Source organism: Parasphingomonas halimpatiens, from assembly GCF_036663795.1.
Lineage (GTDB): Bacteria > Pseudomonadota > Alphaproteobacteria > Sphingomonadales > Sphingomonadaceae > Sphingomonas.
On the sequence record NZ_JAXOJP010000027.1, the window covers coordinates 1 to 56,141 of the forward strand.

General features: G+C 65.7%; 55 protein-coding genes and 1 pseudogene (1 of these 56 running past the window's edge). 13 read left to right on the plus strand and 43 right to left on the minus strand.

Annotated features, from left to right (window positions below; all coding sequences use genetic code 11):
* Nucleotides 1-94: pseudogene (locus U1839_RS20340) on the plus strand (IS5/IS1182 family transposase); the annotation flags it as partial.
* A 297-nt stretch (nt 95-391) separates the two neighbouring features.
* On the opposite strand, the gene U1839_RS20345 reads toward U1839_RS20340, so the two are convergent.
* Entirely contained in the window at nt 392-1,339 is a 948-nt protein-coding gene (locus U1839_RS20345) for a c-type cytochrome (protein WP_332805404.1), read from the minus strand.
* Nucleotides 1,340-1,748: 409 nt separating this feature from the next.
* Here U1839_RS20345 and U1839_RS20350 point away from each other — a divergent pair, with 409 nt between their 5' ends.
* A complete protein-coding gene (locus U1839_RS20350) occupies nt 1,749-3,587 on the plus strand; it encodes an NACHT domain-containing protein (RefSeq protein ID WP_332805405.1) in 1,839 nt (612 codons plus the stop codon).
* Between the two features lie 120 nt (nt 3,588-3,707).
* On the opposite strand, the gene U1839_RS20355 is transcribed toward U1839_RS20350, so the two are convergent.
* The 6 genes from U1839_RS20355 to uvrA form a co-directional block, all read right to left on the minus strand.
* Entirely contained in the window at nt 3,708-4,652 is a 945-nt protein-coding gene (locus U1839_RS20355) for a diguanylate cyclase (RefSeq protein WP_332805406.1), read from the minus strand.
* 750 nt (nt 4,653-5,402) lie between these two features.
* The gene (relB, locus tag U1839_RS20360; RefSeq protein ID WP_332805407.1) at nt 5,403-5,624 is read right to left on the minus strand and encodes a type II toxin-antitoxin system RelB family antitoxin; all 222 of its coding nucleotides are present in this window, start codon (nt 5,622-5,624) and stop codon (nt 5,403-5,405) included.
* Between the two features lie 84 nt (nt 5,625-5,708).
* Nucleotides 5,709-6,008 carry a helix-turn-helix domain-containing protein gene (locus U1839_RS20365; RefSeq protein ID WP_332805408.1) on the minus strand — a complete coding sequence of 100 codons (300 nt, stop codon included), beginning with the start codon at nt 6,006-6,008 and terminating at the stop codon, nt 5,709-5,711.
* 43 nt (nt 6,009-6,051) lie between these two features.
* The gene (locus U1839_RS20370; protein WP_332805409.1) at nt 6,052-6,324 is read right to left on the minus strand and encodes a type II toxin-antitoxin system RelE/ParE family toxin; all 273 of its coding nucleotides are present in this window, start codon (nt 6,322-6,324) and stop codon (nt 6,052-6,054) included.
* Nucleotides 6,299-6,493 carry a type II toxin-antitoxin system RelB family antitoxin gene (gene relB / locus U1839_RS20375; RefSeq protein WP_332805410.1) on the minus strand — a complete coding sequence of 65 codons (195 nt, stop codon included), beginning with the start codon at nt 6,491-6,493 and terminating at the stop codon, nt 6,299-6,301. Before relB (U1839_RS20375) ends, U1839_RS20370 begins: the two co-directional genes overlap by 26 nt.
* A 117-nt stretch (nt 6,494-6,610) precedes the next feature.
* Nucleotides 6,611-9,700: an excinuclease ABC subunit UvrA gene (uvrA, locus tag U1839_RS20380; protein ID WP_332805411.1), complete on the minus strand. Its 3,090-nt coding sequence runs from the start codon at nt 9,698-9,700 to the stop codon at nt 6,611-6,613.
* Between the two features lie 244 nt (nt 9,701-9,944).
* On the opposite strand from uvrA, the gene U1839_RS20385 reads away from it, so the two are divergent.
* A complete protein-coding gene (locus tag U1839_RS20385) occupies nt 9,945-11,834 on the plus strand; it encodes a hypothetical protein (protein WP_332805412.1) in 1,890 nt (629 codons plus the stop codon).
* Between the two features lie 57 nt (nt 11,835-11,891).
* Here the strand turns inward: U1839_RS20385 and U1839_RS20390 are convergent, their stop codons facing one another.
* On the minus strand, nt 11,892-12,521 hold the full coding sequence (locus U1839_RS20390; RefSeq protein WP_281130272.1) for a trimeric intracellular cation channel family protein: 630 nt from the start codon (nt 12,519-12,521) through the stop codon (nt 11,892-11,894).
* Nucleotides 12,522-12,574: 53 nt separating this feature from the next.
* Here U1839_RS20390 and U1839_RS20395 point away from each other — a divergent pair, with 53 nt between their 5' ends.
* Nucleotides 12,575-13,033: a GFA family protein gene (locus U1839_RS20395; RefSeq protein ID WP_332805413.1), complete on the plus strand. Its 459-nt coding sequence runs from the start codon at nt 12,575-12,577 to the stop codon at nt 13,031-13,033.
* A 16-nt stretch (nt 13,034-13,049) separates the two neighbouring features.
* On the opposite strand, the gene U1839_RS20400 is transcribed toward U1839_RS20395, so the two are convergent.
* The 10 genes from U1839_RS20400 to U1839_RS20445 form a co-directional block, all read right to left on the minus strand.
* On the minus strand, nt 13,050-13,538 hold the full coding sequence (locus tag U1839_RS20400; protein ID WP_332805414.1) for a DUF2314 domain-containing protein: 489 nt from the start codon (nt 13,536-13,538) through the stop codon (nt 13,050-13,052).
* An 82-nt stretch (nt 13,539-13,620) separates the two neighbouring features.
* A complete protein-coding gene (gene lpdA, locus U1839_RS20405) occupies nt 13,621-15,012 on the minus strand; it encodes a dihydrolipoyl dehydrogenase (protein WP_332805415.1) in 1,392 nt (463 codons plus the stop codon).
* A gap of 19 nt (nt 15,013-15,031) precedes the next feature.
* The gene (locus tag U1839_RS20410) at nt 15,032-15,520 is read right to left on the minus strand and encodes a DUF1877 family protein (protein WP_332805416.1); all 489 of its coding nucleotides are present in this window, start codon (nt 15,518-15,520) and stop codon (nt 15,032-15,034) included.
* A 10-nt stretch (nt 15,521-15,530) separates the two neighbouring features.
* Nucleotides 15,531-16,769, minus strand: coding sequence for a 2-oxoglutarate dehydrogenase complex dihydrolipoyllysine-residue succinyltransferase (gene odhB / locus U1839_RS20415; RefSeq protein ID WP_332805417.1), 1,239 nt, complete (start codon nt 16,767-16,769; stop codon nt 15,531-15,533).
* A gap of 128 nt (nt 16,770-16,897) precedes the next feature.
* Entirely contained in the window at nt 16,898-19,831 is a 2,934-nt protein-coding gene (locus U1839_RS20420) for a 2-oxoglutarate dehydrogenase E1 component (protein WP_332805418.1), read from the minus strand.
* A 155-nt stretch (nt 19,832-19,986) separates the two neighbouring features.
* The gene (gene sucD / locus U1839_RS20425; protein WP_281129137.1) at nt 19,987-20,871 is read right to left on the minus strand and encodes a succinate--CoA ligase subunit alpha; all 885 of its coding nucleotides are present in this window, start codon (nt 20,869-20,871) and stop codon (nt 19,987-19,989) included.
* On the minus strand, nt 20,868-21,326 hold the full coding sequence (locus U1839_RS20430) for a hypothetical protein (RefSeq protein WP_332805419.1): 459 nt from the start codon (nt 21,324-21,326) through the stop codon (nt 20,868-20,870). Before U1839_RS20430 ends, sucD begins: the two co-directional genes overlap by 4 nt.
* Nucleotides 21,327-21,368: 42 nt before the next feature.
* Nucleotides 21,369-22,331, minus strand: a complete 963-nt coding sequence (gene mdh / locus U1839_RS20435) for a malate dehydrogenase (protein WP_332805420.1) — start codon at nt 22,329-22,331, stop codon at nt 21,369-21,371.
* A gap of 148 nt (nt 22,332-22,479) precedes the next feature.
* Nucleotides 22,480-22,779 (minus strand): hypothetical protein, encoded by a 300-nt coding sequence (locus U1839_RS20440; protein ID WP_332805421.1) that lies wholly within the window; start codon nt 22,777-22,779, stop codon nt 22,480-22,482.
* The gene (locus U1839_RS20445) at nt 22,776-23,102 is read right to left on the minus strand and encodes a YbjQ family protein (protein WP_281129141.1); all 327 of its coding nucleotides are present in this window, start codon (nt 23,100-23,102) and stop codon (nt 22,776-22,778) included. The genes U1839_RS20440 and U1839_RS20445 overlap by 4 nt, the downstream gene beginning before the upstream one ends.
* A gap of 93 nt (nt 23,103-23,195) precedes the next feature.
* Between U1839_RS20445 and U1839_RS20450 the strand changes: the two genes are divergently transcribed.
* Nucleotides 23,196-24,353: an acyltransferase family protein gene (locus U1839_RS20450; RefSeq protein WP_332805422.1), complete on the plus strand. Its 1,158-nt coding sequence runs from the start codon at nt 23,196-23,198 to the stop codon at nt 24,351-24,353.
* On the opposite strand, the gene zapE is transcribed toward U1839_RS20450, so the two are convergent.
* The 3 genes from zapE to U1839_RS20465 form a co-directional block, all read right to left on the minus strand.
* Entirely contained in the window at nt 24,292-25,404 is a 1,113-nt protein-coding gene (gene zapE, locus U1839_RS20455) for a cell division protein ZapE (RefSeq protein WP_332805423.1), read from the minus strand. The two genes, U1839_RS20450 and zapE, sit on opposite strands and share 62 nt — an antisense overlap.
* A gap of 121 nt (nt 25,405-25,525) precedes the next feature.
* Nucleotides 25,526-25,996 carry a PaaI family thioesterase gene (locus tag U1839_RS20460; RefSeq protein WP_332805424.1) on the minus strand — a complete coding sequence of 157 codons (471 nt, stop codon included), beginning with the start codon at nt 25,994-25,996 and terminating at the stop codon, nt 25,526-25,528.
* A 13-nt stretch (nt 25,997-26,009) separates the two neighbouring features.
* On the minus strand, nt 26,010-26,792 hold the full coding sequence (locus U1839_RS20465; protein WP_281129147.1) for a succinate dehydrogenase iron-sulfur subunit: 783 nt from the start codon (nt 26,790-26,792) through the stop codon (nt 26,010-26,012).
* Between the two features lie 102 nt (nt 26,793-26,894).
* On the opposite strand from U1839_RS20465, the gene U1839_RS20470 reads away from it, so the two are divergent.
* A complete protein-coding gene (locus U1839_RS20470; protein WP_332805425.1) occupies nt 26,895-28,043 on the plus strand; it encodes an alpha-hydroxy acid oxidase in 1,149 nt (382 codons plus the stop codon).
* 417 nt (nt 28,044-28,460) lie between these two features.
* On the opposite strand, the gene creD is transcribed toward U1839_RS20470, so the two are convergent.
* From creD to U1839_RS20485, 3 genes are all read right to left on the minus strand, one after another.
* A complete protein-coding gene (creD, locus tag U1839_RS20475; RefSeq protein ID WP_332805426.1) occupies nt 28,461-29,822 on the minus strand; it encodes a cell envelope integrity protein CreD in 1,362 nt (453 codons plus the stop codon).
* A gap of 87 nt (nt 29,823-29,909) precedes the next feature.
* Nucleotides 29,910-30,914: a C13 family peptidase gene (locus tag U1839_RS20480; protein ID WP_332805427.1), complete on the minus strand. Its 1,005-nt coding sequence runs from the start codon at nt 30,912-30,914 to the stop codon at nt 29,910-29,912.
* Nucleotides 30,915-30,952: 38 nt separating this feature from the next.
* A complete protein-coding gene (locus tag U1839_RS20485) occupies nt 30,953-32,113 on the minus strand; it encodes a saccharopine dehydrogenase NADP-binding domain-containing protein (RefSeq protein ID WP_332805428.1) in 1,161 nt (386 codons plus the stop codon).
* Between the two features lie 13 nt (nt 32,114-32,126).
* Between U1839_RS20485 and U1839_RS20490 the strand changes: the two genes are divergently transcribed.
* Together U1839_RS20490 and U1839_RS26830 are read left to right on the plus strand one after the other, a co-directional pair.
* Entirely contained in the window at nt 32,127-32,339 is a 213-nt protein-coding gene (locus U1839_RS20490; RefSeq protein WP_332805429.1) for a hypothetical protein, read from the plus strand.
* A 46-nt stretch (nt 32,340-32,385) separates the two neighbouring features.
* On the plus strand, nt 32,386-32,640 hold the full coding sequence (locus U1839_RS26830) for a type II toxin-antitoxin system RelE/ParE family toxin (protein WP_443030648.1): 255 nt from the start codon (nt 32,386-32,388) through the stop codon (nt 32,638-32,640).
* On the opposite strand, the gene sdhA is transcribed toward U1839_RS26830, so the two are convergent.
* The 3 genes from sdhA to sdhC are packed head-to-tail and all read right to left on the minus strand — an operon-like array spanning nt 32,615 to nt 35,272.
* The gene (gene sdhA, locus U1839_RS20495; RefSeq protein WP_332805430.1) at nt 32,615-34,417 is read right to left on the minus strand and encodes a succinate dehydrogenase flavoprotein subunit; all 1,803 of its coding nucleotides are present in this window, start codon (nt 34,415-34,417) and stop codon (nt 32,615-32,617) included. The genes U1839_RS26830 and sdhA overlap by 26 nt on opposite strands.
* Nucleotides 34,417-34,803 carry a succinate dehydrogenase, hydrophobic membrane anchor protein gene (gene sdhD / locus U1839_RS20500; protein WP_332805431.1) on the minus strand — a complete coding sequence of 129 codons (387 nt, stop codon included), beginning with the start codon at nt 34,801-34,803 and terminating at the stop codon, nt 34,417-34,419. Before sdhD ends, sdhA begins: the two co-directional genes overlap by 1 nt.
* Before the next feature lies 1 nt (nt 34,804).
* Entirely contained in the window at nt 34,805-35,272 is a 468-nt protein-coding gene (gene sdhC / locus U1839_RS20505) for a succinate dehydrogenase, cytochrome b556 subunit (protein WP_332805432.1), read from the minus strand.
* Between the two features lie 116 nt (nt 35,273-35,388).
* On the opposite strand from sdhC, the gene U1839_RS20510 reads away from it, so the two are divergent.
* The 4 genes from U1839_RS20510 to U1839_RS20525 are packed head-to-tail and all read left to right on the plus strand — an operon-like array spanning nt 35,389 to nt 39,811.
* Entirely contained in the window at nt 35,389-36,732 is a 1,344-nt protein-coding gene (locus tag U1839_RS20510; protein WP_332805465.1) for a methyl-accepting chemotaxis protein, read from the plus strand.
* Nucleotides 36,733-36,750: 18 nt separating this feature from the next.
* A complete protein-coding gene (locus tag U1839_RS20515; RefSeq protein WP_332805433.1) occupies nt 36,751-38,118 on the plus strand; it encodes a methyl-accepting chemotaxis protein in 1,368 nt (455 codons plus the stop codon).
* A 33-nt stretch (nt 38,119-38,151) separates the two neighbouring features.
* Nucleotides 38,152-38,850 (plus strand): SDR family NAD(P)-dependent oxidoreductase, encoded by a 699-nt coding sequence (locus U1839_RS20520; protein ID WP_332805434.1) that lies wholly within the window; start codon nt 38,152-38,154, stop codon nt 38,848-38,850.
* A complete protein-coding gene (locus tag U1839_RS20525; protein WP_332805435.1) occupies nt 38,840-39,811 on the plus strand; it encodes a 50S ribosomal protein L11 methyltransferase in 972 nt (323 codons plus the stop codon). The genes U1839_RS20520 and U1839_RS20525 overlap by 11 nt, the downstream gene beginning before the upstream one ends.
* Nucleotides 39,812-39,940: 129 nt before the next feature.
* On the opposite strand, the gene U1839_RS20530 is transcribed toward U1839_RS20525, so the two are convergent.
* A complete protein-coding gene (locus U1839_RS20530; RefSeq protein WP_332805436.1) occupies nt 39,941-40,492 on the minus strand; it encodes a hypothetical protein in 552 nt (183 codons plus the stop codon).
* A gap of 234 nt (nt 40,493-40,726) precedes the next feature.
* Nucleotides 40,727-41,605: a phenylalanine 4-monooxygenase gene (gene phhA / locus U1839_RS20535; RefSeq protein ID WP_332805437.1), complete on the minus strand. Its 879-nt coding sequence runs from the start codon at nt 41,603-41,605 to the stop codon at nt 40,727-40,729.
* A 14-nt stretch (nt 41,606-41,619) separates the two neighbouring features.
* Between phhA and U1839_RS20540 the strand changes: the two genes are divergently transcribed.
* Nucleotides 41,620-42,345: a PGAP1-like alpha/beta domain-containing protein gene (locus U1839_RS20540; RefSeq protein ID WP_332805438.1), complete on the plus strand. Its 726-nt coding sequence runs from the start codon at nt 41,620-41,622 to the stop codon at nt 42,343-42,345.
* Between the two features lie 7 nt (nt 42,346-42,352).
* On the opposite strand, the gene U1839_RS20545 is transcribed toward U1839_RS20540, so the two are convergent.
* The 14 genes from U1839_RS20545 to U1839_RS20610 all read right to left on the minus strand — a co-directional run.
* Nucleotides 42,353-42,619, minus strand: coding sequence for a hypothetical protein (locus tag U1839_RS20545; RefSeq protein WP_332805439.1), 267 nt, complete (start codon nt 42,617-42,619; stop codon nt 42,353-42,355).
* Nucleotides 42,620-42,643: 24 nt separating this feature from the next.
* Nucleotides 42,644-43,726 carry a glycerophosphodiester phosphodiesterase gene (locus U1839_RS20550; RefSeq protein ID WP_443030647.1) on the minus strand — a complete coding sequence of 361 codons (1,083 nt, stop codon included), beginning with the start codon at nt 43,724-43,726 and terminating at the stop codon, nt 42,644-42,646.
* 95 nt (nt 43,727-43,821) lie between these two features.
* Entirely contained in the window at nt 43,822-45,030 is a 1,209-nt protein-coding gene (locus U1839_RS20555) for an ABC transporter permease (protein WP_332805440.1), read from the minus strand.
* Nucleotides 45,030-45,770, minus strand: a complete 741-nt coding sequence (locus tag U1839_RS20560) for an ABC transporter ATP-binding protein (RefSeq protein ID WP_332805441.1) — start codon at nt 45,768-45,770, stop codon at nt 45,030-45,032. Before U1839_RS20560 ends, U1839_RS20555 begins: the two co-directional genes overlap by 1 nt.
* Entirely contained in the window at nt 45,760-47,157 is a 1,398-nt protein-coding gene (locus U1839_RS20565) for an efflux RND transporter periplasmic adaptor subunit (RefSeq protein ID WP_332805442.1), read from the minus strand. Before U1839_RS20565 ends, U1839_RS20560 begins: the two co-directional genes overlap by 11 nt.
* 2 nt (nt 47,158-47,159) lie before the next feature.
* A complete protein-coding gene (locus tag U1839_RS20570; RefSeq protein ID WP_332805443.1) occupies nt 47,160-48,629 on the minus strand; it encodes an efflux transporter outer membrane subunit in 1,470 nt (489 codons plus the stop codon).
* Between the two features lie 71 nt (nt 48,630-48,700).
* Nucleotides 48,701-50,686 (minus strand): ATP-binding protein, encoded by a 1,986-nt coding sequence (locus U1839_RS20575; RefSeq protein ID WP_332805467.1) that lies wholly within the window; start codon nt 50,684-50,686, stop codon nt 48,701-48,703.
* Entirely contained in the window at nt 50,683-50,913 is a 231-nt protein-coding gene (locus U1839_RS20580) for a hypothetical protein (RefSeq protein ID WP_332805444.1), read from the minus strand. The genes U1839_RS20575 and U1839_RS20580 overlap by 4 nt, the downstream gene beginning before the upstream one ends.
* On the minus strand, nt 50,910-51,956 hold the full coding sequence (bioB, locus tag U1839_RS20585) for a biotin synthase BioB (RefSeq protein WP_332805468.1): 1,047 nt from the start codon (nt 51,954-51,956) through the stop codon (nt 50,910-50,912). Before bioB ends, U1839_RS20580 begins: the two co-directional genes overlap by 4 nt.
* Before the next feature lie 128 nt (nt 51,957-52,084).
* Nucleotides 52,085-52,459, minus strand: coding sequence for an Imm10 family immunity protein (locus tag U1839_RS20590; protein ID WP_332805445.1), 375 nt, complete (start codon nt 52,457-52,459; stop codon nt 52,085-52,087).
* Nucleotides 52,456-54,594 carry a methylmalonyl-CoA mutase gene (scpA, locus tag U1839_RS20595; protein ID WP_332805446.1) on the minus strand — a complete coding sequence of 713 codons (2,139 nt, stop codon included), beginning with the start codon at nt 54,592-54,594 and terminating at the stop codon, nt 52,456-52,458. The genes U1839_RS20590 and scpA overlap by 4 nt, the downstream gene beginning before the upstream one ends.
* 141 nt (nt 54,595-54,735) lie before the next feature.
* Nucleotides 54,736-55,518, minus strand: coding sequence for an enoyl-CoA hydratase-related protein (locus tag U1839_RS20600; protein WP_332805447.1), 783 nt, complete (start codon nt 55,516-55,518; stop codon nt 54,736-54,738).
* Nucleotides 55,518-55,940: a methylmalonyl-CoA epimerase gene (gene mce, locus U1839_RS20605; protein ID WP_332805448.1), complete on the minus strand. Its 423-nt coding sequence runs from the start codon at nt 55,938-55,940 to the stop codon at nt 55,518-55,520. Before mce ends, U1839_RS20600 begins: the two co-directional genes overlap by 1 nt.
* Nucleotides 55,937-56,141: the 3' end of a hypothetical protein gene (locus tag U1839_RS20610; RefSeq protein WP_332805449.1), read on the minus strand. It continues 335 nt past the right edge of the window; only the last 205 of its 540 coding nucleotides appear in the window; its start codon lies beyond the right edge, outside the window; it ends in the stop codon at nt 55,937-55,939. Before U1839_RS20610 ends, mce begins: the two co-directional genes overlap by 4 nt.

Consider the following 56,141-nt stretch of genomic DNA (forward strand, 5'->3'; position numbering starts at 1 on the left):
CTGGGAACGATCCATCGAAAGCTCGACCGCATGGGCAACCATCGCCAGCATCCGCATGATCACCCGCAGAATCGCAAGAGTCTCAATCAGTTGAGAAACTTTTGAATCAGGCTCTTAGAGCAGGATGCGATTGGGTCGAATCGCATCCTGCTCTATAATCTTTTGTTGTCGCGGGATTTGTTGCGAAAAACCGGTTCCCACTTTTTCGCCTCCCGCTCTGGCGGCGCTCGCGCCAGCGACGCTTCTCGATGCGGCGGACATTGGTCTCGTCCTTCAGCGCGACGAGGTAATCGGCGAGACTCAGCATACGCATGAGGATAGCTATCTCAATTACGCCACGTCACCGTAATTTCAAGACGAGCAATTTAGCGCCCTGCCAGCGTCATGCCGGCTAAGGCCTGAGCGTGGCCGCGAAAGCCGCGACGTCGACGATCTCGCGCTGCTTCAGCTTTGCCGCCAGCGCGCGCATCGGCGCGGCGGCCGCGTCGTACCTGGCACCGGTAGCGAAGCCGGCGAGCTGGCGGACGAGCATGGTCGGCGAGCGACCCGCCAACGGCGGAGCGATGCCGCCCTGCAGGCGACTGCCGTGGCACAGGGTGCTGGACTGCCCGCCCGTGCCGCCGCTCAGGGCGATCGCCCGGCCGCGTGCGATGGCGCCGGGCGAGACATAGGCGGTATAACCGACATGGGCATCGCGTTGTTCGAACCGGACAGAATCGTCGGGCACCTCGATGACCCTGTCACCGATCGGCTGTTTCGCGCCGGCCCCCGGCAGGTAGACGAAGCGGCCCGGGCGAAAGGCGATGGCGGCCGCTTCCACGACGCGGACATGCGGCGTGTAACGCAGCTTGCTGAAATAGGCGGCGGCCTGATCGATTTCCGCCGGCGTCGCTGCTCTGGCGGTGGCCGCCATCAGCGTGCTGGGCGTGGCGTTCGGCAATACGGGCCGGCGCGTTCCCGTGGCGAAGGCCTGCACCTGGCGCTTGATATAGTCGGCGGGCAGGCCAGCGAGCGCGGCGTTTTCCGGGCGGCCATTGCCGTCCGGCAGATGGCAGAAGCCGCAGGCGTTGGCGGCGCCATGCCCCGCCGCGACGATCCCCGGCGTCGCCGGATGCTCGTTCGGGTACCAGTCCACGGCATGCTGCATGTCGTGGAGTTGGGCGGCGGGAAATGTGCGGGCGCTGCCCGGCAAGCGGACGGTCGCGCGATCCTCGGCGCCGGGCGCGGGCGCCGGGTCGGCGATGGGGAATAGCCAGCGCCAGTCCGGCGTGGTCGCGTCCCTCGCAATTCCGGCGGCGGCAAGGGCGAGCGCCCCGACAAAGATCCATCCCGCGCGCATCTGGCCTCCTTGGGTGGGGAAAACGGTGGACGCGGAACCCGGGCGCGGAGGCACCCTTCATGATCGATAGCCGGCGCGGGGCGGATTGTCACTTGGTGCGGCCGGGGATGGCGCAGTGCGGTTGCGGTTGTTGCGCACGGCCGGGTGGTTTCGCGCGCGGTTGGCGTAAAGCTCGGACTCTCGGCCGTTGCTGAGGCGATGAGGCGAGTTAAGGGGTTATCGCACGTGGTACCGTAATTCCGTAATTCGAGAGCTGACGCAACACCGGATATTTGCAGGGCGAGTTGCAATCTCATTACATACGTCGGCTGCGCATTATAGCAATATATGTTTCCGTCGATATAGCATCCCGTTGAATAGAGGGCTGGCGATGATTGAGCACATTTCGACTATCAGATTCGGCTACACCGTGTTCAAAGATGCCTATAAATTCGCGTCGAAATTCGTGAAGGCGCCTCGGCGAGACACGGATAATTCCTTGGCGAGACACATCGACTCCATCCATCGCTGGAGTCGTTCGATAAATATGTTTGGCATGGCCAGGTCTCTGGAAACAGACCAATCATCGATCGCGCTCTCGATCTCCGTTCAACCTCGAAGATTTTTTGAGAACCGCAATCTCAGCGCCGTCACCAGCGAGATGGACGTCATCTTATCCGAGAGATCGTGTGCGATACTGGGCGACCCCGGCTCGGGAAAAACAACGATCGTCAAGCGATTGCTGAGAAAGATCATTTCGGATGATCCGGAATTGGCCGCTCAAGATGTCGGGTTTCCCATTGTTGTATTTGGACGCGATATAAACAAAGATAACTCGCTCTTCGAAGATATCTTTAAGAAGATCGGCTTTGAACTTATTTCTCCTGATATTAGCATCAACGACAGCAAAGCCCAGCAAGATTGGCTTAAAGAGAGAAAATCCCAGATAGAATCTGCGGTTTCGGTGGCACTACACGAGGCCAATGTCATTCTTTTTATTGATGGCGTAGATGAAATTGATGAGCGAGCACGAGATATATTCAATAAAGAATCTGCACAGATCAACGATGCGATGTCTGTCGGCAAGATTATCATGACGTGCCGTTCCGGTGACTGGCGCAATTCTTATTCGAACTGCGACATCCTAGAGTTATGCTCACTTTCCGATAATGAAATAAGAGAGATAATAGATGTATGGGCAAATGAGCCCGATCGCTTCATGGATGCAATAAATGTAATACCCTATCGCGATATCCTAGATCGCCCATTATTTCTCACGATGCTCGTTGTAGTTTTTAATCAGACCGGCAATTTACCAGGAAAACCTGTCGACGTTTACGGTCGAATTACTAATCTACTTATCTCAAAATGGGATGAAGAGCGTGGTGTTCGCAGATTATCTGCGTACGATGATTTTTTTTCTGAACGCAAATTCAAATTTCTTTGCGCGATGTCGTACTTTATGACGAACGAACTCAAGTTAAGTAGGTTTTCGGGTAGTGATTTGAAACGCGCTTACGCAGCCATCTGCGAACAGTTCAGCCTACCAGCCGGCGAAGCCGATTTGGTCGTACGAGAGATAGAAAGTCACACGGGCCTGATCGTCGAGTCTGGCTTTGCACACTCCGAGTTTTGTCACCTGACCGTACAGGAATATCTCTCTGCTGCACATTTGACTAGCCTACCGAGCGACAGAGCCGGGGGTGATATGATGCTGATATCGCCGGCGACTGTAGCAGTGGCGACCTGCCTTTCGGGAAATCCAACACTTTTCTTTTTCAAGACTGTCGGCGGCTTGCTAAACAACCAGATCCACCACAAGGAAATAGGAGCCGGTGTCGAGATCCATATGCTGGTCTCCTATGTACGGCGCTTAAAACTCGAACAAGCAACGTTTGTGAGATCCAAGCTGCTTGGCGCGACGATAATGATGCTGCTATATGCATTTGACGTTGGCGCCAGGGACGATTTTGAGCCCAGTGAATTTTACGCCAGCATCGATTTCATCTTGGACAACGACAGCGCCGCACAAAGCTTGGGTGATACGGGACTAGCCTCGGTCTACTACAAGTCACCATCGTCAGACCGTCTCGCCGTCGAAATCATCCCGGCGAAATTTCCGGGCGGTGAATATGTGGGGCTCACTCTTTTGTCGTACTCGCGCGATACAATCTTGAGAGTTATGAAGTTCGAGAAGCTGTCTTCCGTAGCCCAGAGATGGCTTGCCTGTCTGGATGGTGGCCTGAACTACAGCTATCACTCGTTGTGACCTCCTGTGATGAGCGCAATGGCGCCCATCAGGCTGCTGACAGTCGCGGCCGGCCGGAGCGGGGCTGGCGCGGCTTGCGGCCGAAGGGTTCGCTTGGCGGTGCGCCAAGCAGAGAGAGTTTCATGCATTTAGTAAACTGGCACCGTAACCGAATTTTATTGGCGACGCATCCAGAGACGCGTCCCAGGTGATGACGCGATTTCGTCCCATCGCTTTCGCGGCGTACAGGGCCTTGTCGGCGCGGTCGATGGACTGCTCCACGGGAACCGCCGGGTCCAGAAGCGTCAGGCCGAACGAAGCGGTGACGTGGAATTGCCTGTCGCCGCTGGCCTCGAATAGCAGCGACGCAAGTTCCACGCGCAACCGGTCCATGATTTCACGCCCCGTTTCCAGGTCGGCGTCCGGCAGACAAATGAGAAACTCCTCTCCGCCATAGCGGAACACCCGATCGTAAGGCCGCAAGTGCGCCATCACGTAATGGGCGAAGTCGATCAGCACGCGATCTCCGACGCTGTGCCCGTATTGATCGTTGACGGTCTTGAATAGATCCAAGTCCATCATCACGACGGCGCAGCCACGCAATCCGCGCGATGCGAGTTCCCGCTCTTCGCGGAGCTTTGTGAGCATCCCAACGCGGTTCGGCGTTCCGGTCAACGGATCGAGATTGGATAGCGCCTGCTCGACCTCGTGCTGGAGGGACTCGAACTCCAGACGCAGACGCCTCAGGGCAGTCCCAAACCGCTCATATTCGTGGATTGAGATCGGCAAACCATCCGCCGATGCAACGAGTAGGCCCGTCGCGTATTGATGCATGCGCTCATGCTCGATTCCGATCTCCTTCAAGCCGGGATGGCTCCCGAGTTCAACGATCCCAGATGTATAATACCATTGGCCAAAACGGCACAGGCGATGGGCATCGCTGCTCATGTCCCGCTCATCCGGCTGCAGGCGACAGATCAGGGCGCCATAGAGGGCTTCAGCCCACCGCTCGTGATTGTACAACGCCTGTTCAAGGGCCTGAAGCACCGAGCGCATCTGCTCGTCGGACAAATTCGGAACCGCCATTTTCCGCTCCACCACATCAGAGACCGATACAAATTACAATGGGCAGAGCCCTCAAATGCCTCACACCCTTCGAAGCCATCTGCAAAACATGGTTCAAAGCGCCAAAACCCTTCCTGTCAGATCCGACTCATCAAATTCCGAAACCAAACATCTAGGCGCGATGAAAAGCGCTCCCTTTCGGGCGTGCGGGTGCCGTGCGTCCAAGCTCGGAAAATCGTTTGTAGCGGCGAAACCGCTGTAGATCACAGTGGCTTTGCGCGCGATACGGCGGCGATCATTGAAGGCAGCACGTAACACCTGACGACCCTTCCCGCGCGGCATCCCAGCATAGTCCGCGTGGGTGGTCTCATTCGATGGCGAAGGCGCCATGATCCGAAACAGGAAGGGCAGGCTTCGGGGGACACCCGCCCTTCCTGTATTCGCGAATACAACCGTCGGCTGTCAGGAAGACACGGAACGGGGCCGGCACCGATCCATGTCTCAATTTCATTATAGGCGCATTCTCGCAGGCCGATTGCTTGTCATAAATTATAAACAGGCAATTACGGTGGGCAATTACGGTGGGCAATTACGGTGGGCAATTACGGTGGGCAATTACGGTGGGCAATTACGGTGGGCAATTACGGTGGGCAATTACGGTGGGCAATTACGGTGCAATTACGGTGGGCAATTACGGTGGGCAATTACGGTGGGCAATTACGGTGCAATTACGGTGCAATTACGTGACAGCAATTACGGTGACAGGTGCCATTACCCCTTTTTATTCAATGCGTTGAACCGCTCCATGCGTCTGTTTGCGGGAAAGGTGGCAGTTCGGCGTTTCGCGTTGATGATATCCGGAACCTCGGCCATCACCTGATCATGCGGCACGGCAGGCAGCTTCGACGCCAAGGCCCTTTCGACCTTGCTGCGGACCCATGCGTCGTGGGCCTTACCTTCGTCAGTCGTGGTGAGATTTCGGTCTGTCATCATCTCCCTCTCCTCATCGCGAGCGCCGCGCCTGCGGCTTTCCCCTCCACCACTTCGTGGTCCCCCTCCCCACTTCGTGGGGAGGAATTATGCCGCGCCGGCCAGGGTGCGGGTGACGATCGCCGGGTCGCGGGCGAGCAGTGCGAGCAGGATGCGGGCCGGGCCTTCGGGTTTGCTGCGGCCCTGTTCCCAGTTGCGCAGCGTGGCGGTGGAGACGCCGATCTGGCGGAAGAATTCTTCGCGGCTCAGCCCGGTGCCGTGGCGGATCGCTCGGACGTCGTCTGCGGGAAAGTGATGGAGGCGCAGGCCGGGGACATGTTCGCCGCGTGCCCAGCGGCGCACCTCGTCCATGCTTGCCATGAGATCGTCGAAATCTTCCTTCTTCATTGCCCGATTCCTGCGTCGCGCAATCAACCGCGCCGGTGCCCGGTCACGGATATTGCTGTCGTGCGTGCAAAACCGATAATATCTCGACGACCTCGGTAACGCGATACACGAGAATATAGTTGGGATGAACGACCGCCTCGCGCGTGCCCGCCACGCGACCGGGGCGGTGGATAAAGGGGTGGTCGGGGAGCAATTCGGCGGTGTGGATGATTGCATCGCGCAACCGCTCGGCCGCGGCCGGGTTGCGATCCGCGATATAGGTAAAGATCGTGACGAGATCGTCGCGGGCCTCAGCGCGCCAGACGAGGGGCCGCATTGCGCTTTGCGTCGATGATGCCCTGAATCTCGGCCATGACCTGATCGTGCGGGATCGACGGCGCCCTGGACGCGAGGGCCGTTTCGACCTTGGCGCGGACCCAGGCGTCGTGGGCCTCGGCCTCTGCGGTCGTAGCGAATTCGGACTCGATGGGGGTCATCTTCGTCATGGGTGGATATTAGCGCTCTTTCGTTGGGAGGGGAAGTTGCGCGCCATCACTCCCCCTCTCCCTTCCCAAGCCTGCGGCTTGGGCCCCTTCCCTCTCCCCCAAGGGGGAGAGGGAGAATTATTCCGCCGCGACTGATTCCTTCCGCCGCACCAGCAGCGGCTTGAGATACTGCCCCGTGAAGCTGGCCTTGACCTTCACCACCTGCTCCGGCGTGCCCTCGGCAACGATCTCGCCGCCCTTCACGCCACCCTCGGGCCCAAGGTCGAGCACCCAGTCGGCGGTCTTGATGACGTCGAGGTTATGCTCGATCACCACCACGGTATTGCCCTGCTCAACCAGCGCATGGAGCACCTCGAGCAGTTTGCGCACATCGTCGAAGTGCAGGCCAGTGGTCGGCTCGTCGAGGATGTAGAGCGTGTTGCCCGTCGCGCGGCGTGACAGTTCCTTGGCGAGCTTGACGCGTTGCGCCTCGCCGCCCGACAAGGTCGTCGCCTGCTGGCCGACCTTGACATAGCCCAGCCCGACCTCGACCAGCATCGCCATCTTGTCGCGGATGCCGGGCACTGCCTTGAAGAACTCGGCGGCGTCCTCGACCGTCATGTCGAGCACGTCGGCGATGCTCTTGCCCTTGAACTTCACCTCGAGCGTCTCGCGATTGTAGCGCGCGCCGTGGCACACGTCGCAGGTGACATAGACGTCGGGCAGGAAGTGCATCTCGATCTTGAGCAGGCCGTCGCCCTGGCACGCCTCGCAGCGGCCGCCCTTGACGTTGAAGCTGAAGCGGCCGGGCTTGTAGCCGCGCGCCAGACTCTCGGGTAACCCTGCGAACCAGTCGCGGATCTGGGTGAAGGAGCCGGTATAGGTCGCCGGGTTGGAGCGCGGGGTGCGGCCGATCGGCGACTGGTCGATGTCGATGACCTTGTCGAGATATTGCAGGCCGCTGACCTTGTCGTGCTTGCCGGCGATGATCCGCGCACCGTTGAGCGAGCGCGCGGCGGCGGCATAGAGCGTGTCGATGGTGAAGCTCGACTTGCCCGAGCCCGACACGCCGGTGATGCAACAAAAGGTGCCGAGCGGGATGCTCGCCGTGACGCCGCGCAGATTGTTGGCGGTGGCGTTGTGGACGGTGAGTTTCTTGCCGGTGCCCTTGCGCCGTTCGGTGGGCAGCGGGACCTCGCGCGTGCCGTTGAGATAATCGGCGGTGATGCTGTCGGGGTTGGCAAGGACCTGATCGAGCGTGCCGTGCGCGACGATCTCGCCGCCATGGACGCCGGCGCCGGGGCCCATGTCGATGACGTAATCGGCCGAGCGGATCGCGTCCTCGTCATGCTCGACGACGAGCACGGTGTTGCCGAGATCGCGCAGGCGGCGCAGCGTGGCGAGCAGCATGTCGTTGTCGCGCTGGTGCAGGCCGATCGACGGCTCGTCGAGCACATAGAGCACGCCCGACAGCCCGGAGCCGATCTGCGAGGCGAGGCGGATGCGCTGGCTCTCGCCGCCCGACAGCGTGCCCGAGGTGCGATCGAGGTTGAGATAATCGAGCCCGACATTGTTGAGGAAGCCGATGCGCTCGAGGATTTCCTTGAGGATGCGCTCGGCAATGGCGTTCTGCTGGTCGGTCAGCTCGGCGGGGATCGCGCTGAACCAGGCGAGCGCGTCGACCACCGAGAGATGGGTGACCGAGGAAATGTCGCGCATGCCGACCTTGACCGCGAGCGCCTCGGGCTTGAGGCGGGCGCCGTGGCAGGTCTCGCACGCGGCGGCGCTCTGGTACTTCGACAGCTCCTCGCGCATCCAGGCGCTCTCGGTCGAGAGCAAGCGGCGGTTGAGATTGCCGATGACCCCTTCGAACGGCTTGCGCACGTCATAGGACTTGCGGCCGTCGACGAAGGTCAAAGTAACGGGCTTGCCGGCGGTGCCGTGGAGGATGATCAGCTTCACCTCGCCGGGCAGATCCTCCCACGGGGTGTCGAGGCTGAAGCCGAATTCGCGCGCCAGGCTGCCGAGCACCTGCATGTAATAAGGCGAGGGCGGGTTGGACTTGGCCCAGGGGACGATCGCGCCCTTTTTGAGGCTGAGCGCGTGGTTGGGGACGACAAGATCCTCGTCGAACAACATTTTCTCGCCGAGCCCGTCGCACGCCGGGCAGGCGCCCTGCGGGGCGTTGAAGCTGAACAGACGCGGCTCGATCTCGGCGATGGTGAAGCCCGAGACGGGGCAGGCGAATTTCTCGCTGAACACGATGCGGTTGGGCGGGAGGCCGGTGCCCTTCATGCTGCCTTCCGGGGTGAAGGTTTGGGGGGCTTCGGCTACCTTGCTCCCTTTAAGCCCCTCCCCTTCAGGAGCATCGGCGTAGCCCTGTCCCCCGGACAGGGCCAAAGACGCCGATGCTGGGTTGGGGGTGGGGCCTATCCCCACACGCGCGTTTGCGGCACCTCCCCACCCCAACCCCTCCCCTGAAGGGGAGGGGTTAAGAGCGGCAACTGTCGTGTCGACCAGATCGACATAGGCCAGCCCTTCCGCCAGTTTCAGCGCGGTTTCGAAGCTGTCGGCGAGGCGCGTCGCCATGTCGGGGCCGACGACGAGGCGGTCGACCACCACCTCGATGTCGTGCTTGTACTTCTTATCGAGCGCCGGGGCCTCGTCGATTTCGTGCAGTTCGCCGTCGATGCGGACGCGGGTGAAGCCGGCTTTCTGCCATTCGGCGAGTTCCTTGCGATACTCGCCCTTGCGGCCGCGCACGACGGGGGCGAGCAGGTAGAGCCGCGTGCCCTCGGGCAGCGCCATGACGCGGTCGACCATCTGGCTGACGGTCTGCGCGGCGATCGGCAGGCCGGTGGCGGGCGAATAGGGAATGCCCACGCGCGCCCATAACAGGCGCATATAATCATAGACTTCGGTGACGGTGGCGACGGTCGAGCGCGGGTTGCGGCTGGTGGTCTTCTGCTCGATCGAGATCGCCGGGCTGAGCCCCTCGATATGGTCGACATCGGGCTTCTGCATCAGCTCGAGGAACTGGCGGGCATAGGCCGAGAGGCTCTCGACATAACGCCGCTGCCCCTCGGCATAGATGGTGTCGAAGGCGAGGCTCGACTTGCCCGAGCCCGACAGCCCGGTGATCACCGTCAGCGTGTCGCGCGGGATGTCGATCGAGACATCCTTGAGGTTGTGCTCGCGGGCACCACGAACGCTTATGTGGGTCAGCATGCGGAACACCGCTGCTTTGTAATATGCGTCAACATGCGTCGGTTTGTTCCAGATTTGTTCGGAATCGGCAAGAAGTGCCGTGAGGCAAGCAGATGGGTTGGGATGCGCCGGAAAACAACCTGCCCGATCGGTCGGTTCCCCGGAGGGCGGGCGACGTCGGCGCCCATAATCTCCTATCGCGACGCACAGCGACGGTTCATGTTGCGGGCGTAATGATCGCTGCAGTCGATCCGGGAGAGTCGTTATGCGTCGGGATATTTTCACGAAATTGCGGGCAGCGGTCGCGTTGGGGGCGTTGCTGGCGGTCGGGTTCGCCGGGCAGGCCGAGGGGAAGACCAGGGCGAAGGTGACGAAGGTCGCGAATAAGGCGAAGAAGAAGGTCGTCAAGCGCGTGGTGGTGCGTACGCCGGTGGCGCCCGCGCCGATCATCTACACTCCGCCGCTGCCGCCCGTCCCGCCGCCGCCGCCGGCCCCGAGCGAGGATATCGGCGACTATCGCTGGATCGACGATGCCGATGCGCTGGCCAGTGCCTTTGGCGAATCGCCGCCCGATTTCAGCTTCCGTTTCGCGAGCAACGGGACGTGGGATACCGACTGGGCGTGGCAGGCGCGCGACGGGCATATGATGATCGTCGAGCCGGTTGCCCACCAGCGGCGGAGCTATTTCTACGCGCCGGGCGCGGACTATCCCTTCCTGATCCGCGACGGCTATTTCAGTTACGGGTTCGACGGCGACGGGCTGGTCGTGGTCTATGACGACAATGGCCGCGCGGTGCCGTGGCGGCGCGACGATATGCGCAGCGTGAGCGCGGGGCGGCTGTTCGCGCGCGGCATCGCGCTGCGCCGCGCGGCGCGCGAGCGGCGGGTCGGGCCGAGCGTCGACTGGAGCGACCAGGGCGGATTCTGGGCGACCTTGTTGTTCGACTTTGCGCGCGAACGCGACACCGGCGGCTGGCGGCGTTATCGCGACACGCATCGCGACCGCGACCATGGCGCACGCGACCGGCGTTATGACGACGAACGGCGCGAGCGCGACGACCGGCGGCGGCATGGCGGCGACGGCTGGGGCCATGGCGGCCCGGGCGGACCCGGCACGCCGCGGCCGGACCCGCGCCACGACGGTAGGCCCGGGCATCCCGGTGGACCGGGCACGGCTGGCCCCGATCGGCCGGCCCCGACACCACCAAATGGCGACGGCCGGGGGCATGACAGCCCGGGCGGACCCGGCACGCCACCATCGGACCCGCGCCACGATGGCTCCCCCGGGCGTCCGTGGCAGCCCGGCGCACCCGGCACCGGCGGACCCGGGCGACCGGCGCCGACGCCACCGCCGGGCGTCGGCGATCCTGCGGCGCCGCCGCCTCCGGCACCGCGGCCGCGCCGCGACGAACCCGGTGCGCGCGACGGCGGCGACCGCCCGGGCGGCCCGCGCCCGCCGCGCGTGTTCGATGGCGGCGGGACGACCGTGACGCCAACCCCCGCCGTCCCGCCGCGCGTCCAGCGTCGCGAGCGGCCCGACGGCCCGGTCATATTGCCGCCAGCGCCCGCGCCGGTCGCCGCGCCGACGCCCGACCCCGTCGCGCCGGCCGAGACAGCGCCGCCACCGCGCTTCCAGCGCCGCGAACGGCCCGACGCACCGGCCGTGTCGCCGCCACCGCCCGCGCCGGTTGCCATGCCGACGCCCGACCCCGTCGCGCCGACCGAGACAGCGCCGCCGCCGCCGCGCTTCGAACGCCGCGAACGCCCCGACACACCGGCCGTGTTGCCGCCACCACCCGCGCCGGTCGCCATGCCGACGCCCGACCCCGTCGCGCCGGCCGAGACAGCGCCGCCGCCGCCGCGCTTCGAACGCCGCGAGTTCCCCGGCCGCGACGCGCCCGAGCCGATGCCGCAGCGCGCGCCGCAGCCCGAGATGCAGATGCAGCGCGATATGCCGGTCGCGGCGCCACCGCCGCCACCGCCACCGCCACCGCCTCCGCCTCCGCCACCTCCGCCACCACCTCCACCGCCTCCACCTCCACCTCCACCTCCACCTCCACCGCCTCCGCCTCCGCCGCCACCGCCTCCTCCGCCTCCACCACCACCGGCGCAGGAGCAGCCACAGCAACAGGAGCGTCAGGTCGATCCGGGATGATGTCGCCGGGAGGGCCGCGACGAGGTCGCGTGCCTTGCCCGGACGGCGGCCAGAGGGTCAGCGCCGTCCGCGGTAGCTCGGCAAGGCGAGCTTGAAGTGGATCGCGGCGGCACGCAGGGCGAAGCCCGCGGTTGCCGCGATCGCCGCCGCGGCGAACAGCGGGAGCCCGGCGAGCAGCAGCGCGACGTAAAGGCCGGCAGCGAGCGCGGCGGCGGTGACATAGAGTTCGGGCCGCATCAGGATCGATGGCTCGCCCGCCAGCACGTCGCGGATGATGCCGCCGACGCACGCCGTGACCACGCCCATCAGCGCGGCGGGGAGCGGCGGGATGCCATAGCCGAGTGCCTTGGCCGCGCCGAACACGGCATAGCCGGCGAGCCCGACGGCATCGAACCAGTCGAGCGCGGCATCGCTCCACCAGCGTTGCGGCGTGATCCAGATCAGCGTGGCAACGGCGAGGCATACCCCGGCGGCGCGCGGATCATGCGTCCAGAACACCGGGGCGCCGATCAGCAGGTCGCGCACCGTGCCGCCGCCGACGCCGGTGATCAGCGCGAAAAAGGCCAGGGTCACCATCGTCTGCCCGCGCTTCGCCGCCGCCAGCGCGCCCGAGGCGGCGAACACGGCAAGCCCGATCGTATCGAGCCACGGCGCGGCGACGGGCAGGAAGGTGGGAGGGTGGAGCATCGGGGTGCGATTAGGCTATGCTCGCCGCGAAGGAAATGGCGGGGGCTAGGGTGATGGACGGGGGATGTGCGTGCGGCGCGGTGCGGTATCGGCTGAGCGATACGCCGATGGTGGTGCATTGCTGCCATTGCACGAGCTGCCAGACCGAGACCGGATCGGCCTTCGTGATCAACGCGGTGATCGAGCGCGATCGGGTGACGCTGCTCGCGGGTGCGCCCGAGCCGGTGATGACACCGTCGGAAAGCGGCCGCGGGCAGGAGGTGTTCCGCTGCCCGACCTGCCGCGTCGCGCTGTGGAGCCACTATAGCGTGCCGACGGCAGCGTTCGTGCGGGTCGGCACGCTCGACGCGCCGGGCGCGCTGCCGCCCGACGTACATATCTTCACGCGCTCGAAACTGCCTTGGGTGAGGCTGCCCGAGGCGGCGAAGGCCTATGACGGCTTCTACGCCGATCCGGGCGAGGTGTGGTCCGCCGAAGCGCGCGTGCGGTGGAAGGCATTGTTGGGCGGTTGAAGAGGCCGTGTGAAGCTTACCAGCCGAGATCGCGCCGCAGGCTTGCCGCCTCTGCCCGGTCCATGTGATCGAGCATGACCCGCACCGTGTACGAGCCCTGCATCACGCCCTTTCTGCGATAACCCCAGTCGATGATGCCGGCGTCCGCGATGGTGACGCGCTGACCACCCTTGATGGTCGGATCGAGTTCGGCGTCGTCGACCAGCGTGCCGCTCAGCACCCCGGCGGTGTCGCGGCGCAGGTCCACCGCCCAGATGAATTCGGCACGGTCGCCCGGGATGACGTCGAACTTGACGGTGAAGGCGCGCTCATCAGCCGCCGGCGCGCGCCAATGCGCGAAGAATTGCGGCAACTCCGCTTTGGCGCCGGCGATCGCGGCATTCATCGCCGGATCGCTCGCCTCGATCCAGACGATGGTCGGCTTTTCGCTCTTGTCCTGCGCCGGCGCCGCCCCTGCGCCGGCCAGCGCCATGAAAAGTGCCGGGACCACCCATCGTGCCGTCATGCGCATTGCCGCTCCCCCCGCCCGCCGGCGCGACGTCATCGCGCGGCGGTCGGCGGAGTCTAGCCCAGGCAGGGGCCTGGGTTCAAACGTGTATCGCTTTCCCGCGCACCGCCATCGCCGCTTCCTTGATCGCCTCACTGTGCGTCGGGTGCGCGTGGCAGGTATAGGCGATGTCCTCGCTGGTCGCGCCGAACTCCATGCCCAGCGCGGCCTCGGCGATCATCGTGCCGGCGACGCTGGCGATCGCCCACACGCCGAGCACGCGGTCGGTCTTGGCATCGGCGATGACCTTCACGAAGCCGTCGGGCTCGTGATTGGTCTTGGCGCGGCTGTTGCCGGCCATCGGGAACTTGCCGACCTTGATCTCGCCGCGTTCCTTGGCCGCTTCCTCGGTCAGGCCGACGCCAGCGATTTCGGGCCAGGTGTAGACGACCGAGGGGATGACGTCGTGGTTCACGATGCCGGTCAGGCCGGCGATGTTCTCGGCCACCGCGATGCCCTCGTCCTCGGCCTTGTGCGCGAGCATCGGGCCGGGCACGACGTCGCCGATCGCCCAGATGCCGGGGACGGCGGTGCGGAATTCATGGTCGATCTCGATCTGGCCGCGCGCATTGACCGCGAGGCCGGTCTTGTCGAGCGCAAGGCCGTCGGTGTTGGGACGGCGGCCGATCGACACCAGTACGCAATCGGCCTCGATCGTCTCGGCCGCGCCGCCGGCGGCGGGCTCGACGGTCAGCGTCGCCATGTCGCCGCTGACGCTGACGGCGGTGACCTTGGTCGACAGCCGGAAGGTGATGCCCTGCTTCTTGAAGATCCTGTTGGCTTCCTTGCGGATGTCGCCATCGAAGCCGGGCAGGATCTGGTCAAGAAACTCGACGCATGTCACCTGCGCGCCGAGCCGGCGCCACACGCTGCCGAGCTCGAGCCCGATCACGCCGCCGCCGATCACCACCATGTGTTTCGGGACCCGGGGCAGTTCGAGCGCGCCGGTCGAATCGACGACGACCTGCTGGTCGATCGTCACGCCGGGCAGCGGGGTGACCGACGAGCCGGTCGCGATGACGATGTTCTTCGCGCAGATGCTGCGCTCGCCGACCTGGACGGTGTCGGTGCCGGTGAAGGCGGCGCGGCCCTTGATCCATTCGACCTTGTTCTTCTTGAACAGGAATTCGATGCCGCCGGTGAGCTGCTTGACCGCATCCAGACGCTGGCCATGCATCGTGTCGAGGTCGAGCTCGACGGTCGTCTTGATGCCGAGCTTGGCCATCATGCCGTTGGCCGCGGCGTCGTACAGTTCCGACGCGTGGAGCATCGCCTTGGACGGAATGCAGCCGACATTGAGGCAGGTCCCGCCGAGCGTCTCGCGGCTCTCGACGCAGGCGGTCTTCAGCCCGAGCTGCGCGGCGCGGATCGCGGCGACATAGCCGCCCGGGCCGGAGCCGATAATCAGGACGTCGAAATCATAGTCAGCCATTTTTCCGCTTTCAAAAAAATCACATCAGGCTGCCAACAATATAGGCATCCTCGTCGCCCGCTTTTAGCGTCAGCTCGCGCAACGCTGGGATGCCCTGCATGATATAAGGAAGAGCATCCGATCCCTCCTCGGCAAACATGTCAGACAGGTAAACATGTTGGTCAACCATGGCCGTTGGGTCGAAACGACCAGCCAGATCATCATCCGTAATTCCGGCTAGCTCGGTTGCAAATGCCTTCACCTGTTGGGGCAAAATCAGCCAATAACCGCCCAAGCCAAACTCGTCAGTACCCAGTAAATGCTCGTCGTCGGTCGCTAAAATGCTTGCCGGACTGTCGGTACGGCCGCTGTTACCGGTCAGCATAAAATGCAGTGCATGCCATGCTTTGTCGAAATCAATCGTACCGCCTTCACCTTCGAACATGAAGCTGGCAAGCAAATCAGGATCAGCGGCCAATGCAGCCACTTCCTCGCTTGTCGCCGGACGAAGGTAAGCAACCATCCCCATCGCGTTCGCCCTACAGGTCGATCAAAATCCGCGTCGGGTCTTCGATCGCGTTCTTGAGCGCAACGAGAAACGTGACCGCTTCGCGACCGTCGATCAGGCGGTGGTCGTAGCTCAGTGCGAGATACATCATCGGGCGGATGACGATCTGGCCATCGACCACCACCGGGCGATCCTCGATGCGGTGCAGGCCGAGCACGGCGGATTGCGGCGGGTTGATGATCGGGGTCGACATCAGCGAGCCGAACACGCCGCCATTGGAGATGGTGAAGGTACCGCCCTTCATCTCTTCCATCTTGAGGCTGCCGTCCTTGGCGCGCTTGCCATAATCGCCGATCGTCTTCTCGACCTGCGCGACCGACATCTGGTCGGCATCGCGGATCACCGGCACGACGAGGCCGCCGGGCGACGACACCGCGACCGAGATATCGGCATAATCGTGATAGACGATCTCGTCGCCGTCGATCGAGGCGTTGACGCTGGGCACGTCCTTCAGCGCCATGCACGCGGCCTTCACGAAGAAGCCCATGAAACCGAGCCGCACGCCGTGCTTCTTCTCGAACAGGTCCTTGTACTTGGTGCGCGCGGCGATCACCGCGGTCATGTCCACGTCGTTGAACGTGGTGAGCATCGCGGCGGTGTTCTGCGCTTCCTTGAGGCGCTTGGCGATCGTCTGGCGCAGCCGCGTCATGCGGACGCGCTCTTCCTTGCGACCGGTCGCGGCGGCGAGCGAGGGTGCCACGACCGGCGCGGCGGCAGGCGCCGGCGCCGCGACGGGTGCCGGCGTGGCGGCTGCGGCCTCGACGTCTTCCTTGGTGATGCGACCGTCCTTGCCGGTGCCCTTGACGGTCGACGGATCGACGCCGTGTTCGAGCACCGCGCGGCGCACCGATGGCGACAGCGCGGCGGGCGTGTCGGTGGCGGGCACGGCGGGCGCCTGCTGCGCGGCGGTGGCGGCGGGAGCAGGCGCAGGTGCGGCGGGCGCTGCTGCAGCAGGCGCCGCGGCGGCACCGTCGCCGGCCTCGATCGTCGCGATCATCGCGCCGACCTGGACGGTGTCGCCGACCTGCACGGCATGCGGGCCCATGATGCCGGCGGCGGGGCTGCCGACCTCGACCGAGACCTTGTCGGTCTCGAGGCTGGCGATGGGCTCATCGAGCGCGACCTTGTCGCCGGGCTGCTTGAGCCACTCGCCCAGTGTCGCTTCGGTGATCGATTCGCCCAGTACGGGGACTTTTACTTCGGTTGCCATATCTTACCTCGTTCCCCGGCGAAGGCCGGGGCCCAGTTACGCGACGTTCGTGATCGAGCGTCGCGCGTCGTTACATCCATCCTCCCCACTGGGCCCCGGCCTTCGCCGGGGAACAGCAGGGTTCGATCTCAAGCCTTTTTGGCGCGGCGGAATTCCTCGCGCACATTGTGACCGAGCGCGTCGGCGACGAGCGCGGCCTGTTCGAGCTGGTGGCGCTTCATCAGCCCGGTGGCGGGCGATGCCGAGGCGGCACGGCCGGCATAGCGCGGACGCGACACCTTGCTGCCGGCCTCGACCAGGCACGCCTCGATGAAGGGCTCGACGAAGCTCCATGCGCCATTGTTCTTCGGTTCTTCCTGCGCCCAGACCACCGCCTCGACATTGGCCATGTTGCGCAGCCGCTTGACCAGCGGCTCACTGGGGAAGGGATAGAGCTGTTCGATCCGCACGACCGCGGTGTTCCTGTCGCCGGCGGCGTCGCGTGCCTCGAACAAATCATAGGCGACCTTGCCGGTGCACAGCACGAGCCGCTTCACCTCGGCATCGGCCGGCGCCGACGGATCGGACAGGATGCGCATGAAGTGGCTGTCGCCCTGGAAATCGGCGGCGCTCGACACGGCGAGCTTGTGGCGCAGCAGCGACTTGGGCGTGAAAACGATCAGCGGCTTGCGGAACGGCCGGTGCATCTGGCGGCGCAGCAGGTGGAAATAGTTCGCCGGCGTGGTGCAGTTGGCGACCTGCATATTGTCCTGCGCGCACAGCTGGAGGAAACGCTCGACGCGCGCCGAGCTGTGCTCGGGCCCCTGCCCTTCGTAACCGTGCGGCAACAGCATCACCAGGCCGTTGGCGCGCAGCCACTTGGCTTCACCCGAGGCGATGAACTGGTCGATCATGATCTGCGCGCCGTTCATGAAGTCGCCGAACTGCGCCTCCCACAGCACCAAGGTCTTGGGGTCGGCGAGCGCATAGCCATATTCGAAACCGAGCACGCCATATTCGCTGAGCGGCGAATCGAGCACCTCGAAGCTGCCATGTTCGAGCTGGGCGAGCGGCAGATATTTGTGCTCGTCGGTCTGATCGACCCACACCGCATGGCGCTGCGAAAAGGTGCCGCGGCCAGAATCCTGGCCCGACAGGCGGACGCCATAACCCTCGAGCAGCAGCGAGCCGAACGCCAGCGCCTCGCCGGTCGCCCAGTCGAAGCCCTTGCCCGAGGCGAACATCTCGCGCTTGGCGTCGATCACGCGCGCCAGCGTCTTGTGGATCTTGATGCTGTCGGGGACCGTGGTCAGCGTGCGGCCGAGCGACTCGAAACGCTTGGTCTCGATCCCGGTCTCGATGTTGCGGCGCGCGGTCTCGGGGTCGGCGGGGGCGTGAAGCCCCGACCAGCGCCCGGCGAACCAGTCGGCCTTGTTGGGCTTGTACGACGCACCGGCCTCGAACTCGCCCTCGAGCAAGGTGGTGAACTGCGCGACGGCGTTGTCGATCCAGGCGCGGTCGACGACATTCTGCTCGATCAGCCGCGCGCCATAGACCTCGCTGACCGGCGGATGCTGGCGGATCCGGTCGTACATCAGCGGCTGGGTGAAGCTCGGCTCGTCGCCCTCATTATGGCCGAAGCGGCGATAGCACCACATGTCGATGACGATGTCGCGGTGGAAGCGCTGGCGAAACTCGATCGCCATCTTGCAGGCGAAGGTCACCGCCTCGGGATCGTCGCCATTGACGTGGAAGATCGGCGCCTGGACGCCCTTCGCCACATCCGACGGATAAGGCGAGGAGCGCGCAAATTGCGGGCTCGTCGTGAAGCCGATCTGGTTGTTGATGACGAAGTGGATGCAGCCGCCGGTATTGTAGCCACGGATGCCCGAAAAGCCGAGGCATTCCCATACGATGCCCTGACCGGCGAAAGCGGCGTCGCCATGGATCAGCACGGGCAGCGCGGTCTTGTGCTCGCTGAGGTCGCCGGCGATGGTCTGGATCGCGCGGATCTTGCCGAGCACGACCGGGTCTTCGGCCTCGAGATGCGAGGGATTGGCGACCAGCGACATATGGACCTTGATCCCGTCGAACTCGCGGTCGGTCGAAGTGCCGAGATGGTATTTCACGTCGCCCGAACCCGACACGTCATCGGGATTGTCCGAGCCGCCGCCGAATTCGTGGAAGATCACGCGGAACGGCTTGGCCATGACGTTGGTCAGCACGTTGAGGCGACCGCGATGCGCCATGCCGTAGACGATCTCGCGCACGCCGAACTGGCCGCCATATTTGATCACGCTTTCGAGCGCGGGGATCATGCTCTCGCCGCCGTCGAGCCCGAAACGCTTGGTGCCGACATATTTGCGGCCGCAGAATTTCTCCCACTGCTCGGCTTCGATCACCTTGTTGAGGATCGCCTTCTTGCCCTCGGGGCTGAACTGGATCGCCTTGTCCTTGCCCTCCATGCGCTCCTGCAGGAAGCGGCGCTCCTCGACATCGGCGATGTGCATATATTCGAGGCCGACATTGCCGCAGTAATTGGCGCGCAGGATGTCGACGAGCTCGCGCACCGTCGCCCATTGCAGCCCCATCGTGCCGCCGAGATAAACCGGGCGATCGAGATCGACATCGGAGAAGCCGTGATATTCGGTGCGGAGATCGGCCGGCATCTCGCGGCTCGACAGACCGAGCGGATCGAGATTGGCGGCAAGGTGGCCGCGCACCCGATAGGTGCGGATCAGCATCATCGCACGGATCGAGTCATTGGCCGCGCGCAGAATATCGTCCTGCGAGGCCGGCGCGGCGGCCGGGGCCGGCGTTGGCGCGCCACCCTTGGACGGCTTCGGCGCGGGCTCCATCTGCGTCGGGTCGAGCGCGGCAGTGAGATCGTCGGTGCTGGTCGGCGGCCAGCTCGGCTGCTCCCAGCTCGGTCCGGTCGGGACGCCTTCAAGCCCCTCGAACCAGCTGCGCCAGCCGGGCTCGACGCTGTCGGGCGAGGCGCGGAAGCGGGCATAGAGCGTTTCGATGAAGGCGGGGCTCACCCCACCGGCGATCTCAGCGAAATCCTGGCCTTCGTAGCCCATCGTCTCTTCCTTCCCTGCCCCGTTTTCCTCTCCCTTTGTAGGAGAACGGGGACCCCACCGCCCGAAGGTGGCGGGGGTAGAGGGGAAAGGTCACCAGCGACCGTTCCCCTCATCCGGCGCATCGCGCCACCTTCTCCCGAGGGAGAAGGGCTTGTTCAGCCGTTCAACACCGACAACAGCGTCGTGCCGAGTTCGCTGGGCGAGTCCGCCACCTTGATGCCGGCGGCTTCCATCGCCGCGATCTTGTCCTCGGCGCCGCCCTGGCCGCCCGAGACGATCGCCCCGGCATGGCCCATGCGACGTCCCGGCGGCGCGGTGCGGCCGGCGATGAAGCCGGCCATCGGCTTCTTGCGCCCGCGCTTCGCCTCGTCGCGCAGGAACTGTGCCGCCTCTTCCTCGGCCGAGCCGCCGATCTCGCCGATCATGATGATCGACTTGGTCTCGTCATCGGCGAGGAACAGCTCGAGCACGTCGATGAAATTGGTGCCGTTGACCGGATCGCCGCCGATGCCGACCGCGGTGGTCTGGCCCAGGCCGGCGTTCGAGGTCTGGAACACGGCTTCATAGGTAAGCGTGCCCGAGCGGCTGACAACCCCGACCGAACCCTGCTTGAAGATGCTGCCCGGCATGATGCCGATCTTGCACTGGCCCGGGGTGAGGACGCCGGGGCAGTTCGGGCCGATCAGCCGCGACTTCGAGCCGCTGAGCGCGCGCTTGACCTTGACCATGTCGAGCACCGGAATGCCTTCGGTGATCGTGACGATCAGCGGCACGCCGGCATCGATCGCCTCGAGGATCGAATCCGCCGCGAAGGGCGGTGGGACGTAGATCACCGACGCGGTGGCGCCGGTCTTCGCGACGGCCTCGGACACGGTGTCGTACACCGGCAGGCCGATATGCGTGGTACCGCCCTTGCCGGGGGTGACGCCGCCGACCATCTGCGTGCCGTAGGCCAGCGCCTGCTGGGTATGGAAGGTGCCGGTTTCGCCGGTCATCCCTTGCGTGATGACCTTGGTGTTCTTGTCGACGAGGATGCTCATTGGCTCTGCCCTAATTTCTGGACGTTGAACGTCGCTAGATTCATGCCGGATTGATTGGAAACCTTGAGGCCCACACCGATCTTCGCGCCGGCGGGATCATTTGCAGCCCATAGCAGCGTATCCGGACTACCGGGCTGGGCCGCGTCGCGCGGCAAGAGGGCGGCCGCGGCGGTCGCGACCGACTCCAGCGACGCCGTCGCATCGATCCGCGCCGTCAACGCGCACCGGGAATCGGCTTCGACGATATGCAGCTTCATCGACTGCCCGAAGAACAGCCCAACTTCGCCCGGTGTCGGCTTCATGTTCCATGGCGCCGCCTGCGCGGCCGCTGCGCGCGCCTGGGGATCACGGACATGATCCAGGCAAATCTGCTCGAACGCCGCCACGAGCCGCGCGGTCTCGACGATGGCAGGCTGCTCGGGCGGCGCGGCGTGCACCCCCTGAACAGCCGCCAAGGCGAGCCCCGCGACCGGCAGAAGCGACGTCCGCCTCACAAATCAGGCCAGCGAACCGTCGATGGCCTTGCAGGCCACAAGCAGTTCCTTGACCGCATCGACCGACACGGCGAGGTTCTTCTTCGCCTCGTCGTCGAGCTTGATCTCGACCACCTTTTCGACGCCGCCGGCACCGATGATCACCGGCACGCCGACATAGAGATTGTCGACGCCGTACTGGCCGGTCAGGTGGACCGCCGCCGGCAGCAGGCGCTTCTGGTCATAGAGATAGGCCTCGGCCATCGCGATGCCGCTGGTCGCCGGGGCGTAATAGGCCGAGCCGGTCTTGAGCAACGCGACGATCTCGCCGCCGCCGGCGCGGGTGCGCGCGACGATCGCGTCGATCCGCTCCTGGGTCGAGAGGCCCATCTCGATCAGGTCAGGCACCGGGATGCCCGACACGGTCGAGTAGCTGATCACCGGCACCATCGTGTCGCCATGGCCGCCAAGCACGAACGAGGTGACGTCCCTGACCGAGACCTTGAACTCCTCGGCGAGGAAATGGCTGAAGCGCGAGCTGTCGAGCACGCCTGCCATGCCGACCACCTTGTGATGCGGCAGGCCGGAAAATTCACGCAGCGCCCAGACCATCGCGTCGAGCGGGTTGGTGATGCAGATGACGAAAGCGTCGGGGGCGTTGGCCTTGATGCCCTCGCCGACCGCCTTCATCACCTTGAGGTTGATGCCGAGCAGATCGTCGCGGCTCATGCCGGGCTTGCGCGCGACACCGGCGGTGACGATGATCACGTCGGCGCCGGCGATGTCGGCATAATCATTGGTGCCGGTGATCGAACCGTCAAAGCCCTCGACCGGGCCGCACTGGTTGAGATCGAGCGCCTTGCCCTGCGGCACGCCTTCGACGACGTCGAACAGCACGACATCACCAAGGTTCTTGAGAGCGGCGAGATGGGCGAGCGTGCCGCCGATGTTACCGGCGCCGATCAGCGCGATCTTGTTGCGGGCCATTTTCCCGATCCTTTTGCTGAGAAAACACGTGAACTCGCGCACCGCGCGCACCTCAATTCGCGCGAGCCGCTTAGGCGGTTTGCCGTAGCATCGCAAGGCGTAAAGCCCAACGCTTAATATCTATTTTTGCAATTCATTCGCAATTGCATTAAGCGCTGTCGCCGCCTTGGGAATCGACATAACGGCGCTCGCCACTGGCGGGATTGAACCATACGGTGACCGGCCGCCCGGTTTCGTCATCGATGAAACGCTCGGGCGTTTCCTGCCAACGATCACCGGCCGGGCGACGCTGCGCAGCGCCATAGCGCGCGCCCTCGAACACGACACCGACAAGCAGCACGGCGCTGACCAGCAGGCTGGGCCAGACGCCGGCATCGACCAGGGTGCCGGTGAGCGCGCCGGCAAAAGCGATCGCCGCGATCACGAGGACGATCGTGCGCAGGATCATGCCGGCACCGGATCGAGAATGACCGCGGTACCGTAGGCGACGACCTCGTTCATCGACTGGGCGATCTCACCCGAATCGAAGCGCATCATGACCACGGCATTGGCGCCCATTAGCGCCGCATTGGCGACGAGTCGGTCGATCGCGTGGCGCCGCGCATCCTCGACAAGACGAGAATATTCGGGGATTTCGCCGCCGACGAGCGAGCGCAGCCCAGCGGTGATGTTTCCGCCGAGCCCGCGGCTGCGCACGACGACGCCGAATACCTGGCCGAGCACGGCGATGACCTGGTGGCCGGGAACATTCTCGGTGGTGACGACGAGCATGGGATACCCCTCCCCTTGAGATGCGCAGGCTTACCCGATTTTTCGTGCAAGGACACCCGATCTTAAGGCGGAGGCGGGCAAGTCGCAGGCATCATGACCGAGGCCAAGCCGCGCGCGATCATCGCCCTCGACCTGCTGCGCTTCGTCAGCGCGCTGCTGGTCGTGGCGTTTCACTATGGCGCGGCCTTCGCGCTGGCGCCCAGTTTCACCACCGCCGCCATGCTGCACGGCCTGCCGGTATCGGCCGCGGCGACGCCCTGGACATGGTTCGGCTGGATCGGTGTCGAGCTGTTCTTCGTCATCTCCGGCTTCGTGATCGCGCTGTCGGCCGAAGGGGCGAGCGCCGCCACATTTCTGCGCCGCCGCGCCTTGCGACTGTTGCCTGCGGCGTGGATCTGCGCGACCGCGACATTGCTCGTGCTCGGCATCGCCGCGCCCGGCCCGTCGCTGCTGCCGCGCTGGCTCGCGTCGCTGATGTTCGCGCCGAACAGCCTGCAGATCGATCCGTCCTACTGGACGCTGGGGATCGAGCTCTATTTCTATCTGCTGATCGCTGCCGGGCTCGGACGCGCCGGCCGGGGCGAGACGATCGAACGCTTCGGGACGCTGATCGGCGCGTGGAGCGCTGCCTTCTGGCTGTTCGCGGTGATGGCGGACTGGGCCGCGACCCCGCTGATGGATTATCGCACCGCGCAACTGCTGCTGTTGCCGCATGGCTGCTTCTTCGCGCTCGGCGTGCTTGCCTGGGCGATGCTCAACCGCGGCGTGACGACGAGCCGCGCACTGCTGTTCGGCTGCTTCTTCGCCGCGGGATTGACCGAGATCGCCGGGCGATCGGTGGAACGCGCGCATGCGCTGGGGATCATCGCCAGCCCGCTGCTGCCGATGCTGGTGTTCAGCGCCGGGCTGATCGTGGTGCTGGCATCGCGACGCTGGCAGGCATGGCTTGCGGGGCGGATCGATGCTCGGACAGCGGCGACATTGGGACTGATGACCTATCCGCTCTATCTGCTGCACCAGGAAATCGGCGCGGCGCTCATCGCGGCGCAAATGCGGCTCGGCGTGCCGTTCGGCGTGGCTACATTCGGTGCCCTGGCGACGATCCTCGGCGCGGCATGGTGGGTTGCCCGGGTCGGCGAGCCCGCGCTGCGATCATGGCTTGCCGCACTGATCGACAGTGCCGTGGCGCTTACCCTGCGCCATGCCCCTGGTCGAGATAGTCGGCCGAGCGCATCTCCTCCAGCCGGCTGACGGTGCGCTCGAACTCGAAACGGCCATCGCCCTTTTCGTAGAGCGCGGAAGGCTCGGCATCGGCGGCGGCGAGCAGCTTGACCTTATGCTCGTAGAGCGCGTCGATCAGCGCGACGAAGCGCGCGGCCTCGTTGCGGTTCTCGGGACCGAGCTTCGGAATGCCGACGAGAATGATGCTATGATAGCGGCGTGCGATGGCGAGATAATCGGCCGCACCGCGCGCCTCGCCGCACAGCCGCTTGAACGAAAACACCGCGACGCCCTTCAGGCTCTTGGGCACATGCAGCGTGCGCCCGCCCTGCACCGGGATATCCTCGGCCGGGACATGCGCGCGATCCTCGGGCGGATAGTCGGTGAGGCGGAAAAAGGCAGCGGAGAGCTGCGCGGTCGCCTCGGCGCCGTTGGGGACGAGCCAGGTTTCCTGCTGGCCGAGCCGGTCGCGGCGATAGTCGACCGGGCCATTGAGCGGCAAAACGTCGAGCCGTTCCTGCAGCAGGTCGATGAAGGGCAGGAAATGCTCGCGGTTGAGGCCGTCCTTGTAGAGGTCGAGCGGCGCGCGGTTGGAGGTCGTGACGACGGTGACCCCGGCCTCGATCAGCGCGGTGAACAGCCGCGACAGGATCATCGCATCGGGCGAGTTGGTCACCATCATCTCGTCGAAGGCGAGCAGCCGCGCCTCCTCGGCAAGCGCGGTCGCGACCGGCAGGATCGGGTCGCCGGCTTCCTTGCGGCGCTCGACCGCGATGCGCTGGTGCACCTCGAGCATGAACTCGGCAAAGTGGACGCGGCGTTTGCGGCGGATGGCGAGGCAGCCGAAGAACAGGTCCATCAGCATCGACTTGCCGCGCCCGACCCCGCCCCACAGATAGACGCCGCGCGGCGCCTCGGGCTTGCGACCAAGCGCGCGCCACAGCGTGCTGCCGCGTTTGGGCGTCGCTTCGAGCGCGGTGGCGAGCGCAGCAAGGCGGTGGGCGGCGGCGGCCTGTTCGGGATCGGGGCGGAGCTCGCCGGCGGCGACGAGCGCGTCGTAGCGCGCGATCAGGCCGGTCATGAGGCGCCCAGCGCGGCCCCTGCCCTCACCCTTCCGGCGCTACGCGCCTCCCTCCCTCTCCCATTAGGAGAGGGAAAGAGCGGCGAAGCCGCGAAAGGGTGAGGGCAGGTCGCGACCCGTGTCATGCCGGTTCCGGCGGCGGTGAGGACTTGCGCAACGTGCCGGTAAAACTCGCGATGGTCGGCTTGCCCTGCTGCACGATCAGGCCGCGCAGGAAGAGCATGCGCGTCGTCTCGCGCAGCAGTTCGACCCGCGCCTCGAGCGGTTCGCCGATCGTCGCGCCGCCGATGAATTGCGCCGACAAATCGAGCGTCACCGCGCCGCCGGCGGCCAGCACGCCGAGCCCGCGCGCGCCGGCGAACAGCGCGACATCCATAAAGCCGAGCAGCGCGCCGCCATGCACGTCGTTACGCATGTTGGAATGCTCATGGCGCGGCATCATGCGGACGGGCGCCTGCCCGTCCTCGACCCTGACCAGCAGCGGCTCAAGAAAGGCGTTGTAGCGCGTCGAGTCACGAAACTGCCAGCGCTTCCAGCCGGGCGAATCCGGATCGTCCTCGTAGATGAAGAAGCGGTTGGCCGCGTCGTCCAACGAACAGATTTCCTTACAGGACGCGCTCGACCTCGAGCTTCTTGATCTCGGCGATCGCCTTGGCCGGGTTGAGGCCCTTGGGGCAGCTGTTCGCGCAATTCATGATCGTGTGGCAGCGATAGAGACGGAACGGATCTTCCAGCTCGTCGAGCCGCTCGCCGGTCATCTCGTCGCGGCTGTCGGCGAGCCAGCGATAGGCCTGCAACAGGATCGCCGGCCCGAGGAACTTGTCCGAATTCCACCAATAGCTCGGGCACGAGGTCGAGCAGCAGGCGCACAGGATGCACTCGTACAGGCCGTCGAGCTTCTCGCGGTCTTCGGGCGACTGCAGACGCTCCTTGCCCGAAGGCGGCGGGGTGACGGTCTGCAGCCACGGCTTGATCGAGGCATATTGCGCGTAGAAATGGGTGAAGTCGGGGACGAGGTCCTTGATCACTTCCATGTGCGGCAGCGGCGTGATCGTGACATCGCCCTTGATGTCCTCGATCGCCGTCGTGCAGGCGAGGCCGTTCTTGCCGTCCATGTTCATCGAGCACGAGCCACAAATGCCCTCGCGGCACGAGCGCCGGAAGGTGAGCGACGAATCCTGCTCGGACTTCATCTTGATCAGCGCGTCGAGCACCATCGGGCCGCACGTGTCGAGATCGACCTCGAAACGGTCGTAGCGCGGGTTCGCGCCGCTGTCCGGATCGTAGCGATAGACCTTGAACGTCTTGACGTTTTTCGCGCCGTCCGCGGCCTTGTGCACCTTGCCCTTGGTGGGAACGCTGTTCTTGGGAAGCGAGAATTCGGCCATTGCGCGGAAAGTCCCTTGAGATGGATGGCGTGGGCGCGGTTTGCGGCTATGCCTTTCGCAGGCGCAGCGCAACCCCGCAAGCCGCACCGAAGGGAGCAAAGGATGAAGGCGAGCGCATGCCGCAATGTCGATGACTTCCGCGAACTGGCGCGCCGGCGGCTGCCCTTTCCCGTCTTCCATTATATTGACGGCGCCGCCGACGACGAGCTGACCAAGGCGCGCAATACCGAGGCGTTCGGGACCTGCGACCTCGTGCCGAGCGTGCTGGCCGGGGTCGAGACGATCGACATGTCGGTGACGGTGATGGGCAAGAAGGTGGCGATGCCGCTGTTCCTCTCCCCGACCGCGCTGCAACGGCTGTTCCACTGGCGCGGCGAGCGCGCGGTCGGCGCGGCGGCGATGAAGTTCGACACCTGGTTCGGCATTTCGAGTCTCGCGACGGTGAGCATCGAGGAGATCGGTCGAACGGTGACCAGCCCCAAGCTGTTCCAGCTCTATGTCCACAAGGACAAGGGGCTCAACCGCTCGATGATCGATCGCTGCAAGGCGGCGAAGTTCGACGCGATCGCGCTGACCGTCGACACGATCGTCAGCGGCAATCGCGAACGCTGCCGGCAGACCGGGTTCAGCTCGCCGCCCAAGCTGACGCCGCGCTCGGCCGTGAGCTTCGCGGCGCATCCCGGCTGGACGCTCGACTATCTGTTCCGCGAGAAGTTCGCGCTGCCCAATCTCGAAACGCATGTCGATGCCGGCACGAAGATGTCGGTCTCGGTGGCGGACTATTTCAACACCATGCTCGACCAATCGATGGACTGGAAGGCGGCGGAGGCGATCCGCGCCGAGTGGGGCGGCGCCTTCTGCCTCAAGGGCATCATGTCGGTCGAGGATGCGCGGCGCGCGGTCGATATCGGCGCGACGGCGATCATGGTGTCGAACCATGGCGGGCGCCAGCTCGACGGCAGCCGCGCGCCGTTCGACCAGCTGGCCGAGATCGTCGATGCGGTCGGCGACCGGATCGAGGTGATCTGCGACGGCGGGGTGCGGCGCGGCACGCATGTGCTGAAGGCGCTCTCGGTCGGCGCGACGGCGTGCTCGGGCGGGCGGATGTATCTCTATGCGCTGGCGGCGGCAGGTCAGCTCGGCGTGGAGACGGCATTGGGCAATCTGCGCGCCGAGATCGAGCGCGGGATGAAGCTGATGGGGGTGACATCGGTCGGGCAGTTGGGGCGCCATAATTTGCGGTGGCGCTGAGACTATTTTGGCGCGCAGTCAGGCGTATTGCCAGTGTATGCGCAAGGCAGCCATCCAGAATATCGCGACGACCCCGACCAGCATCGCTGAATACCAGCGCCGCGCGATCAGCCGACGCCAGAGCCAGTAGAAGTCGGCCAGAGAGAATAGGACGAGTACGGGGAGCGCAGTGCCCATGAAAACGAGCGCGTCGCCACCCCGCGCGACAACCTCATTGCGAAGTTCCGGCTCAATCCAGGTTTGAGATGCAAACCAAAGGAAAAGAACGAGGCCGATTGCATTACCCAAAAGCCACCACTTCTCGCATCGTATCGTCACAGCAGAGTCCCACACTCGACAGGCCAATGCGTACTAATCATCCCTTGATGGCAACGGGTCGATCCCTCAGCGAGATCGACCCGTTGCGCTGGCGTGGGTTCAGCCAACCAGCCTCCGCGCGCCCCAGTCCAGGCCGCGGGTGAGGTACATCACCGCCGCCAGCGCGACGAACAGCAGCAGCGAACCGATCAGCAGCGAATAGGCTTCGAGGCTGAGCAGCACGAACAGCGCGCCATAGAGCCCGGCGAGCAGACCGGCGATATAGCCGCCGCGTCGCCAGCTGCCGAGCACCGCCGCCGAATAGGCGGTCAGCAGGCCAATGATCGCCGCCGCCGCCACGACATAGGCGGGCGAGAAACCGATCACCTCGGCAAAGGCGAGCAGCATCACGAAGAACAGGATAAGCCCCGCGCCGACCAGCAGATATTCGATCGGCGAGACGCGCACCCCGCCGATCACGTCGAACATCAGGAAGGCGGTGAAGGTGAAGCCGATGAACAGAAAGCCATATTTCACCGATCGGTTGACCTGGTCGTAGAGATCGACCGGCGTGACGAGATTGACGCTTGCGCCGGTATCGGTGCCGACCTCGGCGGGTCGGCGTCCGTCATCGTCGATCGAGGCGAGCGATTTGCCGAGCGCGAGATTACCGACGCGCCACTGTGCGGAAAAGCCGGTTTTGGCGACGTCGCTCTTTTCGGGCAGGAACTTGCCCTGGAAGCTCGGCGAAGGCCAGGCGCTGTCGACCACCCAGCGCGTGTCGCCGCCGCTAGGCAGCAAGGTCAGCGATTCGTTGCCGCGCAGCGAATAGTCATAGTGGAACTCGAGCCCGCCCTGTTGCAACGCGCCGGCATCGAGGAACGAGTAGAAGCCCGAGCCACCCGTCTCGCGCGGCCCATGGCCCGGCTTGAGCGGCAGCTTCTGCCCGGCGAGCTTGACGGTCGGCGGCGCACCGAACAGCCCGCGCGCATCTTCGATACCGAAGCGCAGCTCTGCCTTGCCCAGTGCCAGCGTCTTACGATCGATGCCGAGCCGGTCGAGATCGTCGGGCAGCGCGAAACGCGAGGTGCCGTCATTGTGCGCCTCATAGACCACCGCATCGTAGATCGAATAATGGCGTTGTTTCGGCGACAGCGCCGAGTGCAGTTCGGCGGTCTGCGGCTGAAGCGCCAGTTCGTGCGCGGTCGTACTGGTCTTCTGGATCTGTTTGCCGTTCTCCACCACCGTCTCGGTGCTGGTCTGGGTATAGGGAATGACGAGCACCGGCCCGGAGATGACCTGCGCCCCGCCCCAGCCCTGGGCGATCGCTTCGCGTGCCTGGGTCGATTGGTGCGACCGGTCATAGACCAGCAGGTAGATCGCGAAGAGCGGGACGGCGAGCAGCGCCCCGACCAGGATCGCGAACAGCAGCTTCTGTCCCGGCGATCGCTCGGGCCTGACCTCGTCGTTGATGTCGCTCATCGTGCACCTCCCATGGTTTAACGGGAGCGATGCTAGGCGCGTGCGGCAGGCCGACGCCAAAGGTTGTCCGGCGCATTGGCCGTGCAGTTACCGTGCAGCCGGCAACTGATCGAGGATGGTCACCGCCGGCCGACCGACCGATGCCGTTGCGGTTGCCGGCGTCGCGGCGTCGAGCGCGTCGAGCCAGAGATGCGCACGCGACCCGATCGCGATCTGCGGATTGGACGGCGTGATCTTGCCGCGCGCTTCCCACCCGGCGACGAGCCCGCGCGCTTCCTCGGCAGCGGCCTGGAGCGGCTGGCGCTTGCGCAGGGCATGGTTGACCATCGCGTCGCCGAAAAAGGTCCAGTCGCTGTCGGCCTGGCAGCCGAACGAGGTGTGCTCGGCATCGGCGGCGGTGACGATCGCACTGTCCTCGGTCGCCATCAACGGCACGAACACGCCTGAATAGCAGGCCGAGACGATGACCAGTCGGCGGTCGAGGCCGAGTGACCCGAACATGCTCCACAGCCGCGACGGCGAGATATAGCCAAAGCCCTGATCGGCGTCGTTATAGGCGATGCCGATCGGGCCACCATGCGAGGTCGTGTACAGGACGACGACGTCTTCGCTCTTGTCCATCACCTCGGCAAAGCGTGCGAGCACCAGCGCGATATTGTCGGGCGAACCGCGCGGCAGCAGGGACTCGCCGCTGCCGTCCGAGCCGGCGAGCACGACGGTACGGCTCTCAGCGCCGTAACGCCGCGCGAGCACCCGGCCCGCCTCGCGCGCTTCGCGGCCGAACACGGGATCGCTGTCGAGCCCCACCGCGAGCACATAGACATCGACCACGCCCTTGCGCTGTGCCGGGATCGCGGCGAGCGTCGCATCGAGCCGGCGATGCTCGGCGAGTTGCCATGACGGCGGCCGATCGCGCTCGGTCGAAATGCCGAGATTGGCGAGTTCGCCCAGATCCTCCATCGACGATCCGATCGACGGCGGCGGCTGGGTGTGGCGCGGCGCCTCATAGGGCACTTGTGCCACGCCGCCCGCAGCACCGGTCAGGCCGAGCAGCACCACGATGAAACCGAGAATCGCCCGATGCCGCATCATACCCCCGCCGACTTTTTGATCGGGCGAGCGGGACACTGTCAATCGCCGTGCGAAAGCCGCGCGTCGGACGCCGGCCAGCGATCATCGATCCCCGGCCCGTGTGCGACGGTGGTGATGTCGAGACCATCGAGCGCGCCGAGCAGGGCATCGAGATCGATCATATCGAGGCAGGGCCGCGCGCCGGGTGCAAGATGCTCACCCGCGGCGATGCGCCGCGCCAGGATGATCGCCGGGATGCACGGTACATTGGGGCCATGCGCCTGCCGCGCGACCATGAAGATGCGCACCGTCATGGGCTCGCCCGCCGGGTCGGTGCCGGACAGGAACATGTGCAAGCCGCTGCGCCCCGAGCCGAACGGATCGAACAGGAACGACGCCTTCAGCAACGTCGGGGCATGGCGCGCCAGCGAGCCGATCAGGCCAAGGCGGACGATCCAGCTCAGCGCCCAGGTGCCGAGATGGAGCAGCTTCACCTCATGGCCGGCGACGAAGCGCAGCTCCCGCAAATCGGGGTAACGTGTCGGGAACAGCGCATGGTCGGGAATATCGCAATCGCCGAACAGCCGCGTGCCGAGTTCCGGGTAGCGCACCGCATGAAGCCCCTGCCAGCCGAACGCCCGCTTCGCCCTCCCCTCCGACAATTGGGTGAACGGCTGGCCGACATAGCTGAGCACCGCCGCTGCCGTGCCGAGGCCGCGATTGGTCTGCTGTGCGGCGGCGATGCCATAGATCGCGCTGTCGAGCCGGCCAAAGGCCGGGCGATAGCGATCGATCAGCGCTGCGGTGAGGCACGGCACTGAACTCGCGCCCGTCACCACCGCGACGCCCGCGGCCCGCGCTGCCGCGTCCAGTTCCCCGATCCGCGCCACGAAATCGCGCGAGTCGGCAAGATCGAGATAGTGCGCGGCGACCGCGATTGCGGCGCGGGCGACGCGATAATCCTGCCCCTGAAACGCGCCACAGGCATGGATGACCAGATCGGGACGGATCGCCGTCAGCGCGCCGGCAAGATCGCCGTCGATATCGAGGGCGTGCCCCTCGGCCGCATTCGCCGCTGCGAGCCCTGCCGCGAAAGCGGTCGCCTTGGCCACCGACCGACCGCCGATCAGCAGGACGATGTGAGGGTCGCTCGCCAAGGCGCGCGCGATGTACCCGCCGAAATTGCCATAGCCGCCGATGATCAGGACGCGCGTGCTCATGGACCGCGCGTACATGCTGGCGATCGGCCAGAAAATGCCTTATCTTGCCGGCATGGCAAAGCGTTCAACCGCAACGATCGCGCGTTCACCGCTGGAGGCGGCGGCGGCCGATGCGTATGAGCTGTGGAAAGACGCCAAGATCGAGCGTGCGCTCAAGCAGGCGGAGGACCGCGAAGCGCTGATCCCGGCCGAAACCGTGTGGCGCGATCTCGGGCTTGAACGTTAATTTCACACCCGAAGCCGTTGCCGATTTGAGCGCGATCCGCGACTGAATCGCCGCCGAAAACCCCGGCGCCGCGTTACAGGTGCTTGCCCGCATACAGCAGACCGCTTTGATGTTTGGGCAATTTCCGATGCTCGGACGGCGCGGGAAGAAGACGGAAACACGCGAATTTCCCGTAACCGGACTTCCTTACACGATCGTCTATCGCATCGCCTCCGAGACCGAGATCGACATCCTGACGATCATCCACCAGCGGCGGCAATTCCCCTTGAATCGCCTCAATAGACCCGCTTCTTCGGCTTGATATATTCGGCCTCGTCGGTGAGCGTATAGTCGTGCACCGGGCGGGTGCCGAGGTCGACCTTGCCGCCGGTGCCGCCCCAGCCGGCGAAAGTCGCCGTGCTGTGCTTCATCCAGTTGACGTCGTCGCGGTCGGGATAGTCCTCGTTGACGTGCGCGCCGCGCGATTCCTTGCGGTTGGCGGCGCTTTCCATCGTCACGACGGCCTGGGCGATGAGGTTGTCGAGTTCGAGCGTCTCGACCAGATCGGTGTTCCAGATCAGGCTGCGATCCTGCACATCGACATCGGCCATGCGCTGATAGGTCGCGGCGATCTTGGTCTGCCCTTCGCCGAGCAGCGCATTGTCGCGGAACACCGCGCAATGCTTCTGCATCGTGCGCTGCATCTCGAGCCGGATGGCCGCCGTCGGCGAACCGCCCTTGGCGTTGCGGAAATGGTCGAGCCGGCCGAGCGCCAGGTCTTCCGACCCCTTGGGCAGCGCATTGTGCGGCGTGCCCGGCTTGAGCGTCTCCTTGAGGCGCAGGCCGGTCGCGCGGCCGAACACCACAAGATCGATCAGCGAGTTGGAGCCGAGGCGGTTGGCACCGTGCACCGAGACGCACGCCGCCTCCCCGACCGCGAACAGGCCAGGAACGACGGTATCGGGATTGCCGTCCTTCAGCTGGACGACCTCGCCATGATAGTTGGTCGGGATGCCGCCCATATTGTAATGCACCGTCGGCGTGACCGGCAGCGGCTGGCGCGTCAGGTCGACGCCGGCGAAGATCTTGCCGGTCTCGGTGATGCCGGGCAAGCGCTCGTGCAGCACCTTGGGATCGATATGGTCGAGGTGGAGGAAGATGTGATCCTTCTCCGCGCCGACGCCGCGGCCCTCGCGCATTTCCATCGCCATCGAGCGCGACACGACATCGCGCGACGCCAGGTCCTTGGCCGAGGGGGCGTAGCGCTCCATGAAGCGCTCGCCTTCCGAGTTGGTCAGGTAACCACCCTCGCCGCGCGCGCCCTCGGTGATGAGCACGCCGGCCCCGTAGATGCCGGTCGGGTGGAACTGGACGAACTCCATGTCCTGCAGCGGTAAGCCGGCGCGGAGCACCATGCCGCCGCCGTCGCCGGTGCAGGTGTGCGCCGAGGTCGCCGAGAAATAGGTGCGGCCATAGCCGCCGGTCGCGAGCACGACGGCGTGGCTGCGGAAGCGGTGGATCGAGCCGTCTTCCATGCACAGCGCGATGACGCCGCGGCACTGACCATTTTCCATGATCAGATCGAGCGCGAAATATTCGATGTAGAAGTCGGCGTCGTACTTCAGGCTCTGCTGGTAGAGCGCGTGGAGCATGGCGTGGCCAGTGCGATCCGCCGCGGCGCAGGTGCGCTGCGCGGGCGGGCCCTCGCCCATATTCTGCATCATGCCGCCGAACGGGCGCTGATAGATCTTGCCTTCGTTGGTGCGGCTGAACGGCACGCCGGCATGTTCGAGCTCGTAGACCGCCGCCGGCGCCTCGCGCACCATATATTCGATCGCGTCCTGGTCGCCGAGCCAGTCCGACCCCTTGACGGTGTCGTACATGTGCCAGGTCCAGTGATCCGGACCCATATTGCCGAGGCTGGCGGCAATGCCGCCCTGCGCCGCGACGGTATGGCTGCGGGTCGGGAAGACCTTGGTAATGCAGGCGGTCTTGAGGCCGCTCTCCGCGATGCCCATCGTCGCGCGCAGGCCGGATCCGCCGGCGCCGACGACCACGGCGTCATAGGTATGGTCGATGATCTTGTAAGCGGCGGGCATCAGGCGGGTGTCCCCGAAAAGGCGATCTTGAGGATCGAGAAGATCGCGATGGCGGCGGTCGCGACGGTGAAGAAATTGAGCAGCAACAGGGCGACGATGCGCGACTCGGCGTGGGTATAATCCTCGATCAGCACCTGCAGGCCGAGGCGGAAATGCCAGAACACGCTGGCGATGAGCAAGGTCATCGGGATCGCCACCCAGGCCGACGCCATCCACGCGTGGACCGTGGCATAATCATAGGCCGGGAGCCGCGCGATCGAGATGATGAACCACAGCATGAGCACGAGGTTGCCCGCCGCGGTGACGCGCTGGTTCCACCAGTGATGCGCGCCCTCGCCGGCGCTGCCCAGGCCGCGCACGCGACCGAGTTCGGTTCCGCCGCGCATCTTATTTGCCCCCCAGGAGATAGGCCCAGAACAGGATCGTCGCCATGGTCGAGCCGCATAGCGTGAGCCACGCGACCATGCGATTGCCCTTAAGTTCGTAACCGGCGCCGGTATCCATCACGAAATGGCGGATGCCGCCGGCAATGTGCTGGAACAGCGAGAAGGTCAGCCCGACGCCGACGACATAGCCGAGCGCGCCATGCGCCCAGTTGCCGAACAGCCATGTGAAGCTCTCGTAGCTCGCCGGCCCCGCCGCAAGCGCGGCGAGCCACCATACCAGCAGCAAGGTGCCGACCAGCGCCATGCCGTCGCCGGTAATGCGGTGGATGATCGACACCATCATGGTGATCGGCCAGCGAACATGCATCAGATGAGGAGATATTGGTCGGGCGGGACGGTCCGTGGCCAAGGCGCGCTTCCTATCGGGATCGGGTGGCGCCCTCCTTACGCCCGCAACGCCGCGATGCAAGCGCCAGCGCGTCTCCCTAACCCGGCTTTAACCAAATCAGTCTAGCCCGACATATGTAACCGTGCTCGCGCGGTCTGCTGTGCCCGAATGGAGTTTTCGCCTTGACCCCCAACGACTTGCCTACCCCCGGCACGATCGCCGCGACGGTCGATCTCAACGCGCGACTCCGCGTCTTCGATTTTGACGGGTCGCTCGGTCAGGCGAGTCGCGATGCATGGCATGCAATCGAACCTGAAATTCACGCAATTTCGGAAGCCTATTGGCAGCAATGGCTGCGCTGTTTCGACGATGGCAAGGTCTGGGCGCAGCACGAAACTGCCAGGATGATCGAGATCGGCTGCGACTTCCTCAAGAATCGTTTTCTCGAAACGGCCGGGCGGTCATGGCTCGAATCGATCGAGCGTTCGGTCGCTGCGGCCTATGTCGCCGATGTTGCGCCAATGGCGTTGCTGTCGATGATCAACGCCAGCGACCGCGTCGCGGTCGAGGTGTTGATGCGGCGGGTCGCCCGCGACGATGCGCGCCTGCCGAAACTGATCGACACGATCATGCGACTTTCGGCGCTCGAGGGCGACATCACCGTCGCGATCTACAACGAATATCGCCTGCACAGCGCGCAGGCATCGCGCGACGCGCTGGCGGTCGATTTCCGTCACGGCGTCGCGGCGATGGTCGAAAGCGCCAGCACCGAAGGCCATGTGCTGCGCGACCAGGCGGTGCGCACCTCGGCCTCGGCCCGCGGCATGTTGAGCAAGACCAGCGAGGTCGCGGCGGCGGCGGAGCAATCGGCGGTCGCGATGCGCGAGGCGGCACAGACCGCCGCCGGGCTAATCCGCGCGATCGAGGATGCCCGCACCGAGGTCGAGGCGGCAGCCGAGATCGCGACGCGCGCCTCGGGCCAGGCCAGCCAGGCCGTCGGCATGTCGGAGACGCTGAGCGACCATGCCAAGTCGATCGAATCGATCCTCGGGCTGATCCGCGACATTGCCGGCCAGACCAATTTGCTCGCGCTCAATGCGACGATCGAGGCGGCGCGCGCCGGTGACGCCGGGCGCGGCTTCGCCGTCGTCGCGCAGGAGGTGAAGAGCCTCGCCAACCAGACCGCGCGCGCCACCGACGACATCGCCGGCAAGATCGCGGCGATCCAGTCCGCGACGCGCTCGACCGTCGATACCAATGCCAGCATCAAGGCGACCGTCGCCGAGGTGCAGGAGAGCGCCAACCGCATCCGCTTCGCGATGGAAGCCCAAGCGCAGACCGTCACCGCGATCACCGCGGCGGTCGACGAGACAGCGCTTGCCGCCGATTCGATGTCCAACACCATCGCCGCGATCCGCGAGGACACCGAGGGTGTCGCCAGCGAGATCGAACGCGTCGGCAAGGGATTCGATTTACTCGATGGTAGGCTTGAGTCGCTAAAGAGCAGCGCAGGAGACTTCGTTGCCAGAGTGGCGGCGTAAGCGATGAGGGGATAACCGATGGCGAGGCCGGGGCCCGACCTAGGTGGCTGGAGCGGTATCGCGCGGCCGATGCGCGAGCGCATCAGGGAATATGACTGGGACGGCACGATCGTATCGGCAACGGCGGAAATCTCGCGCCTGATCGAAGGTCGCGACAGCGAAATCGCCCGGGCATTCTGGGACCATTATCTCTCGCTGCCGTGCACCACCCATTTGCGCGAACATTTTGGCGACGCGCGGTTGTCGTCGCAAATCGCCAAGAGCGCGCATTATACCCGCACCAAATATGCCCGTCCGCTGGACGACGAATGGATGACGCTCGCCTTCGGCCACGCCACCGCGTCGTACCGCTCCAACGTCCCGCTCCAGGCACTGCTCGCCTCGCTGGGGGTCGCGCACAGTCGCACGCTGGCGGTGATCCATGACAAGCTGGGCGACGATCAGACCCATTTCCGCACGCTTGCAGACGTCGTGCAGCGACTCGGCTTGATCGAGGCCGATCTGATGGCGTCGCACCTCGGCGCGCAGGATGCCGAGAACACGCGTGAGGAGCGGCGCAAGCGCTCGGCGCAGTTCAGCGAGAATATCGCGCGCTCGATCGAGGGCACAGCGGCGTTCGGCAACCAGATCCGCGTGCAGGCACAGGGCGCCTCGGCGTCGGCGCGCGGCATGCTGAGCAAGACCAGCGAGGTCGCGGCCGCGGCGGAGCAATCGGCGGTGGCGATGCGCGAGGCGGCACAGACCGCCGCCGGGCTGATCCGCGCGATCGAGGATGCCCGCTCCGAAGTCGAGGCCACCGCCGAGATCGCGACGCGCGCCTCGGGCCAGGCCAGCCATGCGGTCGGCATGTCGGAAACGCTGAGCGATCATGCCAAGTCGATCGAGTCGATCCTCGGGCTGATCCGCGACATTGCCGGGCAGACCAATTTGCTCGCGCTCAACGCGACGATCGAGGCGGCACGCGCCGGCGACGCGGGGCGCGGCTTCGCCGTCGTCGCGCAGGAAGTCAAGAGCCTCGCCAACCAGACCGCGCGCGCCACCGACGACATCGCCGGCAAGATCGCCGCGATCCAGTCCGCCACGCGCTCGACCGTCGACACCAACGCCAGCATCAAGGCGACCGTCGCCGAGGTGCAGGAGAGCGCCAATCGCATCCGTTTCGCGATGGAAGCGCAGGCGCAGACCGTCACCGCGATCACCGCCGCGGTCGACGAAACCGCGCTGGCCGCCGATTCGATGTCCAACACCATCGCGGCGATCCGCGAGGACACCGAAAGCGTCGCCAGCGAGATCGACTCGCTGACGCGTGACTTCGCCGAAGTCGATGATCGCCTTGTCGGCCTGAAGAGCGCCGCGGACGGCTTTTCCGCCAGCGTCGCGGCCTAGCCCCCTCTCCCGGGACGGGCTATGCCGCGCGCCATGACCAATATTCTCCTCACCGGCTCGTCGCGCGGCATCGGTGCCGCGATTGCCCACGCCCTTGCCACACCCAATGTCGCGCTGATCGGCCACGGCACGCATTCGGGCATTCCGGCCGATTTCGACGATCCCGCCGCGCCACGCGCGCTGTGGCAGGCGGCATGCGAGCGGCTCGGCGGCACGATCGACGTATTGATCAACAATGCCGGCATCTTCGAAGCCAACCCGCTCGATGCCGAGGACGACACCTGGCTTGCCGGCTGGGAACGGACGATGCGTGTCAACCTGACCGCCTCGGCCGAACTGTGTCGGCTCGCCGTGCTGCACTGGCAGGAACGCGGCGTCGGCGGGCGGATCGTCAACGTCGCGAGTCGCGCCGCCTATCGCGGCGACAGCCCGGCGCACTGGCATTATGCCGCGTCGAAAGCAGGCATGGTCGCGATGACCAAGACGATCGCGCGCGGCTATGCTGCGCAAGGCATCCTCGCCTTCGCCATCTGTCCCGGCTTCACCATGACCGGGATGGCGGAGGACTATCTCGCCAGCCGCGGCGGCGACAAGCTGCTCGCCGATATCCCGCTCGGCCGCGTCGCCGAACCGCGCGAGGTGGCCGAGGTCGCGCGCTTTCTCGCGCTCGAGGCGCCGCCGTCGATGACCGGATCGGTGATCGACGTGAACGGGGCAAGCTATGTCCGATAGCTGGAAGCTCACCTTGCCCTGCACACGCGACGAGGCGGAAGCGATCGAGGTCGACATGGGTGCGCTGGCGCTGCTCGAGCCGCCGCCGGTGCTGATGACCAGCGAGGTAGTCGATGATGATCCCCTACAATGGCGGCTCGATGCCTATTTCGACCGCAAGCCCGATCGCGCGACCATCGCGGCGATCCGCGCGCTGGTGCCGAGCGCCGCCGCGAGCAAGGCCAAGGCCGAGCGCGTCATCGAAGCCGATTGGGTGACGCTGAGCCAGGCCGGTCTGGAGCCTTTGGTCGCCGGGCGCTTCCACGTCGCGACCGAGCCGGGCCAGGCACCGGCCGGCAAACACGGCTTCGTCATTCCGGCCGGGCGCGCCTTCGGGACCGGGCATCACGAAACCACCGCCGGCTGTCTGATCGCGCTCGACACGATGAAGCGGCGTGGCGCGCGGATCGACAATCTGATCGACCTCGGCACGGGAACCGGGCTGCTTGCCTTTGCCGCGCTGCACCTGTGGCCACGCAGCTACGCCACCGCGACCGATATCGACCCGGTGTCGATCGACGTGACGGCGGAGAATGCGCTCGCCAACGGCGTGGCGCTCGGCCAGCAGCCGGGCCGGCTCGCGCTCGCGGTGGCCGATGGTACGGACGCCGAACCCGTGCAGCGCCGTGCGCCCTATGACCTGATCATCGCCAATATTCTTGCCGGGCCGCTGGTGGCGCTGGCGCCCGAGATCGCCGCGATCGCCGCGCCCGGCGCGCGGCTGGTGCTGGCGGGATTGCTCGCGACGCAGGCGGAAACGGTGATGCGCGCCTATCGCCGGCAGGGCTTCCGCGTTGCGACCCGGCGCGATCACGGCGCCTGGACGATCCTGACGCTGCGTTACCGGCACCGCTTCGGCAGCGAGCGCGCCACACGGCGCGGCAAGGGCGATACGAGGGCGCCCGGTTTCGGCAGCTGGTAGGCGCTCAACGCGCGCGCTGGTCAGCAACGCATGTTGTGCACGGCAGCCGCAATCCCCCGGTCGCTAACCTGCGGCGCTCGCCCGATCGCAGCAACTCCATCCGGATGACCGAATGGCGGGATCAGCCCGTCATGTAATCGGCTGGTCGCTGTCGCCGGGGAGCAGGTCCTGCGGAACCTGCGAAAAGGTCCAGCTCGTCGCGCCCTGCGCCTGGTCGAGCACCCAGATCATGTCGAAGCGGTCGCCCGGCCACGGCTTGGGCGCGATTTTCGATCCGGCGACATGGTCTACCAGATCGGGGATCACATCATGCTGCCAGGCAACCAGCACCGGGCCCGCCGCGGCGGCGGCGATGGCGGCGGCGGCCAGCGCTTTCTTGTCTTTCTTGGCAATGCTGGTGTCGACGGTGATGCCGAGCTCCTGCGACAGCGGCAGCACGGTATGCTGCGGCCGCAAGCTGGCACCCGCGCTGGCTGCGTCGGAGGCGAAGATCGCGGTCGGCGTCGCGATGCCGGGGGCAAGGTCCGCCGGATCGCGTGGCGCGAAGAACCGCACCAATGCCCCGGCGCGCTGCCAACCGCGCACGATCAGATCTTCCGGATTGGCCGTGCCGTCCGGGCCGACGCCCTGGGTCGTGCCGAACGGCTTTTCGGCGTGCCGCGAAAACATGATTTTTGCCATGATGGCGCCCTCCCACCCTATCTGTCGATCTGGAAGGATAAGAAACGACCGAACTTGCGTCAATAGATTGGCTGACCGTCGAAACTAATCGATCCGATTCGGATGTTATTCTTTGACGGTCGCAACGTATATAATCAAAAAATCACCCCGATATTACTAACGTCTACCAGCTACGCAAGAGAACCCTTTTCGAACTGACCGTGACGTAACATTGGATTCGTCAACCCTATGAGATCAACCCAGGATCGCCGCACGGCGGCTTTTGGCGTAATCCTGCGTGCCCCGTGAAATCACCACATCGTCCGGTTCGATTGCGGCGATCGCGATGTCCGGCAGGGCGTTGATCTCGTCATAGAGCGGCGCGAAATCGGTCTCGACAGTGACGCGCAGCAGTTCGTCGAAGCTGGGAATGACGAAGTAATTCTGCTGGAAATCATCGATGCGATATTCGGTGCGCATCACGCGCCGCAGGTCGAAGCCGATGCGGTTGGGGCTGGGATCGTCGAGCGCGAAACGGCTCTCGGCGGCGGACGAAACGATGCCCGCGCCATAGATACGCAGGCCTTCTGGTTCGGCGACGAGACCGAATTCTACCGTGTACCAATAGAGCCGGCCGAGATATTTGAGCGAGTCGAGGCTGAGCGCGCGCTGCCCGCCCTGACCATAGGCGACGAGATAATCGGCGAACACCGGATCGGCGAGCATCGGCACATGGCCGAACACGTCGTGGAACACGTCGGGTTCCTGCAGATAGTCGAGCTGGTCGGGCCGGCGGATGAAATTGCCCGCGACGAAGCGGCGATTGGCCATATGGTCGAAGAACACGTCATCCGGCACCAGGCCCGGGACGGCGACGACCTGCCACCCGGTCAGCTTCATCAGCCGTTCGGACAATTCCTCGAAATCGGGAATCCCCGGCTTGGACAGCTTGAGTACATCGAGGCCGCGTAGATAGGCTTCGGACGCTCGCCCGGGGAGCAGCTTTGCCTGGCGCGCAAACAGCGTATCCCAGGTGGCATGTTCCTCGGCCGTGAAATGCGCCCAGTCCTGCGGCACCGTCCAGTCGCTGGAGCCGGGAGGCGGAGAATCGAGAACGTGCGTTTCATTGGCCATGAAAAGAGCTTAGCATGACTGTCACAATGCCGAAAGTTGCCGACCTGCCACCGCCATCGAAACTGCTCTGGGCGGCGGAGTTGCCGCGCGCGGCGTGGACGATGGCGCGATACGGCATGTTGCGGGCGCGCAGCGACGATGCGCCGCGCGGCGACGGGCGGCCGGTGATGGTGCTGCCCGGTCTGTTCACCACCGACCGCTCCAACTTCGCGCTGCGGCAATATCTGCGCGCGCTCGGCTATGCCGCGCAGGGCTGGGAGCTGGGACGCAATCTCGGCACACGCACCGTCGGCGACGAGGGCGAACGATTGTTCGCGCGGATCGAGGCGATGCACGCGGAGCATCAGGCCGCGGTGACGCTTGTCGGCGTCAGCCTTGGCGGGATGCTCGCGCGGCTGGCGGCGCAACGCATGCCCGACATGGTGCGCGAGGTGATCACGGTCAGTTCACCCTTTGCCGGCGATCCGCGCTCAACCAACGTCTGGCGCGCCTATGAATGGCTGACCGGCGAGAAAGTCACCAGCGACAGCATCAGGGAGCGCGCGGCCGAGATCGCGGCCCCCTTGCCGGTACCCTCGACAGCTATCTGGAGCGCAAGCGACGGGCTGGTCAACGGACTGATCTGCTACGCCGCCGACGACCCGCAATGCCGCAACATCGAAGTGCGGAGCAGCCATATGGGCGTACAGCTCAACCCCGACGTGCTGCGCATCGTCGCGGACATACTCGGAAACAGCTGACCCGCCGCTATGGGCGGTCGTCGCCGCCGCGACAGTCGTCGGGATGCCGCCGGCAGCGCTTTTCTTGCCTGTGCCGCTCCTTCGCGTCGCGCTCCTCCTGCTTGCGCGCGGCGCGGCCGCGATTGCGGTCGGCCTCTTCCTGGCTGGTCGTCGACCAGTCAACCGCCTTGGCGGTCGCCTTGACCGGAAGGGTCACGATATCGAGCGCTGCCCGCGCGGCGCAACCGCCCGCGAGGAGCGGCAGGAGCGCGGCAATCAACGCGGTACGGCGCACGGCATCATCCTTTGATTACGGCCTTTATTTCGGCCCCTTCGTTTTGGCGGCGTCGCGCGCCTGGGCCCCGAGATACGGGAAATCGGTGAAGAAACCGTCGATGCCGAGCGCGAGATAACGGTCGATCTCCTCGACGAGCAGGCCATGGCCGCGCGGATCGATGCCTTGACGCAGACTCGACGGCAGGAAGAAGTTCTCGGCGCGGAAGGTCCAGGGGTGGACGCGCAGGCCGACGGCATGCGCATCGCCGACCAGCGTCGACGGTGCGGCGTCCCCTTTCTGGATCATTTCCTTGTTCGGTCCGATGCCCCAGGCATAGCTCGCGACCGCCTTCAATCCGTCCGGCGTGGCCATCGCGGCATAGCTCGGTGCGGCATGGTCGGCGGGGCCGCCGCTCGCGTCCATCAACTGGATCAGCCGCAGGCCGGTCAGCGTGTGGAGCTGGCGAAGGTTGGCGACCTCGAACGACTGGATGATCACCGGATCGGCCGGCTTGCTCCAGCCCGCCTGCTTCAGCGCGGCGACGAGGCGGACCTCCATCGGGTGGCCGATCGACGCGAAATAGCTCGGATGCTTGGTTTCGGGATAGATGCCGATCGTGCGGCCGAGCTCGGCCGAGCGGCGCTTGGCCAGCGCGACGATCTCGGCCAGCGTCGGCACCTCGAACTGGCCGTCGAAGCGCGCGTTGTCCGGACGCAGCTTGGGCAGGCGTTCCTTGGCGCGCAACGTCTTCAGCTCGGCGAGCGTGAAATCCTCGGTGAACCAGCCGACATGCTTTTCGCCGTCGATCGTCTTGCTCGCCTTGCGCGCGGCAAATTCGGGGTGGTTCGCGACGTCGGTCGTCTCGGTAATGTCGTTCTCGTGCCGCGCGACGAAGACGTCGTCCTTGGTCAGCACCAGATCGGGCTCGATGAAGTCGGCGCCCTGCTCGATCGCCAGTTGGTAGGAGGCAAGCGTATGCTCCGGCCGCAGCCCGCTGGCGCCGCGATGGCCGATGACGATGGGGGGCGAGAGCGACGCGACGCGGGGCATGGTTTCACTCTGCCCCAGCGCCGCGCCCGGCACCAGAGCGAACAGGACGAGCAGATGGCGGAGGAAAGGGTTCATGCGCGCGGCCTAGCGCGGATAAATGACAAGGGCGAGGCAACCGCGCTTCTTTCGAAAACCACCGCATCGCCGTCGCGCGACGGAGGCCTCGCCACCTATTCGTGGCGCAGCGCGTCGATCGGGTTGAGCGAGGCCGCGCGCCGCGCCGGGAAATAACCGAACACCACACCGATCACCGCCGAAATACCGAACGCCAGCAGGTTGATCCGCGGCACGAAGATCCAGCTTACCTGCATCAGCGGGGCGATCGCCGCGATCGCGATCTGCGCGACGACGAGCCCGATCAGCCCGCCGAGGCAGGAGAGCGCAATCGCCTCGACGAGGAACTGCAGCAGCACCTCGCGCGCGACCGCGCCGATCGCGAGGCGGATGCCGATCTCGCGCGTCCGCTCGGTGACCGAGACGAGCATGATGTTCATGATCCCGATCCCGCCGACGATCAGGCTGATCGCCGCGACGGCGGTGACGATGCTCGTCAGCAATGTCGTCACCCCGGTGAAGGTGTCGCTGATCTGCTTGGTGTCGAGGACGAAAAAGTCGTCCGCCTTGCCGCCATTGATGTTGCGGCGCTCACGCATCATGTCCTCGATCGAGGCCTGTACGGTGCTGGTCGCATAGGCCGGATCGACCCCGACGAGGATCAGCCGCAGGTCGGTCGAGCCGGTAAAGCGGCGCTGCACCGTCTTGAGCGGCATCAGCACGACATCGTCCTGGTCGCCGCCGAAGCCGGCCTGGCCACGCGACGACAACAGCCCGATCACGTCGCACGATATGCCGCCGATGCGGATCCGTGAGCCGATCGGCGAACCGCCGCGAAACAGGTTGGTGTTGACGGTATTGCCGATGATGCACACCGCCTTGCCCGCCGCTTCCTCGGTCGGCGAGAAGGTCCGGCCCTCGACCAGCGGCCAGGGCTGGACATCGAAATAGCCATTGGTGGTGCCGTTGATCGTCGTCGACCAGTTGGCGCCTTCATAGATGGCGGTGCCACTCGCGCCGGCCTGCGCCGCCACCGCCGCCACGCCCGCGATCTGGTCGCGGATCGCGGCAAGATCCTCGGGCTTGAAATCGGGCGGACGCGGGCCGCCGCCGCCGCGGCCGAAGCCCTGCCCCGGGCGGACCTGGAGAATGTTGGTGCCGAGGCTGGCGATCGACTTCTGCACCGAGGCGGTCGTCGCCTGGCCGAGCGTGACCATCGTCACCACCGCCGCGACGCCGATGATGATGCCCAGCGTGGTCAGGAACGAACGCAGCTTGTGCCGCAGGATCGAGCGGATCGCGAGGAGGAAGGTCGTCCCGAGCATCAGCTAACCACCTCGCCCGGCGCATGCCGCTTCTCGACACGCTCGACCAGCCCGTCCTTGAAATGGACGATGGTCCGCGCGAACGCGGCCATGTCGGGCTCGTGCGTGACCATCACCACGGTAATGCCGCTCTTGCTGTTGAGCTCGGCGAGAATGCGCATGATCTCGACCGAACGTTCGGAATCGAGGTTGCCGGTCGGCTCGTCGGCGAGCAGCACGTCGGGCCGCGTGACGATGGCGCGCGCGATCGCCACGCGCTGCTGCTGGCCACCCGACAGCTCGGCAGGCGTATGATCCCACCAGTCCGTGAGTCCGACCGTTTCGAGCGCAGCCATTGCCGTCTCGCGCCGCGCCTTTTTGGCATCGCCGCGATAGAGCAGCGGCAACTCGACATTCTCGAGCGCGGAGGTGCGCGCGAGCAGGTTGAAGCCCTGGAAGACGAAACCGAGATATTTGCGGCGCAGCAGCGCGCGCTGGTCACGATCAAGTTGTTCGACATGCACGCCGCGGAACTGAAAGGTTCCCGAACTCGGCACGTCGAGACAGCCGAGAATGTTCATCGCGGTCGACTTGCCCGATCCCGACGCCCCCATCACCGCGACGAAATCGCGCGGCTCGATGTCGAGGTCGATGCCCTTGAGCGCCTGGAACGATGTCGCGCCCTCGCCATAGGTCTTGGTCACGCCGCGCAGGCTGATCAGCGCGCCCGCCGGCGCCGGCGCCGGCGGGCTACTGGCCACGGCGTTGCCCGCCACCGCCGCCGCCAGCCGCACCGCCGGTACCCGATGCGCCGGTGCGCCGCCGCGTGGTGCCCGACGCGGTCGCGCCGCTAGCCAGCTGGCCGGTGATCACCTCCATGCCGGGCTTGAGATCGCCGCCGGTCACCTCGGTCACCGCGCCGTTGGTCTCGCCGGTGGTAACGCTGATCGCCACCGGCTTGCCGTCCTCGCCCTTGACATAGACGGTCTGCGTGCCGCCACGGCTGATCGTCGCGCTCTTGTCGGCCGAGCCGGCGCCACCGCGCGGCCGGCGCGGGACGAGCGCACCGGCAATGCCGCCACTCGATGCGCTGCCGGCATCCGCCACGCTCGGCTTGAAGCGCAGCGCGGCATTGGGCACGAGCAGCACGTCGTTCTTCTGCGTCGTGACGATATCGGCGGTCGCGGTCATGCCGGGGCGCAGCTGGAGATCGGCGTTGGAAACCGCCAGCGTCGCGGCATAGGACACGACCTGCGCGGTGGTGCTCGTCGTCGTCGTCGATTGCGCCGACAGGTTGGAGCCGACATCGACGCGGGTGATCGTCGCCGGGAAGGTCTTGCCCGGAAAGGCATCGACGGTGAAATTCGCCTGCTGGCCCTGCTTGACCTGCCCGACATCGGCCTCGTCGATCGCCACTTCGAGCTTCATCGTCGACAGATCCTCGGCGATCACGAACAGTGTCGGCGTATTGAACGAGGCCGCGACGGTCTGGCCCGGCTCGATCTGGCGCGCGAGCACCACGCCATTGACCGGCGAGCGGATGATGGCCTTGGTCAGCTGGGTGGTGTTGGACGACAAAGTCGCACGCGCCGAGGCGACATTGGCCTGTGCGGCGTGCAAATTGGCGAGCGCGCGGTCACGGTCGGCGATCGCCTGGTCGAGTTCGGTCTTGGCCGGCACGCGGCCGCCCGAGAGCTTGCTGACCTCCTGGAAGCGCGCCAGCGTCGCCGATGACTGGGCGAGCGTTGCCTGCGCCTGGGCCACCGCGGCGATATTGGCGTCGAGCGCCGCCTTGCTCTGGTTGACCGTGTCCCTGAAGCGCGACGGATCGATCAGCGCGAGCGGCTGGCCCGCGGTCACGCGATCGTTGACGTCGACCACCACCTTGGTGACGAGGCCCGACAGTTCCGAGCCGACATTGACTTGGTTGGTCGGGGCGAGCTTGCCGGTCGCCGATACGCTGACAGTCAGGCTGCCGCGTTGCGCCGTCTGCGTGGCATATTGCGTCGCGGTGGACCCGCCAAAGCAGCTCTTGAGCAACAGCGCGAGCAGGATGACGCCAATCGCGACGGCACCCCATTTGGCATAACGCTGCCACGCCGGTACCGGTTTGGCGCCGAGAAACGCGTCGAGATTGGGATCGGCCATCGTCATTCCTGCGAATAGGGCGCGGGGGTGGTGAGCGCGGCGGACGGCGCGCTGCCATCCCAGCCGCCGCCGAGCGCGAGAAACAGCTGGACCAGCGCATTGGCCTTGTCGGCGCGCGCCTGGCTCAGCCCGTTGCGTGCCGACAGCAGCGAACTCTCGCTCGTGTTGAGCGTGGTGAAATCGGTCAGGCCCGAGCGATACTGCGTCCGCGACAGGATCGCGCTGTTGTTCGCCGCGTCATAGGCGATGGCGAACTGGGCTTCGCGCTGGCGCGCGCTGTCGAGCGCGACGACGGCATTCTCGACATCCTCGAGCCCGCTCAGCACGGTCGACTTGTACGCCGCAAAGGCACCCTGGGCGGCGGCCTCGTTGGCGCGCACCTGGGCATGCAGGCGGCCACCATTGAAGATCGTCTGGCTGAGCCCGGCAAAGACCTGTCCGGTGATGACGCTGAGCAGGCTGCCAAAGCCGCCGGCATTGCTCGCCAGATTGCCGCTGATCGACAGCGCGGGATAAAGCTGCGCCTCGGCAACGCCGATCTGCGCCGTGGCGGCGGCGAGCCGTCGCTCGGCCGCGCGGACGTCGGGGCGCTGCCGCAGCGTATCGGCGGGGATGCCGAGGGCGACACTGGCGGGCCCGCTCGGGATCGGCTGGACAGCCGCGAGATCGGCCTTGAGCGCGCCCGGTGCCTGCCCGGTCAACACGCCGAGCCGCGAGACTGCGGCATTGTAACTCTGCTCGAGCGACGGAATCGTTGCGGCGGTCTGCGCGCGCTGCGCGCGTGCCTGTTCACTGTCGAGCGACGAGACGAGGCCGGCCTGCACACGGTACCCGGCGATCTGCAGATTGTCGTCCTGGATGCCAAGTGAATCGCGCGCATTGGCGAGCTGCGCCTGATAAAGCCGCGCGAGCATATAGTTGCGCGCCGTCTCGGCCTCGGTCGAGATCAGGACTGAGGCGTAATCGTAACCCGAGGCCTGATATTGCGCGTTGCTCGCCTCGACCGAACGGCGAATGCCGCCGAACAGATCCGCCTGATAGGCGACATCGAGCCCGAGCGAGAGATTGTCGCTCGCGCCGCGCGAGCTGACCACGGTGCCATTGACGACGGTCCCGCTCGACGCACCGCGCAGCGTTGCGTTATGCGAATAGCCGCCCGACCCGCTGACCGACGGCAATATTTGCGCGCGTGACTGGACCAGCGCCTCGCGCGCCTGGCGCAACCGCGCGACCGCCTGGGCGATATCGAGATTGTTGCTCCGCGCCTGCTCGACGATGCGCGCCAGCAGCGGATCGTTAAAGCTGCGCCACCACGCCGCGCGCGCGGCGCCGTCGGTCGCCGGGGCAGCGACCGAGAAACTGTCGGGCACGCCCAGCTTCGAAGGTGTCGCCGGGCGATAGTCGGGGCCGACGGTGCATCCGACCAGCGGCAGCGCGGCAAGAAGCAGGAGAGCGATACGCTGACGAAACATTCAGTCCCAATGATCGGGCGACCCATTCGGGTCCACTGAAATATTGTCGCAGAGTGTTGCGTGGCCGAGGCTCACTCCATTTCGAGGATCACCGCATCGACCGCGAGGCTGTCGCCCGGCTTGGCGTTGACCGACTTGACCACGCCGGCCTTCTCGGCACGCAGGATATTCTCCATCTTCATCGCCTCGACCATGGCGAGCGGCTGTCCGGCCTCGACCTTGTCGCCGGCAGCGACATCCAGCCGCATCAACAACCCCGGCATCGGGCACAGCAGGAAGCGCGACAGGTCGGGCGGGATTTTCTCGATCAGGTGCCGGGCATAGGGCGCGACATGCGCCGGCAGGACCCGCGCGACATGGCTCGCGCCGCGCGTCGTCAGCTTGAAGCCGGCGCGCGTCCTGGCGATGCGGACGTTGAGATCGCCCTCCTCGCCCTCGACCGTGACGATGCGATCGCCGGGCGTATATTCCATCGCCAGCGGCAGCTCAGTTCCGTCGACCGTGATGCCGTCGGTCGAGATCGTGACGTCATGCTCGGCACCGTCGATCTTGACGCCCCAGGCCGAGGGCGGCCGCAGGCGCTTGCCAAGCTGGCCATCGACCCTGCGCGCGCGATCGGCCTGCGCGGTGGCGGCGAAGGCGGCGACCGCGGCGAGCGTGCGCAGCAGCTCGGGCGAGGCCGGCGCGCCGTGGAAACCGTCGGGATATTCCTCGGCGATGAAACCGGTGGTGATCGTGCCGGCGCGGAAGCGCGGATGCTGCATCAGCGCCGAGACGAAGTCGATATTGTTGCCCGGCCCCTCGATCTCGAACGCGTCGAGCGCGGCGATCTGCTTGTCGATCGCCTCTTCGCGGGTCGGCGCCCAGCTGATCAGCTTGGCGATCATCGGGTCGTAGAACATGCTGACCTCGCCACCCTCGGCGACGCCGTCATCGACGCGCACGCCGCCACCGGCATGCGGCGGATTGTACCGCACCAGCCGCCCGATCGACGGCAAGAAGCCGCGATAGGGATCCTCGGCATAGATGCGGTTTTCGATCGCCCAGCCGTTGAGCTTCACCGCGTCCTGCGTCAGCGGCAGCTTCTCGCCCGCCGCGACGCGGATCATCAGCTCGACCAGGTCGAGCCCGGTGATTTCCTCGGTCACGGGATGCTCGACCTGCAGGCGGGTGTTCATCTCGAGAAAATAGAACCCCGTGCCGCTGGTGTCGGCGCCCGAGACGATCAGCTCGACCGTGCCGGCCGAATAATAACCCACCGCGCGCGCCAGCGCGACGGCCTGCTCGCCCATCGCCTTGCGCATGACGGGCGTGACGAAGGGCGACGGCGCTTCTTCCACGACCTTCTGGTGGCGGCGCTGGATCGAGCATTCGCGCTCGCCGAGATAGAGGATATTGCCGTGCTGGTCGCCCATCACCTGGATTTCGATGTGGCGCGGGCTCTCGATGAACTTCTCGATGAACACGCGGTCGTCGCCGAAACTGGCCAGCCCCTCGCGCTTGGTCGCCTCGAAGCCCTCGTGCACGTCGCGCTCGTGATAGGCCAGCCGCATGCCTTTGCCGCCGCCGCCTGCCGAGGCCTTCATCATCACCGGGTAACCGATCTCGCCGGCGATCTTCACCGCCTCCTCGGTATCGGCGATCTCGCCGAGGAAACCCGGCACGACGTTGACGCCCGCCGCCTTGGCGAGCTTCTTGGATTCGATCTTGTCGCCCATCGCGGCAATCGCGTTGGGCGGCGGGCCGACGAACGCGATGCCGGCCTCGGCGCAAGCCCTCGCGAAGCTCTCGCGCTCCGACAGGAAGCCGTAACCGGGATGGATACAATCGGCGCCGGTTTCCTTCGCCGCGAGCAGGATCAGCTCGGCCTTGAGATAGCTCTCCGCCGCCGGCGCCGGCCCGAGCCGCACCGCCTCATCGGCCATCAGCACATGCGGGCTGCGCGCATCGGCATCGGAATAAACCGCGACGGTGGCGATCCCCATCTTCTTGGCGGTGCGCATAACGCGGCACGCAATCTCGCCGCGATTGGCGACCAGGATTTTCTTGAACATCAGTCAGATTTCCGTCGCAAATGGATAGCGGCCAGAGCAGACGCCAGGCTCAGGACAAAAAACATCAGGAACGAGAGGATCCCAAATCTCCCGTCCGGGCAAGGCATCGTAGAAACGTTGGTTGGTGCGCAAATCCGCGCATGCCACGGCCTAAGCGCCATGATAATGAACACAATTGGCGCACCGCCATAGACAAGTGCCCAGACGGTCAAAAATGCTTTGCGGATCATGCAGCCAATCCGGTCGCGCCGCGCTGCTCCGCCGCTAGCGTCGTCAGTCCCAACCGCGCGAACAACGCCGCATCGGCATCGTCGCCGGCGTTACCCGTGGTCAGCAGCTTGTCGCCGGTGAAGATCGAGTTCGCGCCCGCCATGAAGCACAGCGCCTGCGCCGCATCACTCATGCTCTCGCGGCCGGCCGACAGCCGCACCATGCTCAGCGGCATGGTGATGCGCGCCACCGCGACGGTGCGGACGAACTCGATGTCGTCGATCTTGGCCAGCGGCGTGTCGGCGAGCATGTCGCCCAGCACCGTGCCCTTGACCGGCACCAGCGCGTTGACCGGCACGCTCTCGGGATGGACCGGCAGGCTGGCCAGCGCATGGATGAAACCGACCCGATCGGCGCGCGTCTCGCCCATGCCGACGATGCCGCCACAGCACACATTGATCCCCGCCGCGCGGACATTGTCGAGCGTGTCGAGCCGGTCCTCGAAGGTCCGCGTCGAGATGACGTTCGCGTAGTTCTCCGGCGAAGTATCGATATTGTGATTGTAATAATCGAGCCCCGCCTCGCCCAGCGCCTCGGCCTGGCCCGGCGTCAGCATGCCGAGCGTCATGCAGGTTTCCATGCCCATCTGGCGCACGCCGCGGATCATTTCGGCCAGCGCGGGAATGTCCTTGTCCTTGGGCTCGCGCCACGCCGCGCCCATGCAAAAGCGCGTCGAGCCATTGTCGCGCGCCTGCGCCGCCGCCTGCAGCACCGCGCGCACGTCCATCAACTTGGACGCCTTGAGGCCGGTTTCGGCCGAGGCCGACTGGTTGCAATAACCGCAATCCTCGGGGCAACCGCCGGTCTTGATCGACAAGAGCGTCGAGCGCTGCACCGCGACCGGGTCGTGATGCGCGCGGTGGACGGTCGCGGCGTGGAACACCAGTTCGGTGAAGGGCAGGTCGAACAGGTCGGCGATCTCGGCGCGCGTCCAGTCGCTTCTTACAAGCCCCTCCCCTTTAGGAGCATCGGGCCGAACGCGCCCCGCGCGTTCTGAAGACAGCCGGGGGCTGTCTTCACCCGATGCTGGGTTGGGGTGGGGCCTATCCCCACGAACCAAGGTCTCGGTGAGACTGAGAGGCCCCACCCCTAACCCCTCCCCTGAACGGGAGGGGGATAGAAGAGTGTCATTCATTCCGCTGTCTCCGATCGGCGTGTGTTGGCGAGATTGCACTCATCAACCGCAGTTCGAATTGCGTCGGGGAGCATCATGTCAGTCTCGATCAAAGCTTGAATACTCTCGATGCTGTTGCGACCAATGATGGAGACGGTCTTGCCATCCCACTCAACGCGCTCGATTTTGCCGTAGCCGAGAACGCCGTTGCTCGATTCAACGTAGAGTCCAGTCAGCCCCAGCGCACGGTCCTGATCGTCTTCGTCACCAAACGAGAGGATGACGTAGGATCCTGGCTGTCCGTCGCCACCCGCGTCAGATCCATCACCCGCAGCGAATACTTGCGCGCCATCGACCTCCTCAAAGCTAACATGCCGCGCAACGAATCTCATTCCGCAGCCTCGGTCTCTGGCGCCATATTATGCCCGAGCAGGCGCAAGACCTCCTCGGCGGCGTTGATCAAATTGGTGCCGGGGCCGAAGATCGCCTGCACCCCGGCCTCGCGCAGAAAGTCGTAATCCTGCGCCGGGATCACCCCGCCGACGATGACCTTGATGTCGGCCCGCCCGGCATCGCGCAGATGGCCGATCAGTTCGGGGATCAAGGTCTTGTGCCCCGCCGCGAGCGACGACGCGCCGACAATGTCGACATCCTTCGCCACTGCCAGCGCGGCGGCCTCGTCGGGGGTCTGGAACAGCGGCCCCGGGACTATCTCGAAACCGAGATCGCCGAACATCGACGAGACGAGGTTGGCGCCGCGATCATGCCCGTCCTGGCCCATCTTGGCGACCAGCATGCGCGGCTTGCGCCCGAGGCGCCGCTCAGTCGCGGCGACGCCGTCCTCGAGCCGCAGCCAGCGCGCATCGTCATGATAGGCGCCGCCATAAATGCCCGAGACCGGCGTCGGGTTGGTGCCGTAGCGCCCGAACACATCCTCCATCGCCGAGCTGATCTCGCCGAGCGTGGCGCGGGCCCGCGCCGCATCGACCGCCAGTGCGAGCAGATTCTCCGTGCCACGCGCGCCCTCGCGCAACGCGTCGAGCGCGGCACGGCACGCCGGCTCGTCGCGCGCCGCCTTGGTGCGCTTGATCCGCGCGATCTGCGCCTCGCGCACCGCGACATTGTCGACGTCGAGAATGTCGATCGGTGCCTCTTCGGCGAGGCGGTATTTGTTGACCCCGACGATCACGTCCTCGCCGCGATCGACCCGCGCCGCACGCCCGGCGGCGGCTTCCTCGATCATCGCCTTGGGCCAGCCCGCCGCGACCGCCTTGGCCATGCCGCCCTCGGCATCGACGCGTTCGATGATTTCCCACGCGCCGTCGACCAGCTGCTGCGTCAGGCTCTCGATATAATAACTGCCACCGAGCGGATCGACGACCTTGGTCATCCCGGTTTCTTCCTGGATGACGATCTGGGTGTTGCGTGCGATCCGCGCCGAGAAATCGGTCGGCAGCGCGATCGCCTCGTCGAGCGCGTTGGTGTGCAGGCTCTGCGTGCCGCCGAGCATCGCCGCCATCGCCTCGATCGTCGTGCGCATGACGTTGTTGTACGGGTCCTGCTCGGTCAGCGAGACGCCGCTCGTCTGGCAATGCGTGCGCAGCATCTTGGAGCGCTCGTCCTTCGCGCCGAGATCGGTCATCACGCGATGCCACAGCACGCGCGCGGCGCGCAGCTTGGCGATCTCCATGAAGAAGTTCATGCCGATCGCGAAAAAGAACGAGAGGCGCCCGGCAAACTTGTCGATGTCGAGCCCGCTCGCCACGCCATATTTCACATATTCGCGCCCGTCGGCGATGGTGAAGGCCAGCTCCTGGAGCTGCGTCGCCCCGGCTTCCTGCATGTGATAGCCGCTGATCGAGATGCTGTTGAACTTGGGCATCTCGCGGCTGGTGAAGCCGAAGATATCCGAGATGATCCGCATGCTCGGCTCGGGCGGGTAGATATAGGTGTTGCGGACCATGAACTCCTTGAGGATGTCGTTCTGGATGGTCCCGTCGAGCTCGGCGCGTGGCACGCCCTGCTCCTCGCCGGCGACGATGAAGAAGGCGAGGATCGGGATCACCGCGCCGTTCATCGTCATCGACACGCTCATCTTGTCGAGCGGGATGCCGTCGAACAGGATCTTCATGTCCTCCACGCTGTCGATCGCCACGCCGGCCTTGCCGACGTCGCCGGTGACGCGCGGATGGTCGCTGTCGTAACCGCGATGCGTCGCGAGGTCGAACGCGACCGACAGCCCCTTCTGCCCGGCGGCGAGGTTGCGGCGGTAAAAGGCGTTCGATTCCTCGGCGGTCGAGAAGCCGGCATATTGCCGCACCGTCCAGGGCCGCCCGGCATACATCGACGCGCGCACGCCGCGCGTGAACGGGGCGAAGCCAGGCAGGCCGGGGTCGGTCGTCACGTCCTCGGCGGTGTAGAGCGGCTTGACGTCGATCCCCTCCGGCGTGTGCCAGGTCAGGTCGGCGCCCTTCACTTCCTTGGCGGCGGCGGCCTGCCAGTCGGCGAGGGTTGGGTTGGTGGTCATAAGCTTACTTATCCACCCCGGCGAAGGCCGGGGCCCAGGTGGGAAGGTTAAATTTGGTGAGCGCGCCTTCCACCGATTTGCCGCTCCGCAACTGGGCCCCGGCCTTCGCCGGGGTGGAGAGATGGAGAACGTGCGCGTCCATCAAACGCCCCGGAACGCCGGCTTGCGCTTTTGCAGGAAGGCGATGCCACCCTCCATCGAGTCGGCCGAGCCGCGCGCGGCGCGCTGGTTTTCGGCCTCGCGCAGCATCGCATCTTCATAGCCGCACTCCAGCGCATGGCTGAGCCCGCGCTTCATCAGCCCGAGCGCGACGGTCGGTCCCGCCGCCAGTCGCTCGGCCAGCGCAAAGGCTTCGGCATCGAGCATCTCGTCGGCGACGACGCGGTGGACCATGCCCCAGTCATGCGCCCTGGGTGCCAGCACGCGTTCGCCGAGCATCATCATCTCGGTCGCGCGCGCCTTGCCGATCAGCCGCGGCAACGACCAGCTCGCGCCGCCATCGGGCACCAGCCCGATATTGACGAACGCCTGGAGAAAATAGGCCGTGTCGCTGGCGACGCAGAAATCGGCGGCGAGCGCGAGGCTGCAGCCGATCCCCGCCGCCGGCCCGCGCACCGCGCTGACCACCGGCACCGCCAGATCGGCCAGCGCTGCCATGGTCGGGTTATAGCTCTCGGTCAGCGCGCGATAGGTGCTGTTGCCCGGATCCTCCGTGCCAAGCGCCCCGCCGCCGACATCGGCGCCCGAGCAAAAGGCACGGCCGGCGCCGGTCACCAGCACCGCCCGCGCCCCGTCGAGCGTCGTGATCGCGGCGCGCAATTCCTCGAACATCTGCGGCGGCGCGGCATTGAGCCGCTCGGGCCGGTTGAGCGTCAGCACCAGCACGTCGCCGCGCCGCTCGCTCAGGATCATCTCATAGGCCATCAATGACCCTCCCCTTTGGGTGTTTCCATGATTTCGGTCAGCACCCCGCCCATGTCGCGGGGGTGGACGAAGAAGATCGGCGTGCCATGCGCACCGATCCGCGGCTCGCCGAGCACCTTCGCGCCCTTTGCCTCGAACCACGCCTTGGCCTCATGGATGTCGGGCACCTCGTAGCAGAGGTGATGCTGCCCGCCGGCCGGGTTCTTGGCGAGAAAGCCGTGGATCGGCGAGGCCTCGCCGAGCGGCTCGATCAGTTCGATCTGCGCGTTGGGCGTGTCGACGAAGCACACCTTCACCCCCTGCGCCGGCAGGTCGAAGGGTTCGTGGATCGTCGTCGCGCCCATCACCTCGCGGTAATGGACGATCGCCTCGGCAATCGATGGCGTCGCGACGCCGACATGATTGAGCCGCCCGAGCTTCATTGGCCGGGCGACGGCGCGGGCGTGCGCGCCGGGATCTGGCCGAGCGTATAGCCGCATGCCGCCAGCACCTGCGTCAGACCCGCCGCGCTGGCCGGGCCATCGAATACGGCGTCGATCGGCTCGCCGGCGAGGTTGCTGGTGTGCAGCTTGATCTGCTTCGCCTGGGCAAAGGCGGTGGTGATCGTCGTCACCGCCGCGTCC

Excerpts from the sequence above, each read along its gene's own strand:
- U1839_RS20485 (WP_332805428.1), bottom strand. The coding sequence starts at position 32,113 with ATGAGCACGCGCGTCCTGATCATCGGCGGCTATGGCAATTTCGGCGGG.
- zapE (WP_332805423.1), bottom strand. The coding sequence starts at position 25,404 with ATGACCGGCCTGATCGCGCGCTACGACGCGCTCGTCGCCGCCGGCGAG.
- sdhD (WP_332805431.1), bottom strand. The coding sequence starts at position 34,803 with ATGCGCGGCGGAACCGAACTCGGTCGCGTGCGCGGCCTGGGCAGCGCC.
- scpA (WP_332805446.1), bottom strand. The coding sequence starts at position 54,594 with ATGACCACCAACCCAACCCTCGCCGACTGGCAGGCCGCCGCCGCCAAG.
- phhA (WP_332805437.1), bottom strand. The coding sequence starts at position 41,605 with ATGGCCAATGAAACGCACGTTCTCGATTCTCCGCCTCCCGGCTCCAGC.
- U1839_RS20400 (WP_332805414.1), bottom strand. The coding sequence starts at position 13,538 with ATGACGGCACGATGGGTGGTCCCGGCACTTTTCATGGCGCTGGCCGGC.
- mdh (WP_332805420.1), bottom strand. The coding sequence starts at position 22,331 with ATGGCCCGCAACAAGATCGCGCTGATCGGCGCCGGTAACATCGGCGGC.
- sdhA (WP_332805430.1), bottom strand. The coding sequence starts at position 34,417 with ATGCCCGCCGCTTACAAGATCATCGACCATACCTATGACGCCGTGGTC.
- relB (WP_332805407.1), bottom strand. The coding sequence starts at position 5,624 with ATGATGACAGACCGAAATCTCACCACGACTGACGAAGGTAAGGCCCAC.
- U1839_RS20355 (WP_332805406.1), bottom strand. The coding sequence starts at position 4,652 with ATGGCGGTTCCGAATTTGTCCGACGAGCAGATGCGCTCGGTGCTTCAG.
- U1839_RS20540 (WP_332805438.1), top strand. The coding sequence starts at position 41,620 with ATGACTGTCACAATGCCGAAAGTTGCCGACCTGCCACCGCCATCGAAA.
- U1839_RS20470 (WP_332805425.1), top strand. The coding sequence starts at position 26,895 with ATGAAGGCGAGCGCATGCCGCAATGTCGATGACTTCCGCGAACTGGCG.
- U1839_RS20490 (WP_332805429.1), top strand. The coding sequence starts at position 32,127 with ATGCTGGCGATCGGCCAGAAAATGCCTTATCTTGCCGGCATGGCAAAG.
- U1839_RS20600 (WP_332805447.1), bottom strand. The coding sequence starts at position 55,518 with ATGGCCTATGAGATGATCCTGAGCGAGCGGCGCGGCGACGTGCTGGTG.
- U1839_RS20570 (WP_332805443.1), bottom strand. The coding sequence starts at position 48,629 with ATGTTTCGTCAGCGTATCGCTCTCCTGCTTCTTGCCGCGCTGCCGCTG.
- U1839_RS20520 (WP_332805434.1), top strand. The coding sequence starts at position 38,152 with ATGACCAATATTCTCCTCACCGGCTCGTCGCGCGGCATCGGTGCCGCG.
- U1839_RS20515 (WP_332805433.1), top strand. The coding sequence starts at position 36,751 with ATGGCGAGGCCGGGGCCCGACCTAGGTGGCTGGAGCGGTATCGCGCGG.
- U1839_RS20420 (WP_332805418.1), bottom strand. The coding sequence starts at position 19,831 with ATGGGCTACGAAGGCCAGGATTTCGCTGAGATCGCCGGTGGGGTGAGC.
- U1839_RS20480 (WP_332805427.1), bottom strand. The coding sequence starts at position 30,914 with ATGATGCGGCATCGGGCGATTCTCGGTTTCATCGTGGTGCTGCTCGGC.
- U1839_RS20590 (WP_332805445.1), bottom strand. The coding sequence starts at position 52,459 with ATGAGATTCGTTGCGCGGCATGTTAGCTTTGAGGAGGTCGATGGCGCG.
- sucD (WP_281129137.1), bottom strand. The coding sequence starts at position 20,871 with ATGAGCATCCTCGTCGACAAGAACACCAAGGTCATCACGCAAGGGATG.
- creD (WP_332805426.1), bottom strand. The coding sequence starts at position 29,822 with ATGAGCGACATCAACGACGAGGTCAGGCCCGAGCGATCGCCGGGACAG.
- U1839_RS20390 (WP_281130272.1), bottom strand. The coding sequence starts at position 12,521 with ATGCTCCACCCTCCCACCTTCCTGCCCGTCGCCGCGCCGTGGCTCGAT.
- odhB (WP_332805417.1), bottom strand. The coding sequence starts at position 16,769 with ATGGCAACCGAAGTAAAAGTCCCCGTACTGGGCGAATCGATCACCGAA.
- uvrA (WP_332805411.1), bottom strand. The coding sequence starts at position 9,700 with ATGCTGACCCACATAAGCGTTCGTGGTGCCCGCGAGCACAACCTCAAG.
- U1839_RS20345 (WP_332805404.1), bottom strand. The coding sequence starts at position 1,339 with ATGCGCGCGGGATGGATCTTTGTCGGGGCGCTCGCCCTTGCCGCCGCC.
- U1839_RS20465 (WP_281129147.1), bottom strand. The coding sequence starts at position 26,792 with ATGGCCGAATTCTCGCTTCCCAAGAACAGCGTTCCCACCAAGGGCAAG.
- U1839_RS20365 (WP_332805408.1), bottom strand. The coding sequence starts at position 6,008 with ATGAAGAAGGAAGATTTCGACGATCTCATGGCAAGCATGGACGAGGTG.
- U1839_RS20450 (WP_332805422.1), top strand. The coding sequence starts at position 23,196 with ATGACCGAGGCCAAGCCGCGCGCGATCATCGCCCTCGACCTGCTGCGC.
- U1839_RS20410 (WP_332805416.1), bottom strand. The coding sequence starts at position 15,520 with ATGGGGATGGTTGCTTACCTTCGTCCGGCGACAAGCGAGGAAGTGGCT.
- lpdA (WP_332805415.1), bottom strand. The coding sequence starts at position 15,012 with ATGGCTGACTATGATTTCGACGTCCTGATTATCGGCTCCGGCCCGGGC.
- U1839_RS20525 (WP_332805435.1), top strand. The coding sequence starts at position 38,840 with ATGTCCGATAGCTGGAAGCTCACCTTGCCCTGCACACGCGACGAGGCG.
- U1839_RS20370 (WP_332805409.1), bottom strand. The coding sequence starts at position 6,324 with ATGCGGCCCCTCGTCTGGCGCGCTGAGGCCCGCGACGATCTCGTCACG.
- U1839_RS20395 (WP_332805413.1), top strand. The coding sequence starts at position 12,575 with ATGGACGGGGGATGTGCGTGCGGCGCGGTGCGGTATCGGCTGAGCGAT.
- U1839_RS20440 (WP_332805421.1), bottom strand. The coding sequence starts at position 22,779 with ATGATCCTGCGCACGATCGTCCTCGTGATCGCGGCGATCGCTTTTGCC.
- U1839_RS20580 (WP_332805444.1), bottom strand. The coding sequence starts at position 50,913 with ATGATCCGCAAAGCATTTTTGACCGTCTGGGCACTTGTCTATGGCGGT.
- mce (WP_332805448.1), bottom strand. The coding sequence starts at position 55,940 with ATGAAGCTCGGGCGGCTCAATCATGTCGGCGTCGCGACGCCATCGATT.
- U1839_RS20565 (WP_332805442.1), bottom strand. The coding sequence starts at position 47,157 with ATGGCCGATCCCAATCTCGACGCGTTTCTCGGCGCCAAACCGGTACCG.
- U1839_RS20555 (WP_332805440.1), bottom strand. The coding sequence starts at position 45,030 with ATGCTCGGGACGACCTTCCTCCTCGCGATCCGCTCGATCCTGCGGCAC.
- U1839_RS20530 (WP_332805436.1), bottom strand. The coding sequence starts at position 40,492 with ATGGCAAAAATCATGTTTTCGCGGCACGCCGAAAAGCCGTTCGGCACG.
- U1839_RS20385 (WP_332805412.1), top strand. The coding sequence starts at position 9,945 with ATGCGTCGGGATATTTTCACGAAATTGCGGGCAGCGGTCGCGTTGGGG.
- U1839_RS20550 (WP_443030647.1), bottom strand. The coding sequence starts at position 43,726 with ATGAACCCTTTCCTCCGCCATCTGCTCGTCCTGTTCGCTCTGGTGCCG.
- relB (WP_332805410.1), bottom strand. The coding sequence starts at position 6,493 with ATGACGAAGATGACCCCCATCGAGTCCGAATTCGCTACGACCGCAGAG.
- U1839_RS20445 (WP_281129141.1), bottom strand. The coding sequence starts at position 23,102 with ATGCTCGTCGTCACCACCGAGAATGTTCCCGGCCACCAGGTCATCGCC.